At 63.5% G+C, this 55,637-nt stretch carries 53 protein-coding genes and 2 rRNA genes (2 of these 55 running past the window's edge); 29 read left to right on the forward strand and 26 right to left on the reverse strand.

Annotated elements, in window-relative coordinates; translation table 11 throughout:
* A 23S ribosomal RNA gene (locus tag QZ656_RS01195) occupies nucleotides 1–1,086 on the forward strand; it begins 1,900 nt to the left of the window's first position.
* 93 nt (nucleotides 1,087–1,179) lie between these two features.
* Nucleotides 1,180–1,293: ribosomal RNA gene (rrf, locus tag QZ656_RS01200) — 5S ribosomal RNA — on the forward strand.
* A gap of 136 nt (nucleotides 1,294–1,429) precedes the next feature.
* On the opposite strand, the gene QZ656_RS01205 is transcribed toward rrf, so the two are convergent.
* Nucleotides 1,430–2,158, reverse strand: coding sequence for a 2-phosphosulfolactate phosphatase (locus QZ656_RS01205; protein ID WP_291991663.1), 729 nt, complete (start codon nucleotides 2,156–2,158; stop codon nucleotides 1,430–1,432).
* Between the two features lie 393 nt (nucleotides 2,159–2,551).
* Here QZ656_RS01205 and QZ656_RS01210 point away from each other — a divergent pair, with 393 nt between their 5' ends.
* From QZ656_RS01210 to QZ656_RS01230, 5 genes are all read left to right on the forward strand, one after another.
* Nucleotides 2,552–3,133, forward strand: coding sequence for a DUF1415 domain-containing protein (locus QZ656_RS01210; protein ID WP_291991664.1), 582 nt, complete (start codon nucleotides 2,552–2,554; stop codon nucleotides 3,131–3,133).
* Nucleotides 3,134–3,147: 14 nt separating this feature from the next.
* Nucleotides 3,148–3,561, forward strand: coding sequence for an alternative ribosome rescue aminoacyl-tRNA hydrolase ArfB (gene arfB, locus QZ656_RS01215; RefSeq protein WP_291991665.1), 414 nt, complete (start codon nucleotides 3,148–3,150; stop codon nucleotides 3,559–3,561).
* Between the two features lie 73 nt (nucleotides 3,562–3,634).
* On the forward strand, nucleotides 3,635–4,174 hold the full coding sequence (locus QZ656_RS01220; RefSeq protein ID WP_291991666.1) for a DUF924 family protein: 540 nt from the start codon (nucleotides 3,635–3,637) through the stop codon (nucleotides 4,172–4,174).
* Between the two features lie 66 nt (nucleotides 4,175–4,240).
* A complete protein-coding gene (locus QZ656_RS01225) occupies nucleotides 4,241–4,654 on the forward strand; it encodes a secondary thiamine-phosphate synthase enzyme YjbQ (RefSeq protein ID WP_291991667.1) in 414 nt (137 codons plus the stop codon).
* A 41-nt stretch (nucleotides 4,655–4,695) separates the two neighbouring features.
* A complete protein-coding gene (locus tag QZ656_RS01230; RefSeq protein ID WP_291991668.1) occupies nucleotides 4,696–5,199 on the forward strand; it encodes an LEA type 2 family protein in 504 nt (167 codons plus the stop codon).
* Nucleotides 5,200–5,299: 100 nt separating this feature from the next.
* Here the strand turns inward: QZ656_RS01230 and QZ656_RS01235 are convergent, their stop codons facing one another.
* The 4 genes from QZ656_RS01235 to QZ656_RS01250 all read right to left on the reverse strand — a co-directional run bounded on the left by QZ656_RS01235 (nucleotide 5,300) and on the right by QZ656_RS01250 (nucleotide 11,032).
* A complete protein-coding gene (locus QZ656_RS01235; protein WP_291991669.1) occupies nucleotides 5,300–5,518 on the reverse strand; it encodes a hypothetical protein in 219 nt (72 codons plus the stop codon).
* Nucleotides 5,519–5,760: 242 nt separating this feature from the next.
* Entirely contained in the window at nucleotides 5,761–8,604 is a 2,844-nt protein-coding gene (locus QZ656_RS01240; protein ID WP_291991670.1) for an Hsp70 family protein, read from the reverse strand.
* Between the two features lie 5 nt (nucleotides 8,605–8,609).
* A complete protein-coding gene (locus QZ656_RS01245) occupies nucleotides 8,610–10,463 on the reverse strand; it encodes an Hsp70 family protein (protein WP_291991671.1) in 1,854 nt (617 codons plus the stop codon).
* 11 nt (nucleotides 10,464–10,474) lie between these two features.
* On the reverse strand, nucleotides 10,475–11,032 hold the full coding sequence (locus QZ656_RS01250; protein ID WP_291991672.1) for a DUF2760 domain-containing protein: 558 nt from the start codon (nucleotides 11,030–11,032) through the stop codon (nucleotides 10,475–10,477).
* Between the two features lie 641 nt (nucleotides 11,033–11,673).
* Between QZ656_RS01250 and QZ656_RS01255 the strand changes: the two genes are divergently transcribed.
* On the forward strand, nucleotides 11,674–12,492 hold the full coding sequence (locus QZ656_RS01255) for a hypothetical protein (RefSeq protein ID WP_291991673.1): 819 nt from the start codon (nucleotides 11,674–11,676) through the stop codon (nucleotides 12,490–12,492).
* 22 nt (nucleotides 12,493–12,514) lie between these two features.
* On the opposite strand, the gene QZ656_RS01260 is transcribed toward QZ656_RS01255, so the two are convergent.
* On the reverse strand, nucleotides 12,515–13,090 hold the full coding sequence (locus QZ656_RS01260) for a DNA-3-methyladenine glycosylase I (RefSeq protein ID WP_291991674.1): 576 nt from the start codon (nucleotides 13,088–13,090) through the stop codon (nucleotides 12,515–12,517).
* Between the two features lie 162 nt (nucleotides 13,091–13,252).
* On the opposite strand from QZ656_RS01260, the gene QZ656_RS01265 reads away from it, so the two are divergent.
* Nucleotides 13,253–13,483 carry a DUF2789 domain-containing protein gene (locus tag QZ656_RS01265; RefSeq protein WP_291991675.1) on the forward strand — a complete coding sequence of 77 codons (231 nt, stop codon included), beginning with the start codon at nucleotides 13,253–13,255 and terminating at the stop codon, nucleotides 13,481–13,483.
* Between the two features lie 49 nt (nucleotides 13,484–13,532).
* Here QZ656_RS01265 and QZ656_RS01270 read toward each other — a convergent pair whose 3' ends face one another.
* The 6 genes from QZ656_RS01270 to QZ656_RS01295 all read right to left on the reverse strand — a co-directional run bounded on the left by QZ656_RS01270 (nucleotide 13,533) and on the right by QZ656_RS01295 (nucleotide 18,529).
* On the reverse strand, nucleotides 13,533–14,291 hold the full coding sequence (locus QZ656_RS01270; protein ID WP_291991676.1) for an anti-sigma factor: 759 nt from the start codon (nucleotides 14,289–14,291) through the stop codon (nucleotides 13,533–13,535).
* Nucleotides 14,288–14,845 carry an RNA polymerase sigma factor gene (locus tag QZ656_RS01275; RefSeq protein WP_291991677.1) on the reverse strand — a complete coding sequence of 186 codons (558 nt, stop codon included), beginning with the start codon at nucleotides 14,843–14,845 and terminating at the stop codon, nucleotides 14,288–14,290. The genes QZ656_RS01270 and QZ656_RS01275 overlap by 4 nt, the downstream gene beginning before the upstream one ends.
* 9 nt (nucleotides 14,846–14,854) lie before the next feature.
* On the reverse strand, nucleotides 14,855–15,217 hold the full coding sequence (locus QZ656_RS01280; protein WP_291992102.1) for a hypothetical protein: 363 nt from the start codon (nucleotides 15,215–15,217) through the stop codon (nucleotides 14,855–14,857).
* Nucleotides 15,218–15,361: 144 nt separating this feature from the next.
* Complete coding sequence (locus QZ656_RS01285; protein WP_291991678.1) at nucleotides 15,362–16,351, reverse strand: aldo/keto reductase; 990 nt, start codon at nucleotides 16,349–16,351, stop codon at nucleotides 15,362–15,364.
* A gap of 259 nt (nucleotides 16,352–16,610) precedes the next feature.
* Nucleotides 16,611–17,297, reverse strand: a complete 687-nt coding sequence (locus QZ656_RS01290) for a rhodanese-like domain-containing protein (protein WP_291991679.1) — start codon at nucleotides 17,295–17,297, stop codon at nucleotides 16,611–16,613.
* Entirely contained in the window at nucleotides 17,294–18,529 is a 1,236-nt protein-coding gene (locus tag QZ656_RS01295; protein WP_291991680.1) for a hypothetical protein, read from the reverse strand. Before QZ656_RS01295 ends, QZ656_RS01290 begins: the two co-directional genes overlap by 4 nt.
* 45 nt (nucleotides 18,530–18,574) lie before the next feature.
* Between QZ656_RS01295 and QZ656_RS01300 the strand changes: the two genes are divergently transcribed.
* On the forward strand, nucleotides 18,575–19,015 hold the full coding sequence (locus QZ656_RS01300; RefSeq protein WP_291991681.1) for a hypothetical protein: 441 nt from the start codon (nucleotides 18,575–18,577) through the stop codon (nucleotides 19,013–19,015).
* A 249-nt stretch (nucleotides 19,016–19,264) separates the two neighbouring features.
* Here QZ656_RS01300 and QZ656_RS01305 read toward each other — a convergent pair whose 3' ends face one another.
* Nucleotides 19,265–19,732 (reverse strand): hypothetical protein, encoded by a 468-nt coding sequence (locus QZ656_RS01305; RefSeq protein ID WP_291991682.1) that lies wholly within the window; start codon nucleotides 19,730–19,732, stop codon nucleotides 19,265–19,267.
* A 420-nt stretch (nucleotides 19,733–20,152) separates the two neighbouring features.
* Here QZ656_RS01305 and QZ656_RS01310 point away from each other — a divergent pair, with 420 nt between their 5' ends.
* From QZ656_RS01310 to QZ656_RS01325, 4 genes are all read left to right on the forward strand, one after another.
* Complete coding sequence (locus QZ656_RS01310; RefSeq protein WP_291991683.1) at nucleotides 20,153–21,562, forward strand: DnaB-like helicase C-terminal domain-containing protein; 1,410 nt, start codon at nucleotides 20,153–20,155, stop codon at nucleotides 21,560–21,562.
* 58 nt (nucleotides 21,563–21,620) lie between these two features.
* Entirely contained in the window at nucleotides 21,621–22,973 is a 1,353-nt protein-coding gene (locus QZ656_RS01315) for an IS4 family transposase (RefSeq protein WP_291991684.1), read from the forward strand.
* 607 nt (nucleotides 22,974–23,580) lie between these two features.
* Nucleotides 23,581–24,699 carry a toll/interleukin-1 receptor domain-containing protein gene (locus tag QZ656_RS01320; RefSeq protein ID WP_291991685.1) on the forward strand — a complete coding sequence of 373 codons (1,119 nt, stop codon included), beginning with the start codon at nucleotides 23,581–23,583 and terminating at the stop codon, nucleotides 24,697–24,699.
* A 259-nt stretch (nucleotides 24,700–24,958) separates the two neighbouring features.
* Nucleotides 24,959–25,294 carry a hypothetical protein gene (locus tag QZ656_RS01325; protein ID WP_291991686.1) on the forward strand — a complete coding sequence of 112 codons (336 nt, stop codon included), beginning with the start codon at nucleotides 24,959–24,961 and terminating at the stop codon, nucleotides 25,292–25,294.
* Between the two features lie 378 nt (nucleotides 25,295–25,672).
* Here QZ656_RS01325 and istB read toward each other — a convergent pair whose 3' ends face one another.
* The 4 genes from istB to QZ656_RS01345 all read right to left on the reverse strand — a co-directional run bounded on the left by istB (nucleotide 25,673) and on the right by QZ656_RS01345 (nucleotide 29,339).
* Nucleotides 25,673–26,503, reverse strand: coding sequence for an IS21-like element helper ATPase IstB (gene istB, locus QZ656_RS01330; RefSeq protein WP_291991687.1), 831 nt, complete (start codon nucleotides 26,501–26,503; stop codon nucleotides 25,673–25,675).
* A complete protein-coding gene (istA, locus tag QZ656_RS01335; protein ID WP_291991688.1) occupies nucleotides 26,487–27,920 on the reverse strand; it encodes an IS21 family transposase in 1,434 nt (477 codons plus the stop codon). Before istA ends, istB begins: the two co-directional genes overlap by 17 nt.
* Entirely contained in the window at nucleotides 27,826–28,821 is a 996-nt protein-coding gene (locus QZ656_RS01340) for a ParB/RepB/Spo0J family partition protein (protein ID WP_291991689.1), read from the reverse strand. Before QZ656_RS01340 ends, istA begins: the two co-directional genes overlap by 95 nt.
* Before the next feature lie 86 nt (nucleotides 28,822–28,907).
* Complete coding sequence (locus tag QZ656_RS01345) at nucleotides 28,908–29,339, reverse strand: hypothetical protein (protein ID WP_291991690.1); 432 nt, start codon at nucleotides 29,337–29,339, stop codon at nucleotides 28,908–28,910.
* A gap of 498 nt (nucleotides 29,340–29,837) precedes the next feature.
* Here QZ656_RS01345 and QZ656_RS01350 point away from each other — a divergent pair, with 498 nt between their 5' ends.
* The 6 genes from QZ656_RS01350 (at nucleotide 29,838) to gshA (ending at nucleotide 35,504) form a co-directional block, all read left to right on the forward strand.
* Nucleotides 29,838–30,323 carry a DMT family transporter gene (locus tag QZ656_RS01350; RefSeq protein ID WP_291991691.1) on the forward strand — a complete coding sequence of 162 codons (486 nt, stop codon included), beginning with the start codon at nucleotides 29,838–29,840 and terminating at the stop codon, nucleotides 30,321–30,323.
* 488 nt (nucleotides 30,324–30,811) lie between these two features.
* The gene (locus QZ656_RS01355; RefSeq protein ID WP_291991692.1) at nucleotides 30,812–32,236 is read left to right on the forward strand and encodes an AAA family ATPase; all 1,425 of its coding nucleotides are present in this window, start codon (nucleotides 30,812–30,814) and stop codon (nucleotides 32,234–32,236) included.
* 5 nt (nucleotides 32,237–32,241) lie between these two features.
* Nucleotides 32,242–32,925, forward strand: a complete 684-nt coding sequence (locus tag QZ656_RS01360; protein WP_291991693.1) for a retron system putative HNH endonuclease — start codon at nucleotides 32,242–32,244, stop codon at nucleotides 32,923–32,925.
* 3 nt (nucleotides 32,926–32,928) lie between these two features.
* Nucleotides 32,929–33,075 (forward strand): DUF1156 domain-containing protein, encoded by a 147-nt coding sequence (locus tag QZ656_RS24010; protein WP_366522071.1) that lies wholly within the window; start codon nucleotides 32,929–32,931, stop codon nucleotides 33,073–33,075.
* A 278-nt stretch (nucleotides 33,076–33,353) separates the two neighbouring features.
* Nucleotides 33,354–33,602: a DMT family transporter gene (locus QZ656_RS01365; protein WP_291991694.1), complete on the forward strand. Its 249-nt coding sequence runs from the start codon at nucleotides 33,354–33,356 to the stop codon at nucleotides 33,600–33,602.
* Nucleotides 33,603–33,941: 339 nt separating this feature from the next.
* Nucleotides 33,942–35,504 (forward strand): glutamate--cysteine ligase, encoded by a 1,563-nt coding sequence (gshA, locus tag QZ656_RS01370; RefSeq protein ID WP_291991695.1) that lies wholly within the window; start codon nucleotides 33,942–33,944, stop codon nucleotides 35,502–35,504.
* 1,824 nt (nucleotides 35,505–37,328) lie between these two features.
* Here gshA and QZ656_RS01375 read toward each other — a convergent pair.
* The 4 genes from QZ656_RS01375 to amrB are packed head-to-tail and all read right to left on the reverse strand — an operon-like array spanning nucleotide 37,329 to nucleotide 40,477.
* On the reverse strand, nucleotides 37,329–38,021 hold the full coding sequence (locus tag QZ656_RS01375) for a hypothetical protein (protein ID WP_291991696.1): 693 nt from the start codon (nucleotides 38,019–38,021) through the stop codon (nucleotides 37,329–37,331).
* Nucleotides 38,018–39,127 (reverse strand): AmmeMemoRadiSam system radical SAM enzyme, encoded by a 1,110-nt coding sequence (gene amrS / locus QZ656_RS01380; protein WP_291991697.1) that lies wholly within the window; start codon nucleotides 39,125–39,127, stop codon nucleotides 38,018–38,020. Before amrS ends, QZ656_RS01375 begins: the two co-directional genes overlap by 4 nt.
* On the reverse strand, nucleotides 39,112–39,660 hold the full coding sequence (gene amrA / locus QZ656_RS01385; RefSeq protein WP_291991698.1) for an AmmeMemoRadiSam system protein A: 549 nt from the start codon (nucleotides 39,658–39,660) through the stop codon (nucleotides 39,112–39,114). Before amrA ends, amrS begins: the two co-directional genes overlap by 16 nt.
* Complete coding sequence (gene amrB / locus QZ656_RS01390) at nucleotides 39,650–40,477, reverse strand: AmmeMemoRadiSam system protein B (RefSeq protein WP_291991699.1); 828 nt, start codon at nucleotides 40,475–40,477, stop codon at nucleotides 39,650–39,652. Before amrB ends, amrA begins: the two co-directional genes overlap by 11 nt.
* A 124-nt stretch (nucleotides 40,478–40,601) precedes the next feature.
* Between amrB and ispD the strand changes: the two genes are divergently transcribed.
* Both ispD and ispF read left to right on the forward strand, forming a co-directional pair.
* Complete coding sequence (gene ispD, locus QZ656_RS01395; RefSeq protein ID WP_291991700.1) at nucleotides 40,602–41,294, forward strand: 2-C-methyl-D-erythritol 4-phosphate cytidylyltransferase; 693 nt, start codon at nucleotides 40,602–40,604, stop codon at nucleotides 41,292–41,294.
* Nucleotides 41,291–41,770, forward strand: a complete 480-nt coding sequence (gene ispF, locus QZ656_RS01400) for a 2-C-methyl-D-erythritol 2,4-cyclodiphosphate synthase (protein WP_291991701.1) — start codon at nucleotides 41,291–41,293, stop codon at nucleotides 41,768–41,770. Before ispD ends, ispF begins: the two co-directional genes overlap by 4 nt.
* An 835-nt stretch (nucleotides 41,771–42,605) precedes the next feature.
* Here the strand turns inward: ispF and QZ656_RS01405 are convergent.
* Together QZ656_RS01405 and QZ656_RS01410 are read right to left on the reverse strand one after the other, a co-directional pair.
* On the reverse strand, nucleotides 42,606–43,697 hold the full coding sequence (locus QZ656_RS01405; protein WP_291991702.1) for a TIR domain-containing protein: 1,092 nt from the start codon (nucleotides 43,695–43,697) through the stop codon (nucleotides 42,606–42,608).
* A 101-nt stretch (nucleotides 43,698–43,798) separates the two neighbouring features.
* Nucleotides 43,799–44,740 carry an N-acetylmuramoyl-L-alanine amidase gene (locus QZ656_RS01410; protein ID WP_291991703.1) on the reverse strand — a complete coding sequence of 314 codons (942 nt, stop codon included), beginning with the start codon at nucleotides 44,738–44,740 and terminating at the stop codon, nucleotides 43,799–43,801.
* A 438-nt stretch (nucleotides 44,741–45,178) separates the two neighbouring features.
* On the opposite strand from QZ656_RS01410, the gene QZ656_RS01415 reads away from it, so the two are divergent.
* Nucleotides 45,179–47,677 carry a glycogen/starch/alpha-glucan phosphorylase gene (locus QZ656_RS01415; RefSeq protein ID WP_291992103.1) on the forward strand — a complete coding sequence of 833 codons (2,499 nt, stop codon included), beginning with the start codon at nucleotides 45,179–45,181 and terminating at the stop codon, nucleotides 47,675–47,677.
* A 67-nt stretch (nucleotides 47,678–47,744) separates the two neighbouring features.
* On the opposite strand, the gene QZ656_RS01420 is transcribed toward QZ656_RS01415, so the two are convergent.
* The gene (locus tag QZ656_RS01420; RefSeq protein ID WP_291991704.1) at nucleotides 47,745–49,703 is read right to left on the reverse strand and encodes an alpha-1,4-glucan--maltose-1-phosphate maltosyltransferase; all 1,959 of its coding nucleotides are present in this window, start codon (nucleotides 49,701–49,703) and stop codon (nucleotides 47,745–47,747) included.
* Nucleotides 49,704–49,845: 142 nt separating this feature from the next.
* Nucleotides 49,846–51,054, reverse strand: coding sequence for a glycogen synthase (gene glgA, locus QZ656_RS01425; protein WP_291991705.1), 1,209 nt, complete (start codon nucleotides 51,052–51,054; stop codon nucleotides 49,846–49,848).
* 140 nt (nucleotides 51,055–51,194) lie between these two features.
* Here glgA and tsaB point away from each other — a divergent pair, with 140 nt between their 5' ends.
* The 6 genes from tsaB to QZ656_RS01455 all read left to right on the forward strand — a co-directional run bounded on the left by tsaB (nucleotide 51,195) and on the right by QZ656_RS01455 (nucleotide 55,257).
* Nucleotides 51,195–51,881 carry a tRNA (adenosine(37)-N6)-threonylcarbamoyltransferase complex dimerization subunit type 1 TsaB gene (tsaB, locus tag QZ656_RS01430; protein ID WP_291991706.1) on the forward strand — a complete coding sequence of 229 codons (687 nt, stop codon included), beginning with the start codon at nucleotides 51,195–51,197 and terminating at the stop codon, nucleotides 51,879–51,881.
* 35 nt (nucleotides 51,882–51,916) lie between these two features.
* Nucleotides 51,917–52,354, forward strand: coding sequence for a ribosomal protein S18-alanine N-acetyltransferase (gene rimI, locus QZ656_RS01435; protein ID WP_291991707.1), 438 nt, complete (start codon nucleotides 51,917–51,919; stop codon nucleotides 52,352–52,354).
* A 53-nt stretch (nucleotides 52,355–52,407) separates the two neighbouring features.
* A complete protein-coding gene (locus QZ656_RS01440) occupies nucleotides 52,408–53,175 on the forward strand; it encodes a uracil-DNA glycosylase (RefSeq protein ID WP_291992104.1) in 768 nt (255 codons plus the stop codon).
* Nucleotides 53,176–53,248: 73 nt separating this feature from the next.
* On the forward strand, nucleotides 53,249–53,869 hold the full coding sequence (locus QZ656_RS01445) for a LemA family protein (protein WP_291991708.1): 621 nt from the start codon (nucleotides 53,249–53,251) through the stop codon (nucleotides 53,867–53,869).
* A gap of 3 nt (nucleotides 53,870–53,872) precedes the next feature.
* Complete coding sequence (locus tag QZ656_RS01450; protein ID WP_291991709.1) at nucleotides 53,873–54,760, forward strand: TPM domain-containing protein; 888 nt, start codon at nucleotides 53,873–53,875, stop codon at nucleotides 54,758–54,760.
* Nucleotides 54,760–55,257 (forward strand): TPM domain-containing protein, encoded by a 498-nt coding sequence (locus QZ656_RS01455; RefSeq protein WP_291991710.1) that lies wholly within the window; start codon nucleotides 54,760–54,762, stop codon nucleotides 55,255–55,257. The genes QZ656_RS01450 and QZ656_RS01455 overlap by 1 nt, the downstream gene beginning before the upstream one ends.
* A 35-nt stretch (nucleotides 55,258–55,292) precedes the next feature.
* Here the strand turns inward: QZ656_RS01455 and QZ656_RS01460 are convergent, their stop codons facing one another.
* Nucleotides 55,293–55,637, reverse strand: the 3' portion of a protein-coding gene (locus QZ656_RS01460) for an Lrp/AsnC family transcriptional regulator (RefSeq protein ID WP_291991711.1). Its footprint extends 177 nt past the window's final position; only the last 345 of its 522 coding nucleotides appear in the window; its start codon lies off the right edge, out of view — the gene reads right to left on this strand; the stop codon is at nucleotides 55,293–55,295.

A 55,637-nucleotide genomic window follows, 5' to 3' on the forward strand; every position in this document is an offset into this window, starting at 1 on the left:
GTGGACGTATAGGGTGTGACGCCTGCCCGGTGCCGGAAGGTTAAGTGATGGGGTGCAAGCTCTTGATCGAAGCCCCGGTAAACGGCGGCCGTAACTATAACGGTCCTAAGGTAGCGAAATTCCTTGTCGGGTAAGTTCCGACCTGCACGAATGGCGTAACGATGGCCACACTGTCTCCTCCTGAGACTCAGCGAAGTTGAAATGGTTGTGAAGATGCAATCTCCCCGCGGTTAGACGGAAAGACCCCATGAACCTTTACTGTAGCTTTGCATTGGACTTTGAACCGATTTGTGTAGGATAGGTGGGAGGCTGTGAAACTGGGACGCTAGTTCTGGTGGAGCCAACCTTGAAATACCACCCTGGTTTGTTTGAGGTTCTAACCATGGCCCGTGAATCCGGGTCTGGGACCGTGCATGGTAGGCAGTTTGACTGGGGCGGTCTCCTCCTAAAGTGTAACGGAGGAGTACGAAGGTACGCTAGGTACGGTCGGACATCGTGCTGATAGTGCAATGGCATAAGCGTGCTTGACTGCGAGACACACACGTCGAGCAGGTACGAAAGTAGGTCATAGTGATCCGGTGGTTCTGTATGGAAGGGCCATCGCTCAACGGATAAAAGGTACTCTGGGGATAACAGGCTAATACCGCCCAAGAGTTCATATCGACGGCGGTGTTTGGCACCTCGATGTCGGCTCATCACATCCTGGGGCTGTAGTCGGTCCCAAGGGTATGGCTGTTCGCCATTTAAAGTGGTACGTGAGCTGGGTTTAAAACGTCGTGAGACAGTTTGGTCCCTATCTGCCGTGGGCGCTGGAAATTTGAAGGGGGCTGCTCCTAGTACGAGAGGACCGGAGTGGACGAACCTCTGGTGTACCGGTTATGACGCCAGTCGTATTGCCGGGTAGCTAAGTTCGGAAGAGATAAACGCTGAAAGCATCTAAGCGTGAAACTCGCCTTAAGATAAGATTTCCCTGGGGACTTGATCCCCCTGAAGGGTCGTGGTAGACCACCACGTTGATAGGCTGGGTGTGGAAGCGCAGCAATGCGTTAAGCTAACCAGTACTAATTGCCCGTGAGGCTTGATCCTATAACCTTGAGCAGCAACTCGTAACGAAACAATCACAACACCTTCTTCCCATTTTGCGCACCTCGCCAGCAGGCGGCGTGCGAAACCGTTATGCTTGGCGGCCATAGCCCTTTGGACCCACCCCTTCCCATCCCGAACAGGACCGTGAAACGAAGGCACGCCGATGATAGTGCATACTACATGTGTGAAAGTAGGTCACCGCCAGGCTCCCCTAAAACAAAGCCCTCCCCGCATCCGCGGCGAGGGCTTTGTCCGTCTACTCGATGTGTGCACCACGCGGGTCGCTGACCTGTGCGCCGGAAAGACGCTGCCCAGCCGCTTTCTCTGTGCTCTGTTTCGCCAATCAGCAGGGCGCGGGATGAGCAAGCGCATTGCTGCCACCGACGCAGCGGAGCTGCATTCGGCCGTCAGTATGCGAGGCACGGATGGCGAAGTCGAAGCGGTCGGCATCGGCACAGAGCGCGATGTCGTTCGCTGGCAAATCGGCATTGTCGTCAAGCTGGAAGCGACGGCCGAAGTCGGAATTGCGGACACGCGCGGCGTACGGTTCGGGGTCCGGGTCGTCGCCGCGGAGCAAGGCTTCGAGATAGTCTGCACAAGCCACGTCCTCGTCGCCGTCGCGGTCTACCCATTCGCCAGTAATCACGAAGCAGACCTCGGCGGGCTGCAATGCCAGGAGCGCTTTCGCCGTAGCGCGGCCGATGACCAGGCTGCCGGCGAACAGTGCGCGCGGCGAGTGAAAGCGGGTGAGGCCGCGGACGCCTGCGGCGGTGGTCTGTATCAGCGGCCGGCCAGCCAGGTCTGCACCCTGGAGGGCTGACGGTGAATTCGCAAAGTCAAAGCCGGGGATCGGCGAGCCGCCGCCAATGGCGCCCGTGGTGAGCGCCTCGGGTAGCCTGCGCTGCAGCTGGAACGCCCCGGCGATCGTCTCTACCGGGTAAATCGTCGTGGTGCCCGCGGCAAAGGCGTACGCGGCGGTCGAAAACGAGCGCAACACATCGATTACCACCACGACATCTTCAGGGTCAGGTACAGGCTGCAGGCGGTTCAGGTAGATACGGCGGGTGCGCATGGCGGCGGCGATCGAGGGCTTATTCGGAGTATCACGGATCTCGCCAGGGTCGTCAAACGCAGGCCGGCGCCGGCGTCAGGGCAAGCGCTTGAACCTTGTGCAAGGCCGAGCCTTGAGGACGGAAGGTATTGGCGGTGCTCGCGATCAGTTGCTGAAACTTAAGTTCGGCCGCGTGGCGGGCTGGTGCGAGGCGACGGTGCCGAGCTTGTGAGCAGCATGATCGCTTCGCGCCCGCAGCTGCTGGTTGCCCGCTCGGCCAGGTTTGCGGTGCTTTCTGTGCCGACCTCCGCTAGCGACGCGCTGGCTGCATCCGCGGATGTGGCGCTGCAGCCTTTGCCTCGCGCAGCGGGAATCGCTACACTTCGCCTGCCCGCTGCCAGACAACATTCGCCCATGAACCAAGCGCCACCTAGCCACCAGGAAATCATCGCTGCAACGTGCCACTGGCTCGAGCGCGCGGTGATCGGCCTCAATCTTTGCCCCTTCGCCAAGGGCGTGCACGTCAAGGGACAGATCCGTTACGTCGTCAGCGACGCCGCTGACGAGGATACGCTGCTCGGCGACCTGGAGCGCGAGCTGCTGGCGCTGTTGGCGGTGCCAGCGGCCGAGGTCGATACGACCTTGCTGATCCATCCCGGGGTGCTCACGGCGTTCGACGACTACGTCGCTTTTCTCGGCGTCGTCAATGTCGTGCTCGCGACGCAAGGACTCGAGGGTATCTTGCAGGTCGCCAGCTTCCACCCGGATTACGTCTTTGCCGACAGCGAGCCCGAGGACATCAGCAATTGCACCAACCGTTCGCCTTTCCCGACGCTGCACCTGTTGCGCGAGGAGAGTGTGGAGCGGGCGGTGGCGGCGTTTCCCGATGCGGCGTCGATCTACGAGCGCAACATGCAGACGCTGCGCGATCTCGGTGGCGATGGCTGGCGGGCGCTGGCGGTCGGCGCGCCGGCGCGCAAAGCGCGCGGCGAGTAGGGAGCAGGGCGCAGATGTCGACGCCGGCGAAACGCATCGAGCTGCGCGAGGACGAGGTCGAGTTCATCGCCATCCGTGCGCAGGGTGCCGGTGGTCAGAACGTCAACAAGGTCTCGAACGCCATCCATCTACGCTTCGTCATCGCCGCCTCGTCGCTGCCCGACGAGCTCAAGGAACGCCTGCTGCAGACGCGCGACCAGCGCATCAGCGCCGATGGCGTGGTGATCATCAAGGCGCAGGCGCACCGCAGCCTCGAACGCAATCGCCTCGACGCGCTCAGCCGGCTGCGCGAACTGATCGCCCGCGCGGCCTTCATTCCGACGCCGCGGCGAGCGACGCGGCCGACGCGCGGCTCGCAGCTCCGACGCGTCGATGGCAAGGTGCGGCGCGGTGCGGTGAAAGTGCTGCGCGGGCGGGTCAGCGAGTGAGAGCGATGATGCGGCCAATCACGAAGCGATTGCTGATGCGGATTGCCGGTGATTCGCTCATCGGGCGACCGTGGTGACGGCCGCTGCCGTTCTCGCTTTTTGGTTCGAAGAGACCCGGCCGGCGCAATGGTGGGCGAAGTCTGACGCCTTCGATCGCCTGGTCGAGGCGCGTTTCGGCGCGCTGCACGCGGCCGCCATGCGTTGCGAGTTGTACCACTGGCGCTGCGACGCCGACGGCCGGTTGGCCGAGGTCATCGTCCTCGACCAGTTCTCGCGCAATATCTTTCGTGATCGCCCGCAGGCTTTCGCCGCCGACGCGATGGCCTTGCTGCTGGCCCAGGAAGCGATCGCTGCCGGCGCCGACCAGGCGCTCGAACCGCCGCGCCGGGCTTTTCTCTACATGCCCTACATGCACAGCGAGTCGCCAGTGATGCACGCGCTGGCCGTCCAACTCTTCGCCGCGCCGGCGATGGAAGGAAACCTCGACTTCGAACGGCGGCATCAGGCGATCATCGACCGTTTCGGCCGTTACCCGCACCGCAACGCGATTCTTGGTCGCCAATCGACGGTCGCCGAGATCGAGTTTCTCAAGACACCAGGGTCGGCGTTCTGAGCGCTGCGCTCGCTTGATCGCGACGCCTTGCCATGCGCGCAATCGATTGGCCAGAGGGAGAAGCAAATGGCTTTCCAGCAGAGTTTCGATGTTCACAGTCGTGGTCGCGGGACGATTGAAATCACCGCCGAAGTAGCGCGCGTCGTGCGCGCTTCGGGGATAGACGTCGGACTGGCCAATATTTTCGTTCAACACACCAGTTGTTCGGTGGTGTTGACCGAAAACGCCGATCCCTCGGTGCGCCGCGATCTGGAAACGCTGGCGGCGCGCTGGGCGCCCGATGGCGACGCCGCCTATCGTCACGACAGCGAAGGCGACGACGACATGGCCGCGCACGGGCGAAACATCCTCGCCGGCGCGTCGCTGGGCGTGCCGGTTGGCAAAGGCGCGATGTTGCTCGGCACCTGGCAGGGGATTTACCTCTGGGAGCACCGCACGATCGCCCATCGGCGCCGCGTAGTGGTCACCGTTGTCGGTTGAGATTGCTGCTTGATCGACGTGATCCTGCGTTATCCTGCGCCATGAGAAAGATCCTGACGCTCGTCGTGGCCGCATTGATCGTCCAGCTGAGCGCTTGCGCCGGCCTTGGCGGCCTCGGCCAGCGACCCGAAGTCAGCGTCGCCGGCGTCAGGCTGCTGCGCCTCGGGCTCTTTGAGCAAAGCTTCGCGCTGCAACTGCGGATCCGCAATCCGAACGATGTCGAGCTGCCGATTAGCGGTCTGAGCTTTAGCATCGAAGTCAATGGCCAGCCCTTTGTCGCCGGCTTGTCGGATCAAGCGGTAAACGTTCCGCGTTTCGGCGAAGCGCTGCTGGCGGTGACCGCCACCAGTACGCTGGCCACCGCCCTCAAACAGTTCCACGAATTGCAGAAGGGTGGTCGTGAGGCGATCGACTATCGGATTGTCGGGCGTCTGCAGCTCGCCACTATCGGCGCCGTACCCTTTGAACGGCGCGGCGAACTGCGCCTGCCTGGGGGCGACAAGCTGCCAGCGAAGCCAGCAGCGCGCGGCGCGGAAGGCCTTTGAGCGGCGGCCGCTGGCTGTCGAAAACGCTTTCGGCTCGCTTACCGCGCCGCGAGCGTTGCGCGGCCCGTGCGGGCGGATGTTCCGATGATCGGCGTGCGCCTTACTTGAGCGGGATGATCAGCTTGTCCCAGCCTGAACCTTCTTCGTCCTGCTCGTCCTTCTTGCGGCCAGCGAGCGTGGCCAGGCGTGCTTCCATTTCGGCGATCGATTGCTCGGTAAACTGAAGTCGGCGACGATCGTTGCCGCAGCGGCGTTCAGCTTCGGCAATCGGTCGGTCGAGCTGCCGTTGGCGTCGATCTGGTCCTCTTTGCGTGCGCATTGCTTGCTCCTTGTAAATCGCTGAATCAAACGCTGCCAGCTTTTGCAGAGACTTGTCGACCGATCAAGGCCGGCCACGACGTCCTGCAAAAACCGTTGGCAAGGCTGCCTTGGCGACTGACTCATCAGCATTATGCGGAAAACGTCGCCACAAGGCCAATGCATGCAGTCAATCCCTGCCGCGCTTTGTTGGCCCGTGCAGCACCGACAAATGCGTACCGCTGCGCCCGCGCTGGCGTCCGCCTACGCCGCTGGCGGGCAGCTGTCAGCGGCCACCAGCCGCAAGCCGGCGGGCAGCGATTCGCCGAAGGCGCGGCGTTCGTCGGCCTTGTCGAGTTCGACGACGGTGTTGATCTGCGCTATCCAGCCGGCGCCGGCGTTGCTCGCCGCCAGGCGCTCGATGACCGCTGCGCGGACCACGTCGGGCAGGTCGCGCGAGCGGTCGCCGGTCAGGCGCGCGATCTGCGTCGCGGCGAAAGCGGCTGGCTCGACCTTCTTCCAGTCAATGGCCAGCAGTCCGTCCAGCCAGCGGCCGGCGACTTCGGCGGGGACGACCTGGTGGGCGCTGCCGTAGAGCGATTGACGCGCGCCGATGCGGCCCAGCGCCCACCAGCCGAGCGGCTTCTCGGCGGCGCGCTGCAGGCGGTCGAGCAGCCAGTCGCCGATTTCGACCTTGCGCTCGACCGGCAGCCGTTCAAGCGACGCGAGCAGGCGCAGCATGTCGTCGTGACTGCCGGTGATCGGCGCGGCCTGGCGGTTGCGGCCTTTCGCGACGGCCTTCGCCGGCTCGCTCTGTAGCGGTGGCAGCAGGTCGGCGAGCAGCGCTTCCTGCGTGCTCTGCGCCAGGCCGCCAGCGGCGCGACGCCACAAGGTCCACCATTCGGACCAGTTCTGGCTCTCGTTGACGTACTGGATTCCCGGCGCCAGCAACTCACACAGTTGCTCGATCCGCCAGTCGTCGAGCGCGTCGCCGAGGCCCGGGCGCAGGCAGAAGCCGGCGAGATTGAACCACAGTCGCTCGTGCTCGGGCGAGCGGCGGCGGCGCCGCGCGCGTTGCAGGAGTGCGTCGAAGAGCGCACGCAGCAGCGGCATCTCCCATTCGTCGCGCTTGCCGAGAAGATGCTCGAGCTGGCCGCGCAGGCGCCGGACGTCCTTGTTGTCGACGCTCTGCGAGCGTCCGCCAAAAATCTGTTCGATGCTCTTGACGGCGTCGGCGAAGCGCGGCGGCAGGACTTCCGACGCGCTGCCTGCGGTGCTGCCGTCGCCGCGCAGCTGGAATTCGAGCAGCCAGCGGCGCGCCGCGTCGTCGATGCTGACGCAATGGATCTCGAGGCTGCCGACTTCGGTGATCGCGGTGATCAGGCGGACGCGCACTTCGCGCTGCTTGCTGTCGGCGAGTGCCTGCACGACGGTCGCCATCGGTGGCAGGCGAACGAAGTCTTCGTCGTCGAGCGCGGCGATTTCGCCGGGTCGATAAAGCGTGTCGGCGACCGACGACGCCAGGTGAAAGCGCACCGGTTGCCCCAGTCGCAAGCCGAAGGCACGCTCGGGCAGGTCGATCTCGTGGCCTTCTTCGCTGCCGCGTGGCAGCAGGCAGATGCCACGTCGCGGCTGGCTGCCGTCTTCGAGAACCAGGAAGTAGCTGCGCGCCGAGCCGCCGCCGATGCGCCGCCCGTGCCCCTGGCGAACGAGTGCGTAGGCGACCGCGCCACGCGCCACGGCGATATCGGGATGCGCATTGTGCAGCAGCCGCAAGGGCGCGCCGCGCCAGTCGCCGAGCGTGCTCTGCAGGCGTTCGGCGAGTGCTTCGGCACGAAACACACCACCGTTGAAGAGCAGCGTATCGGGCACCGGCAGTTCTTGTTCTTCGTCGGCCAGCTGTTGCCGCGCTTGCGTTTTGTCATCGTCGGCTGCCAGCGCTCGCCGCGCCGCTGGCGCGTGGCGCTTGAGGAAAGCGGCGACGTGCCGCGTAATCGCCGGGTCGGCGGGGTAGGGCAGGCCAAACTCGACGATCGCCGCGCGCCGCTGCTGCACCGGCTGATCGGCGGTGACACGCGGAAAAAAGCCATCGACCAGCAGTTGCCGGACTTCATCGCGCGGCAGGTCGACGGTGCGTGCGCCGCCGATCAGGCGCGAACCGCTGCCGAGCAGCGTCAATAGCACCGACGGCGGCGCATCGGCGAGCAGCAGCTGTTCCTTGGCCGCCCGGCAGCGCGCCGTCAGTTGCGAAAAACGCGCCGCCGAGAGCTTGCCGTCGCTGGCCGGCAGACGCGCTTCGACGAGATGCGCCAACGCCAGATCCATGTTGTCGCCGCCAAGCATCAGGTGGTCGCCGACACCGATCCGCGTCAATTCGGGCTCGCCGTCCTTGATCGCCACCTGGATCAAGGTCAGGTCGGTGGTGCCGCCGCCGACGTCGCAGACCAGCAGCAGCCGCGTTCCAGCGAGCTCGTCGGCGAGCTGCTGTTGATGGCCGTAGAGCCAGTCGTAGACCGCCGCCTGCGGTTCTTCGAGCAGGCGTAGCTTGGGCAGGCCGGCCAGCCGCGCCGCCGCCAGCGTTAGCGCCCGCGCGCCCTCGTCGAAGGATGCCGGGACGGTCAGGATCAGCTGCTGTTGTTCGAGCGGCGCCTGCGGGAAGCGGTGCAGCCAGGCGGCGCGCAGATGCGCCAGATAACTGGCGCTGGCGGCGACCGGCGAGACCTTGGCGACGTCGTCGGCGGCGCCCCACGGCAGAATCGCCGCCAGCCGGTCGACCGCCGCGTGCGACAGCCAGCTCTTGGCGCTGGCCACCAGCCGACCCGGCACCTGCGCGCCGAGGTCGAGCGCGAAGCGGCCGGTGACCGCCTCTTCGCCAGCGGCGTCGGTAGTCGCCGCCGCCCACGGCAGTTGCAGGTCACCCGGGCTGATCTCGCCGGCGGCCGGATGGAAACGCACCGAAGGCAGCAGCGGCCTGGCGGCCACCTCGCCGGCAGCGACCAGTTGCTCGATCTCGAACAGCTCGACCTGGCGGCTGCCGGGCGCCGCGTAGGCGACGACGGTATTGCTGGTTCCGAGATCGATGCCGACGATGTACTGCTGCTGGCGCACCGCGCTCAGTCCGCCGCGCGGGAATCACCGCGCGCGTCAAACTCGACCTGCCAGCGTTCGGGACCGTCGTGCGGCAGCGCTTCGAGTTCGAGCGTGCCGGCCTCGGTGACGCGCGCGTGCAGCTTGACGCGGACGACCTCGCCGACGGCCCGGCCTGCGGCGGGCAGCGTCGTCTGAATCTCGTCGAGTTCCTGCAGCTCTTCGGGCAGCCACTCGTCGAGCAGCGTGCCGACCTGGTCCTGGCGGCGCACCGACGAACCGAAGAAGCGAAAGCGCACCTGCTCGCCGACGACCAGCCCGAATTCCTGCGCCGGCAGCGCCGCTTCGCTGCCTTCTTCCATGCCGAAGGGCGCCAGGCACAGCGCCTGCACCGGCGGTTGCATGCCGGGCACCGCCGGCATCACCGATTCGATCGCCACGTAGTACGAACGCGCCGTGCCGCCACGGATGCGCACGCCCTGGCCGCGCCGCACATAACCGTAGTAAGCGCCGCCGCGGGCGACGGCGAGGTCGAGGTCGGCGCCTTCAAGGCGGCGCGCGGCCGGTGCGCCCTCGGCGGTCAACCACGAATTGATCGTCGTCAGCGTCCGCTCGGCGAGCAGTTCGGACTTGAAGACGCCGCCGTTGAACAGCACCGCCGTCGGGTGCAGGAAGGTCGCGCCGTCGGGCAGGGCGCCGCTGAAGCCCTCGAGGTCGGCGGTCGCTGCCACCTGCCGCGCCAGGAAAGCCGCCAGGTGGCGCGTCACCGCGGCGTCCTGCGCGTAGGGCAGGCCGAGCTGCGTCAGGCCACCACGGCCGCGGCCCTGCGGGCGATCGGCGATGGCCGCGGGCGGGAAAAAGCCTTCGAGCAGCGTCCGCGTCAGTTCCTCGCGCGTCAGTTCGCTGCGCACCGAGCCGCCGATCAGCTTGGCGCCGCGGCTGGCGATGAGTAAGGGTACTTCGCTGATCGCCGGGTCGTTGAGCAGCGTTTCCTTGGCTGCCCGGCAGGCATGCGTCAGTGCGCGCAGTTGCCAGGGCTCGACCTTGGTGCCCTGGGCGCCGAGCTTGCTGGCGACGGCGAAGGCCAGCGCCAGGTCCATGTTGTCGCCGCCGAGCAGGATGTGCTCGCCAACCGCGACGCGGTGCAATTCGAGGACGCCTGCGCGTTCGAGAACGGCGATCAGCGAGAAGTCGCTGGTGCCGCCGCCGACGTCGGCGACGAGGATGATTTCACCCGGCTGGACCTGCTTGCGCCAACCGCCGGCGCTCTTGTGAATCCAGCTATAGAGCGCCGCCTGCGGTTCTTCGAGCAGGATCATCTGCGCGCAGCCGGCGCTGCGGGCGGCTTCGGCGGTCAATTCGCGCGCCGCCGGGTCGAAGGACGCCGGAATCGTGACGACGATCTGTTGCTCGACGAAGGGCGCCTCGGGGTGCGCGTGGTCCCAGGCGGCGTGCAGGTGCGACAGATAACGCAGCGACGCTTCGATCGGCGAGATCCGTGCCACTTCCGGCGGCGCGTCGTTGGGCAGGATCGCCGCGCGCCGGTCGACGCCGGCGTGGCACAACCAGCTCTTGGCGCTGGAGACCAGCCGGATCGGCGTTGCCGCGCCGCGGCTGCGCGCCATTTCACCGACCGCATAATCGAGCTCGGCGGTCCACGGCAGGCTCAGGTCGCCGGCAGCCAGCTCGCTGGCGTGCGGCAGGTAGATGAAGGACGGCAGCAGGCCGGGCGCTTCGACCGAGCCCGGCGCGGTCAGTTGCGGGATCGGCAGGACGTCCAGCGCCACCTGTTCGCCATCGCTGGCGGAGATATCGACGTAGGACAGCGCGCAATGCGTCGTTCCCAGGTCGATGCCGATAGAGAATTTTGCTTCGTTCATCGATGACTCGCTCATAGTTCGACCTCGGCTGGCGCGACGATGTGCAGATCGTGGCTGCCGGCCAGCTTGGGCAGCCGTGTTTCGACGACGCGCCAGCCGCGGTGCGTGATATTGCCGGTGAATGGCGGCTGGCCGACGACGTTGCCGGTGATGCGGATCGCCGTGGCGTCGAAACCTTCCGGTAGCGTGAGCGTGCTGCCTTCGGCCTCGGCGCGGATCGGCTCGATGGCGAAATTCTCGCTCAGCACCTTGCGACAACCCTCGTGCACCAGGCGCGCGGCCGCGCCGACGTCGGCGTCGGGATACGCCGCGACGTCTTCCTGGATGAAGTCGATGAAGCGCGCTTCGCGCTGCAGCAGCCCGAGCAATTGCAGCGCGCCGTCGGGCGCGGCTTCCTTGAGCGCTGGCGCGCTGGGCGCCGCGGGTGACTCGTCAGCGACCGCGTCGGCCGGTCCGGCGCGCCGCAAGACCTGCACGCGGCCGGCAAATTCGGCGTCGCCGATGATCCGGAAAAAGCTGCCGATGGCAATCGCGATCCGGCTAAAGAACGATGGATGGTCTGGCTTCATGAAATGATCCTGTTGTGGGCCGCCGCAGCGGCCGGGTGACGTGCTGCAAGAGCCGCCGGCGGCAGCGCCAGAGTTGGCTGCTGCGCCCTGCCGGCCCTGCGCCGAGAGGGCAATGCCGGGGTGTAGGTGGGTCTCTCGTGGAGTATTCGTTCCAGCTTGCGCATGGTAGTCATCGCCGCAGCGATATGCAACGCCGGTCAGCGCTGAGGGCCGGAGTCGGCCACTGTGAGTTCCTTCCGCGCGGGCCTCGCGGGCGCTATTGTTGCGATGCAATATAAACCATTTTGCGGGATTCTGGTAGAGGCGAACGTGGCGATCACGAGCGCGAGATCGCCGGCCCGAATGCAAGATTGTCCGGCCGCTGTGGCGCACCAGGGAGCTAATTGCCGGGCTTTTGCTCCAATGACGATAGAATCGCGCATTGACGGCCCTGCCGGAGCTGCCCGCGACGTCTCATCGACACCTTCAATCGCGGCCGCCAAGCTGGCCACGCCTTGTCAATTTCGACGGCACACGGCAGCGACGCCGTTGACGCTTTTGCATCGGCAAGGCTTGCCGACACCGTTCCGGTATTCTGCCGCCAGGCCGCTTCCTGCAAGGTGCAACCGAGAAAAACCAACCGAGAAAAGGAAATCGCTTAAATGAGTGAGACCAGAGCGTTACTCGCACGCCATAGCCGCGCCGTCTGTCTGGCCGCTGTCGTTCTGGCGGGCTTCAGCGCCGTACCCGCTGCGGCACAGGGGCCTGATGCACAGTTCCTCAACGCCTGGGCAGCCGAGGGGAGGCAATCGATACCTTCGCGGCTGGGTAATTTCGAGCTCACCACGTCAATCGCACGTTGCCCTGCCGGCTGCGAGCAAAAAGATAATGTGTCCTATCTGCTGATGGGCCTGCGTGCGACCGATGTGGCCCGGGAGAACACGACGATTGCGCAGATCGAGCAGTCTCTCAAGCCGCAGCTACTGAAAGGCTATTGCACGAGCGAGGCGAAAAGCAGAAACGCCACCCTGGGTGTATTCGTCGACGACAAGAACAGGGCGCAGATTGGGAACTTCTGGATCTACGCTTCCGATTGCGCCAGCAGTGACGCGCCCGCGCCGGCCGCGGCGCCGCAAAGCGATGTGCAATTCCTCAATCGCTGGGCTGCCGAAACGCGAGAGAAGCTGCCGAAGACGGTCGGCTACGTCGAACTCGCCAGCGCTTTGTCATATTGCCCGAGTGGCTGCGAGCACAACTTCGGAGATACTTACCTGGCCATCAAGGGATCGATGCCGGGTCGGCTCAAGGAAAGCATTACCCTCGATGAGTTGGCCGGCTACCTGCGATCGCAAATGCTCAAGGACTACTGCAGCTCCGATGGCAGGAAGAGAGGGCTGACCTTGCGATTCCATATCTACGACATGAACAAGGTTCTCACCGGCGACGTCGGCTTGTCGCCCGGCCACTGCCCGGCCAAGTAAAACCCGGGCTTGCTGGCGACCATCAGCGGCGAACGCAAGCCTTGACTTCGTCGTGACGCGGGCAGCTGCTCAGATGATCGTTGACCATGCCGCTCGACTGCATGAAGGCATAGCAGATCGTCGGGCCGACGAACTTGAAGCCGGCTTGAAGCAGGGCCTTGCTCATGGCCTCCGAGCGCGTCGTCGTGGCCGGTATCTCGGCCAGCGAAGTCCATTGATTCTGGATCGGGGCGTCGTCGACGAAGCGCCACAGGAAATCGCTGAACGACAGTCCATCGGCGGTGAGCGCCAGGTAAGCCCGGGCGTTCTGGATGGCGGCGGCGACCTTGGCACGATTGCGGACGATGCCGGCATCGGCCAGCAGCTCGGCAACCCTGGCGTCGTCGTAGGCGGCGATCCGCGCCGGATCGAAAGCGTCGAAGGCGCGCCGATAGTTTTCTCGCTTCTTGAGGATCGTCGCCCACGACAGGCCGGCCTGCGCGCCTTCGAGGATCAGCAGCTCGAACAGCGAGCGATCGTCGCGCAGTGGCACGCCCCATTCCAGATCATGGTATTGACGGTAAAGGTCGAACGCTTCGCACCACGGACAAGGTTTCATCGACATCAACTCGGCAAACAAAGATGCAGTACAGTCTACCGTCAGGAGCTCGGAGAGCGTGCGTGTCTGCCCTGGCGAGCGCTAGCGGAACGGCTCCGTCGCGACTTCGTCTGACTTATCGCCGGCTTCCTGGCCTGGCGAGCCACTATCGGGAGGTGTTACATGGATACCAACCTGCACACGATGACCAATCTCTTCGCGCAGCTCGGACTCGCTGCCGATCCTGCGGCCATCGAAGAATTCATCGACCGCCACCGGCCGCTGGCGAACGACGTCGCCCTCTACCGCGCGCCCTTCTGGACCGATATGCAGCGAGTCTTTCTCAAGGAGGAGATCATCGAGGATGCCGATTGGGCGGGCGTCATCGATGAACTGAACGGCCGCCTGCGTTAGCTCATCCTTACTGGCGCAAGCCATGCGGCCTTGACGGCGGTGGCTCGCATCAGGGATTGAGCTGTCGATAGACGGCATTGGCCACGGCCAACAGGGCCGCCTTGTCGATCTCGCCCGAAAGCGCATAGCCGCGCTGGCCATCGAGCCAGTAAAAGACGCCGACCTTGCCCTCGTTGCTGAAGCGGAACGCCGTTTCCTGCGCATCGTCGCCGTTGCGGCGAATGTAGAGCGTCAGGCGCTGGCCCTTGTCGTCCTGATACATGAACTGCGCCACCGGCCCGCTATCGCCGGGCAGCAGGCGGCCACCAACCAGCGCATAACCGAATTCGCGCAGTTGCGGAACCTGCAGCGGGGTCGCCAGACGCTTCGACAGCCAGTTGACCAGATGCGCCTCCTGGTCGGCGCCGACTTCGACCGGATGCCGCACTTCGAGGACGTATACCGCATGCGCAATCGCCGCCCGGCGCGCCAGGTCGAGCTTGCTTGCCGCCGCCATCTGCTCGCTGCTTCCCAGTTGCCAGCCGATCAGCGTACCCAGAGCAAGCCAGGCGGCCGCCGCCGCGTAAGGCGCCAGCGAGAAGCGTCGGCGCTCGTGCAGCGGCAAGCGCAAGCGCTCCGGCACGGCCTCGTCGAGCAGCGGGTCGAACAACCGCCGCAGCGTCGTGTTCTGTACTTCGTAGGCGTGAACGCGCGCCGCTTCGTCGGGTGCTGCCGCCAGATAGGCTTCGACTTCGGCGCGGCGAGCGTCCGGCATAGCGCCGTCGACATAGGCGTGCAGCTCGGCTTCGGTAAGGGCTGGCTTGCTCATCTGACTACTCGCAGCGTCGTCGCCGCGGGCGCCGATCCGCCACCGGCCATGAGCACGCGCAAGCGCTCGCGCGCCCGTGACAGGCGCGACATGACGGTGCCGATCGGAATCCCCAGCGTTTTCGCCGTCTCCTCGTAAGAGAGTTGTTCAAGGGCCACCAGCAGCAGCACCTCGCGCTGCTCGTCGGGCAGCCTGGCCAGCGCGGCGTCGAGGTCGCGGATCGTCAGTCGATCGGCCGGCGTCGAGTGGGTGGCCAATTCGCTGGTCGATTCACTGGCAAATCCAGCCCACGCTTGCTCGCCTTCGCCAGCCAAGGACAGCACCGGCGGCGGCCGCCGGCCGCGCAGCTGATTAACGAAAACGTTATGCATGATGCTCAACAGCCAGGCCCGCAGGTCGCTGTCGCGGCGCCACAGATGGCGCTTGTTGCAGGCCCGTTCGAGCGCGTCCTGCACCAGGTCATCGGCGGCGCTGCGCTCCCCGGTCAGCGCGCGCGCGTAGCGGCGTAGCCGGGGAATGTGCTCGGCGAGTTGCGCGCCGAAGCCGCTCAACATCGCCAGGCCTTACTGGGCCACGTGCCAGACCCCGTTGAAGCCGTCGCCGGTCTTGTCGCCAGGCTTCTGGTCCTGGCCCCAGAAATACAGCGGCTTGCCCTTGAAAGCCCACTGCTTGGCGCCGTCGTCGCGGGTGATGATCGTATAGTCGCCGGCCGCCTTGGCGTCACCGGCTGCTGGCAGCGGTGGCCAGTTGGCGGCGCAGGGCCCATTGCAAGCGCTCTTGCCCGCCGCATCCTTGTCAAAAACGTAGAGCGTCATGCCATTCGGCGCGACCAGCACGCCGCCGTCGATTTTGGCCGGGGCGCTTTGCGCAATCGCCATGCCGGTCGCCGCGAGCAGTGCCGCGGTGGCGACGATGCGGGTCATCAATTTGAGTTGAGTCATCTGGGTTCTCCTGAGTCGATGTTGCAGGACGTCCCTGCATCTGCGTAAACAGGCTGGGGCGGCGATTTATTCCACGCCGGCACCTGCGCATGCAAGAAATCAGTCGACGGCCCTTTGCCGGGCTAAGCCTCAGCGATTGACGGCGCTCATCATGTTCGGCGGATAGCGGTCGCCAGCGGCGGCGTTGGCGGGAAACGCCTGCTCGAGCGCGGCCAGCTGCGCGGGCGCCAGTCGAACAGCGAGCGCGCCGACGTTCTCGTCAAGATATTTGCGCCGCCTGGTACCGGGGATCGGCACGATATCGTCACCCTGCGCCAGCACCCAGGCCAGTGCGAGTTGCGCGGGCGTGCAACCGATCTCGGTGGCCAGCGCCCGGACCTGCTCGACCAGCGCCAGATTGCGCGTGAAGTTTTCGCCCTGGAAGCGCGGACTCGAACGTCGGTAGTCGTCGGCGGCAAAATCCTCGGGGCGCTTGATCGCGCCGGTGAGAAAGCCCCTGCCGAGCGGGCTGTACGGCACGAAGCCGACGCCGAGCCGGCGGCAAGCGGCCAGCACGCCGGCCTCGGGTTCGCGCGACCACAGCGAATACTCGCTCTGCAGCGCGGCGATGGGATGCTCCTTGCAGGCGCGTTCGAGGGTGCTGGCGGACGCCTCGGACAAGCCGATGTAGCGCACCTTGCCCGCCTGGACGAGCTCGGCGAGCGCACCGACCGTATCCTCGATCGGCACCGCGGGGTCGACCCGATGCTGGTAGTAGAGGTCGATGCAGTCCACGCCGAGGCGCCGCAGACTGCCTTCGATGGCGCTGCGGACGTAGACCGGGCGGCTGTCGAAACCGCGCACCGCGGCATCGTTGGGATCACGCAGGATGCCGAACTTGGTCGCCAGGAAGACTTCGTTGCGCCGCCCCTTGATCGCCTGCCCGACGAGTTGCTCATTGGTATGCGGGCCGTAGATGTCCGAGGTGTCGAGAAAATTGATGCCGAGGTCCAGCGCGTGCTGGATGGTGGCAATCGATTCGCGGTCATCGCGCCCGCTGTAGAAGTCGCTCATGCCCATGCACCCCAGGCCAAGCGCCGATACCTGCGGACCATCACGGCCCAGTTGTCGCATTTGCATCGAAGTCTCCGCGAGTCAAAAACGCAGGCTAACACTTGCCGCGCAGGCGTCAAGCGGCCGCGATCTTGCTCGGCTGCCGGCAGTGGTCGCTACGGCGGCAAGCGGGTAAGCCGCCCCAGCCGGCGCCGGCGATGCGCTCGCGAAGAAACGATGATTGGCCGTTTTTTTCGGGCGATGGCACTGGATTGCCGCGTCGGCTGCGCCTCCTCGCAATGACAGTGCTTGCGGGAGCAAGTGGCTGGTCGATCTGCGGCTGCCGCTAGCGCGGCTGTTTTGACATCGCGCGTGTCGGCAGGCCGGCTTGTTGCCAGGCTTCCAGGCCGCCGCGATACCACATGACCTTCTGGTAGCCGAGCTTGATCGCGCGTAAGGCCGCGTTGTACGACATCCAGCAGTTCACGCCTTCGCAGTAGAGCACCAGCGGCCGCGACTTGTCGCCTTTGGCAATGGTCTGCAGATACTCACCGAACTCGCGCTGCGTATTGTCGGTGAAGCTGCCGCCCTGCGCGGCGGGCACCACCGAAATCGCATCCGGCAGCGAGGTCTGAGCGCCATAGACGTCGAGTAGCAGCACACCGGACTGTTTGTCTTGCAGCAGTTTCCGCAAGGCCTGCGTGCCAATCACCGAGCCGCCGGGGATTTTCGTCGGTGTCGGACCGTGCAACTGATTGCTCGGCCTGAGCTCATTTGTCGGCGGGATTCCGAAGTCCTGCGTCTCGGCCATTCCCGAACGCGGCGAGTTGCCGTAGGACGCCGTGGCGTCGCCAGGTCCAGGGCTGCTCTCTGGAGCGCTGGGCGCGACCGGCTGGGCGGCTTGCTTGCGCGGCGAGTGGGGTGCTACGGGTGCAGAATCGAAAGTGTTCTGCGCCGCCGCGACCGCCGCATGCAGCGTCGCCACAGCGAACAGCAGCGTCCGCAAGGCAGCATAGGTTTTGCTCGCTTTCATGGGACGCGCTCCAGTTGCACACCGTTGCTGGGTGTGTAATTCGGGTTGTCGGTGGAGATATAGCTGCCGTCACCGACCCGCCAAACGTAATCGTTCTGGATGCTGGCACGCACCGGCGTGTTGCTGGCCGGGTCCTTGTAGGTGTTGTATTCGCCAATACCTTCCAGCGTCCGCCGGTGAATTCGATCGTCGGTTTCCTGAGTGCTTTTCCAGGTGTTGGAGTAGATCTGCGAGACCTCACTGAGCGTCTTTTGGCGAATCTGCGCGCGATCATTCGCCCCCTGGAGATTGATCTGGGTCATGCGATCGTTATGCCAGCGGGTGATGCCCATCGATTGCTCCCGGGCGATTCGATCGGAAGCCGCACGCGTCGCTTGCCCCCACATCTCGACCCATTGCTTCTTTGCTCGCATCGAGTTGCGCAGACGTTCGCCGAGAGCGAAATCGAGCTGACCGTCAGGCGCGTGCTGCGCGTAGATGTTGGGCGTGCCGGCTACGACATTGCCCTGCATTTCGGAGAAGCTGATCGTCGTGATCAGGGATTCGCGAAATTCCCGGCCATCCTGAGAATAGGCAATCAACATTTGGCCGGCCTCATAGTGCGCGCGCGCACCGCCCAGGCCCGAGGTGTTCTGCGGTATCTCCTTGACCAGGTCGGGACGATCACGGTACTGGAGAATCCTGGCGCGGTTGCCATAGCGTTGGTTGACCACCATAGCGAGGTAGCCGCGCACCGAGTTGATCGGCATCGGCGCACAGGGGTTGAACTGGATTTCGGTGCCCTGCACCTGCCAGTTATATCCAGGCCGGATTTCGAACCCCTGCAGACCATCTGGAGAGGTGGCCTGCCAACTCATGCGCATCATGTTGCCGACACACTGGCTGTTGCGGTCCCAGGTCACGCCGCCACGCGTCACCCAGTCTTCCGGGATGCGCACGGTGCCCACCTCGACGGCTTGATTGAATCCCTGCTTGTCCATGATCGTGACGTCCTGCCAGCCCTTGCCGGCGGCTTCGCGCTTCGCGCCTTGCGGGTCCACCGGACTGGCGACGCCGAAAGACGCGGCGCTTGCGGCGGCGGCTGGCGCAGACAGTGCGACAAAAACGAGCGCCGTCGCGGCCGAAATGGGGAGCCTGTGGTAAATGTGCATGGCGATGTGCCTCAGATAACTGACAGCGAATAGTAAGTTATCTGCAAGATTGACGGGCGATCGGCCGGCAATGGCCGGCAAGCGGGCGCGCCATGCTCATGATTTTGCTCGCCGGTCAGGCAGGGCTTGCACGCTGGCCAGGGAGCGAGGCCCGCCGACGAGCAGATTGGCGTCGCGTCGATCGCCCGCGTCGGCGTGAGCGAGGCTTCTTGCTCGACCCGCAAGCGCCTTTGCTCTTCGGGCGAGCCTTTGATTGGCGTTCGCGAGCCCGCGAAACGCGGCGGCGAAGCTCGCTGCTCGATCGGCGTCACGGCGATGTGCGGCGGCAAGGCTCCGAACTTCACGCGCCAGCCAAAAAGCCTGGCCGGCAAGGCTTTGATCTGCGTTCGTCAGCCCGCGAAGCGCGGTGGCGAAGCTTTTTGCTCGATTGGCGTCACGGCCAACTGTCCCGGCAAGGTTCTGAACTCCGCGCGCAAGGCTAAAAGCCTTGCGCGCAAGCCTTTTAGCCTTGCGCGCAAAGCGCAGAGGCTTGCACCTCGAAGCTTTGATCCTTGCGCGCGAAGCTAAAAGCCTTGCGCGCAAAGCGCAAAGCCTTGCCCGCAAGGTCGCGAAGCTTGTACTTGGGCTTGTTTTTCATCTGGATCGAGCATCGACGCTTTGCGCGCAAGGCTTTTTGCTTTGCGGCCAAGGCTTTGATGCTTGCACACCGAGGTTCAGAGGCTTGCGGCCAAGCCTTTGAGGCTTGCCGGCAAGGCTCGGAGCTTTGCGCCTGAAGCTCCGAGCCTTGCGCGCCGGGCGCGAGGGCTGCTGCGGCTCTCAGGGAGCGGCGACCGGGGTCGGTTTACGCTTGCGGCTGTAGCGACCCGCCATCGCTTCCTTCAATGAATCGAGCCCAGCACCCTTGCCGAAGACCTTGGCTATCGCGTAACCCTCGAGCGCGGCGTTCAGGATGTCGCTACCGAGCGCCATTTCGGTGTCGTCGGCGCGCGCCACCAGCTGCCGCAGGCTGGCCAGGTGCGGTCGCAAGAGATCGAGGTTGCGGAGATCGCGCTCGGCTTCGGCGAGATCGAGTTCGGGCGGGATAATGTTCTTGTTCTGCGCCAGGACGATCAAGGTTTGCCGGCAAAATGCTTCCGACTTGTCGCCCATCTTGTTCAGGCTGCGCCGCTGGTCGACCGAGAGGTCGATCAGGCCGCCGAGTTTCTCTTGCAGGGTTTCAATCGCGGCGGCTATCGCCGCCAGGTCGTCGGGGCTGATATTCAGCGATACCATGTTCTGGGTCATGAGAGTGTCTCCTTGATAAAACGAGGAAAAACAAGGGCGCGTCGGCAGTATCCCGCGCTCGTATTGGGGACGTCAATAGGCTGTGATCACGGCGCTGCGGCGGGGCTTTATCGGCGTGATGTGCAGCGCGGCGAAGCGCCGCGTCGTGGCTCGACGACAAGTGCTGTGCGGATGCTCGGGTAGCGTCGCATGAGGCCGCCGATAACGCCGGCCACCGAGCTGACGGTGACCGGTAAGAGTCGTTCTGCGGTTCGTTGAATCGTCAAAGACCAGCGCCGCACGGCCGCCGATAGCGCCGCTTCGCAAAAGCCATCGCGATGCTGGCTCGTCGCCATCGCCCGATGAATCGGGCGAGCCCCACTTGTCCGTCCGCTGTGGCGCACGACGAAGGTAACTGCCGGGTTTTGGCTCCAATGACTCGTGATTGACAGGGCCGGGCGACGGCACGGCAAGCTCGCTTGCCTTTCGGTGGCCGCTTTGCAGTATGATCGCCGAGCAGCGCCTTTCGGCCAATTGCAGACAGTGGCTATTTCTCTCAAAAGCGGACATGATGCCATCACATTTTGTGACCTAACGTTCTTTGTTCGTACCACCTTTCCGCAAATCCAGACAATGCCCTTGCCTATCAAAATTTTCATAAGTTATTGCCACCGAGACGAGGGGTTGCGTAAAGACTTAGAAGTACACCTGTCACCTCTGCAACGAGAAGGGGTGATCGAGCATTGGCATGACCGAATGATCATTCCCGGTGATGGATGGGAAGACGCGATCGACGAAAAGCTTGGGTCGGCTGACTTGTATTTGTTTCTGATTAGTCCTGACTTCATCGCGTCGGATTACTGCTATGGAAAGGAGTTAGCCCGCGCGCTTGAGCGCCATCGAGCTGGAGAGGCCTTAGCTCTTCCCATCGTCGTTAGACCGGTAGAGTGGAAAACGACAGCGCTCGGTCAAATTCAGGGCTTACCAAAAGACGGAATTGCCGTTACGACATGGACAAACTCAGATGAAGCTTGGGTAAACGTTGTTAGTGGCGTAAGAAGTGCCTGCAATAAAATTTCCGAACGATTGCGCGCAAGAAATGCTTCCGGAGCCGCGTTTCGCACCCAAAAAATAAATTCTGTCCTAACGAGCTTGTTTGAGCGTATTCAACAGCGCCACAACTCCGAGACGCCTCCGGTTTCTGGGTTAGCAACCGGGCTGGTTGACCTCGACTCTTTTATTGGAGGATTCGAGCAGAAGGAGCTAATACTTATTGCCTCTGCTCCGCAGATCGATCGGCTCGGCGTGATATTGAAATTTATCTCCAATTTCTCGGTGGAGATCGGACTTCCATGTGCACTGGTTTGTGCAAGACACGATGAAGTTTATTTGGGGAGCAGGTTCCTCTGCGCTACCGGGAAGCTTCCGGTACGAGAAGTGTCATTAGGAATGCTGAGTGACGAACAATGGTCCTCTTTGTCCCATGTTCTGGACGGGGTGCATGAGGCGCCGCTGTCCTTTGTCTCGTATGCCGGCCAAACCCTTGATGAGCTGTTTCAACAGCTCGACGAGTTGGCAAAGCAATATGGAGTACTCGCTGCAGTTGCTATTGATTCGCTAGATCACCTCGCAGGAGACAAGGGAAGAAACGTTCAAGCTCTGAGGAACTACGCCAGGCGGACCAATAAAGTTGTCTTAGTGGGCTGCGGGCTAGAAAGGAATCCTGACTCCAGACCCAACAAACGACCGATCCTCGCCGATATTGGGCCTTGGGTGCCGTTAAACGCATCTCGTTATACACAACTCACTCAGCATAACGTGGCCGCCCGATGTGCCCTGACAAATAGTTGACTGATTTTGTCTGGTATACCCCTTGCTTTCCCTTTGCCATTTTCATAAGGATCGGGCGATGGCAAACTGGGCGGGAGACGAATTTGGCGGGGCTGAACTGGGGGACGGACGTCTGAGACGGAGGCTGATCAAACTGGCGACACGCTTTGCAGAGCAGCCGACGGCGAGCATACCGGGCGCCTGTGGGGATTGGGCGGAGACTGTGGCGGCGTACCGTTTCTTCGATCAGGCCCACGCTGGCAAGCGCGGGTTGAACTGGCAATCGATCCTGCAACCGCACATGGATTGCAGCCAAAGGCGCATGGCACAACACCCGGTGGTGTTGTGCCTTCAGGACACCACCGAACTGGACTTCAACGGTCAGGAGATCGAAGGACTCGGGCCGCTCTCGTACGAAGCCCAGCGCGGCATGTATCTGCACCCGACCTATGCGGTGACCCCGGAACGCGAACCGCTCGGGGTGATCGACGCCTGGATGTGGGCGAGAGAAGCGAAAGCGGCCGACGGAAGCCGGCCGGGCATCAGCGAGAGCACGCGCTGGATTGAAGGCTACGAGCGGGTCGCCGAAACCGCGGCGGGGATGCCACAAACGCGATTGGTCTATGTGGCCGACCGCGAAGCGGACATCGTCGGCCTGATGCAGCGCGCCCAGGCGTTGGGAACGCCGGCCGACTGGCTGATTCGCGCCAAACACAACCGCTGTTTGCCGCAAGGCGGCAAACTGTGGGCGGCAACTCTTGCCGAAGCGCCCCTCGGCGAGATCGAATTCACTCTGGCATCGCGGCACGGGCAGCCAAAACGGATCGTGCGCCAGCAGTTGCGAAGCCATGCGGTCGACCTCCCGGCTCGTGACACGGACGGCCGCCACATCAGAGTGACCTGCCTGATCGCCACGGAAATCGGGGCGCCCGCCGGCTGCAAGCCGGTCGAATGGCGCTTGCTGACCAATCGTAAAGTTGCCGATCTTGAGGCGGCCGTCGAATTGATCGACTGGTATCGCTGCCGCTGGGAGATCGAAACCTTGTTCCATGTGCTCAAGAACGGCTGCCGGGTCGAGGCCTTGCAACTGGGCAGCCAGAGCAAGCTGGAACTGGCTCTGGCGGTCTATCTGGTTGTTTCCTGGCGCCTTGCCCGCCTGATCCGCCTGGGACGCATCCACCCGCAGTGGCCTGCCGATCTGCTCTTCTCCGAAACGGAATGGGCCGGCGCCTTTATCCTCAACAAGAAGAAACCACCGAAGAAGGTGCCGAGCATTCGCGAGGTCATCCGTTTGATCGCGCAGCTCGGCGGATTCCTCGCCCGCAAGGGCGACGGCGAACCCGGCGTCAAATCCCTCTGGCTCGGCATCCAGCGCTTGCGTGATTTCGTCTCCGGCGTAGAGCATATGCGCGAGCTCCGTCATGTCATGTGAGTTGTGTATAACGGGATGCGTTAAACGAGCATATCGATCACGTCATCTGCGTCTATCTGGACCAAATTTATAACCCCGACACCGTAGACATAGGCGTAGCTGAACTACTCATTCAAGGGATGAATCATACTCGTTCCGGCACGGTGCGAGTAAGTTATCTCCCGGAATCCCAGTCCTACACCAATCTAAAACAGAAGAAGTCGCGATAGGCGCCCTCGCTAATTTGATGTTCGCACGAAACTCTGTCAGACCGTTTGCGTTGTAGGACTCCTTTCACAAAGCCCGAAGGTCACCTCTGCGTCGGTTGCCGCCGATGGGAATTCCTGAGAGCGGCCACTGCCAGTTTTTTACGAAAAAAGTCGCTCAAACACTTCTTGTACGTTCCAAAGCGATAATAATTGGCATGCCGATTGAGATTATTTCCAGCAACTCATGCCGTTCGGATTGTCGCTCGAAATAAATCATCTATATGCAACCACTTGGTCAAGATGATTACTTCACAAGTGCTTTTTGCCATCCTGAATTCCCATTCATTGAACACGTCGCCGGATTGTGCGACAGTTTTGTCGTTTACTACTAAGCTTCATAATTCCCCACGAGGATTTCCATGCCCAAGAAAGTGCTTCTCGTTGGCTGCAAATACACAGGAGCCCCCATCCCTGACACGGCGATCGATGTCCTTGGACTTGTACGACCCAGAATCGACAAAGACAGGGCTGCTTACGCATTGTATGAGTACGACCTAATCATCATCAATCCTGAAAGTTACTCGCATTTTATTTTTGGAGTCCCAACAGAGCACTCGATCTCCGACAACGAGTTGTGGGACTTGAAAGCCGAGAACAACAACTACGATCTGGATACCGCCTTCGACTCTTCTGACCGTACCGACGAGCTATCGGCAGCAATTGAGCAGGGCACACGAGTAATTTGGCTTCTCGCTACGCAGAAGCACATCAAGTTCTTCGGACTTCGCAGCGTTTTCAGTGGCTATGCGAATGCAACTGCCAAGAAGTTGGTGGAGTCCGGAATCCTTCGCGAAAAGAAGTCCCGCCGCCTTTCCACTACCCCGGATGTCAGAGAGTTCAAGCTGTATTTCGAGCGGTTGCAGACCGATGGATGGAGGCTCTGCCTCTCCGATCACCAAGACATACTTGAGCCGTTTGCATTGTCGCCTGAGGGATACTGCCTTGGCGGTCGCGTGAAGGTTAGCGCTGCTTTCGCCTGGCTCTTGACGCCGCCGACAAGTCAGGATGCTATGAACATTCTTATCTGCTGCGCACTAGGCCTGGAAGCGGTTCATGTTGCTTCGCCGCCATATTACGGGATATTTCTTAGTCATACAGCCGCAGATAAGCCGTTTGTCCGGGAGCTGAAGAGCCGACTCGAAGCCAAGGGAGTAAAAGATGTGTGGCTGGACGAAGCTGAAATCCTTGTCGGGGACTCTCTGACCAAGAAGATCCAGGAGGGGCTGGAGAAAACCAAGTACATCGGGGTTGTTCTCTCGCCTCGATCCATTAAATCAGCATGGGTCGAAAAAGAATTGGAGATTGCAATCAATCGCGAGATTTCGACGGGCGAAGTTGCCGTGCTTCCACTCCTGTACGAGAAGTGCGAACTTCCGGCGTTCCTCGTGGGGAAGATGTATGCAGACTTCACCTCTCCAGCCGAGTACGACGAGAGCCTCGAAAAATTGCTACGGCGACTTAAGGCTGAGAAAATCTAACGCGAAGGTTGAACGACCGCTTTTCAAAAGCCTGAACGGCAGCAACGGGTCGTCAACGGCCATTCGGAAACACAAGAAGCGGCCCTTCGTCATCGCGGAGCCTCAATAAGCTTTTCCAGTAGCGGCTTGCGACCCAGGAGAGTTGCTCCGAGGTTTTATCAGAATGGCCGCTCTACCGTGATAAGCATCCAGTCAGTTGATGCGCCCCATAATCGCCATCATTGTTATCTGACACCCTTGAATCAGGAATCCCCTTCGTATGACTCCGTCTGTCCGTGGTTTGATGTTGGGCGCTCTTGGCGTGCTTATTTTCAGCCTCACCATGCCGATCACAAAAATTGCACTTTCTGGTGACGTGATGTCTGCATGGTTTGTCTGGGCCGGTCGTGCGGTGTTGGCAGCATTCGCTGGAATTGCTTATTTGCTTCTAACGAAGAGGAAGCTGCCGCCGCGTGCGGCTTGGTGGCCTTTGATTGGCACGGCGGCGGGCGTTGTCTTTGGCCCTCGACGCTCACGAAACCTGACCCTTTTTCGCTCACTGGAACGGATCCAGGAGATGCGCAGGAGTCGGCCATCTGCGCGATGCCGGCAGTGATCGAATGAGGTTTTGTGGCGGCGCGGCGGCGCGGCGGCGCGGCGGTGCGGCGACACGCTTGGTCCGACGGGGATTTTTTTGAGGGTAAATGGATGCGCTCGGCGCGTGCGGCAGGGAAGCCTCGGAGCTGGGTCAAGGGCAGGCGGCGGCTTTTTGCCGCCTGGCGAAGCCTCCCTTGACGCAGCGGAGGGGCGCGAGACTGAGGGGTGGCAGTAAGCGCGGCAGTATCGTGCTTACTGCCTTGGAGACGGGTGTTTGCGTGGATCGAATTCGCGCCGATCGCCGTTTCAGCTACAGACCATCGTGGCCCTCCCGGCGCGCGAGCGGGCGACCAGCTCAGCCGCTGGCGAGCGAGCCAGTGCACACGCCGCCGCGCCTTCAGGACGCTGCGGACTCGTCCGTTGGGGCGACGTTCCTCGACGCCGAGCCTTTCGCCGTCGCTACCGAGGCCGCCGTCGTGATCGTCGGGGCGCTTCCTGGTTCGCTGCGCAGAGAAGGTCCGCTCAAGCGCAGGATGATGCAACGATGCTGAAGTCGGTCGAGCAGCGCATCGACGAGCGGCTTCCTCTGGAACAACTCGTACCAGTCGGGCAGATCGAGATTCGTCGTGATCAGCGTTGACAGCCCCAGGCTATAGCGCTGATCCATCAGGCGGAAGAAGGCGTTGACCTGTTCCGGCTTCAGGTTGAGGTAGCCCAGCTCATCGATGGCGATCAGCGGCATGCGGCACAGCTGGTTGAGCAGCGCCACCGTCGAACGATCGGCAAGCGAGGCATACAAAGCGTCGAGCAAAGCCTGCGCGGTGTAGAAGCGCGCGCGATAACCGTTCAGACACGCCTCGCGAAGCAATCCCACCGCGATCCCGGACTTGCCGGTTCCCGGCGGACCGATCAACAACACGTTCTCGCCCCGGCGCAGGAATTCCAGTCCGGCCAGCGCCATCACCTGCGCCTTGTTCACGCTCGGCTGCCGCGCAAAAGGAAACGACTGCAAGGTCCACGGCCAAGGCAAATGCGCCTGGCTCAGGCGATAAGCCAGACTCTTCTCACGTCGGGCCGCGTCTTCCGCGCCGAGTAGACGGAAGAGCACCTCCGGAACCGGCGTCCCCTGGCGCTCGGCCAAATCGAGCTCCTCATCGAGCACCGCCGCCATCCCCGACCAGCGCATCTGCCCAAGCAAAGCCTTCAGACGCTCACGCATCATCATCATCAGCTCCATCGTCGAGATTGAAGAACTCCCCCGCCACCTGCTGCAGGATCATGTGCTCCAGGCGACCCATGTCGAACAGACCGAACTGCAGCGCCTGTGCCACGGCCGCCAGCAAAGGCTCCTGCGGATAGGTCCGCTTGAAGTCCAGCAAGCGGCGCAAAGGTCGTACCCCCCGGCCATGCGCCTGCCGAACCAGCGCCGCCACGTACGCATCGAGCAGCGGGTCGTGCCCCTGCAGCAAAATCGCCTCGCGCGGCGGCGTGCGCGGCCGCGGCTGCGGGGTCGGGTGATGCCCAGGAAGCTTCTGCTTCGTATCGCGCACGCCAAGCAGGCGGGTATGCACCGCGAGCAGCCGATCACCCCGGCAGACCCTGACCTCGGTGGCATACAGATAGACGCTCAGCGCCTGGCCCACCCAGCGTTCGGGCACTGAATAGCGATTCGTCTCAAGCGACACGAAACCTTGCAGATCGACCACCCGCTCGACGACTTGATAGACCGGCGGCAGCACCGCCGGCAGCGGCTGCAGGCAAGGCCTCTCGACGGCGTAGGCGGCGTTCGGCGCCACCCCCAGAGCGCGCTTCGGTTTGGCATTGGCGACGTTCTCGCACCAGGCCAGCACCTGCGCGTTCAGGTCGGCGAAATCGCGAAACGTCCGGCCGGCCAGGAAATTGCCTTCGATCCAGGAAAAAGGTCTTTCAATCCTCCCCTTGCGATCAGGTTTGTTCACCGCGTGCGCGCGGAAAGCGAAGCCCAGCGTACGTGCCAGGGCGACCATCTCGGGCGCAAACACGGCCTCGTCGCCGGCCCCGGCGACGACGATCACGCTGGTATTGTCGATGACGCAGGTCGGGCAGCTGCCGGCCATGAAACGGACGGCTTCGAGCAGGAACTGCTTGGCTTCGAAACGCGTGAAACGCGGAAAGTACTGAACGAAGAGCCGCCGCGAATACGCCAGGATCAGTGACGCGCATTGCGCCGTCAGCGGCTTGCCGGCCAGGATCACGCGATGCGGCGAGGTGTCGTGCTGCATCTCCTGGCCTGGGGCGAAGTAATATTCGCCGGCGCGTTTCGGCGGCGTGCGCAGATCGGCTTCGCGGATCCAGCGGGTCAGCGTGCTGTAGCCCGGACGAAGGTCCATCTCCGCCGCCAGCATCTCCTGGATCCGCACCCCATTGCCGCGCGCGCGCTCGAAGGCCGAGACCAGCCACAGCCGAACCGGCGCTGGGCACGCAACCGGCGCCGGGCACGCGGCTTGCCGCGCACCCTCTGCGGTATCGGGCGGAGCCGCCACGGGCGAGCGCAAGATACGGCGAACGGTGTTACGCGAGAGCTTCAAGAGCCGGCTGATCTCGCGCAGCGCCAGACCTTGCTGATGCAGGGTCTGCACGGCTTGATAAATCTCGGGCGATTTCATGGGGGCATACTTTCCTCAGGTGGCACTGAAGAGACGCCAGCGCCAATTGCAAAGCGCCGACCGCGGCGGTGACGGCGGGCGGCAGCTCCGCTGGCGAGGGCGCCAGGGCGAACAAACGCCGAGTCAAGCGGGCGCCCACCGCGTCGAGAATGCGGATGTCGGCCAGGACTTCGCCTTCCGGACCCTCGCGCAGGCTCTCGGCGCTCTTCTCGTCGGCTTTGGCGGTCAGCGAATTGAGCAACAGTTGCGGCGCCTCGACCATCCGCTCGCGCACCGTCCGCGAAGCGCCTTGATAGTGCGCGAACCAGGTCGCCAGCTGCCGGGTCGTCAGCGGCGTCGTGTGCAAACTCTCCAGTAGCTGTTCGGCATGGGTGTTGTTGGCGCGCGCCAACGGGCCGAGAATCCGCACCGCCGCCCAGGTCGAGACCTTTCCCTGGCGTATCGCCGTCAACACCGCATCCGAGAGGACCGTCACAAGTTGCAGGCGGCGACTGACCCAGCTCACGTCGCGGCCGCAGCGGCGGGCGATTTCATGCTGGCTCAGGGGGCCGCTGGCGATCAGTTCGCGCAGCAGCAGCGCTTCTTCGATCGGCGCAAACGCGCGGCTGCGGGTTCGTGCCAACACGCCCAGCAGGCCTTGCACCGGATCGCCGTCCCAGCATTCGACCTCGGCCGTATCCCGGCCGAGTTGCCGCAACGCGGCGACGCGTCGATAGCCGTCGAGCAGGATCGCCGAGTTGCCCTCGCCGGCGACCGCGATGCACGGGACGAGCTGGCCGTTGACCGCGATCGACTGGGCCAGACGCGTGATGGCCGCCGTATCCAGCACGCGAAGCTCGGCGTAGCGCAACTCCAGGCGGTGCAAATCCAGAGTCTGAGCCGTAGCGGCCGTGTGATCCATGCGCTTGACCTCCTATGGCATCCAGCCTAGCGAGGCGACCGCCGCAAGGCGATCGAGTCCTCTCTTTGCAAGCCGCGGCAGGGGCCTCAGGGCGAGGCGCAAGCGGCTGAAATAACGGTGATTTCGACCATCCACGCGTCCATCTTTGCAAACGACGCGTCCACCACCGGTGACAAACGGTAAGTGCCTGAGCGCAGCGGGATTTCCGGCTTTGACGCGTCCATCTTTGCAACGCCGGCCGGGGTGGGCGCGCGTTCCCGCTGCCGAGCCCGATTGCGTGCGACGTACTCCGGATGCTGCTCTCGATACGCCCGCCAGTAGTCGGGGTGACGCTCCGCCCAGGCCTTCTGCGCACGCTTCTGGTTATCGCGATAGTCGGGATCGTTCTGGCGCTTGGCCGCCTGCCAACGCCGTCGCCGTTCGCGCTGGCAGGCGGCGGCCGAACAGAAGCATTGGTCGGGGTTCTGCGGACGCGGCCGAAACGGCTGATGACACGCCTCGCACTGTCGGAATTCCATGACGGTTTCTCCCCACACGACGTCGTGCGGGAAGAATGGGCCTGGCCGGGCTTCCTGTCGCGCTGCCGGAGATCTGGCGAGGCCTGACCGCAACCTGGCGGCGGTCGGACTGCACTGACGCGGCGAGCTTGGCGAAGGGGCTCGACCGCGCGATCAGAAGGTCGGGCAGGCGGAGCGACGCGCGCTGCCGCGTTGCCAACGGGCGTGGCCTGCCGAACCAAGCTTGGGGAGTTACGAAGTTCGCTTCCCGGGAACCACTACGGGCCTCAACACGGGCTCAATGGGTCACGCTTGATGGGTCAGCTTTGGTGAGCAAAGGCGGGTCAGTTCCGGGGAGCGTCAAGGTTTGGCTGGCCTTTGCTCAATTCGATTGCGCTGCAATGGGTGTCGTCGAGCCACTCAGCGCTGATCAATGGCATTCTTCCTCTGGCCACCGCCGTTATCGGTGCGACGCTGAACCGTGAACGCTTGCCAGGCGCTTTCTGGGCGTGTGCGGTGGTGGGCACTTGTCTGGTCTGCGGCTACGCCTGGGTTCATGCCTCGGGAGCATTGCACACCCCTGATGCGTTGCTGCTCCTGGGGGTTTTGCTCGGCGGGCTGGGTTATGCTTGTGGCGCCATCGCCACGAAGTACATCAGCGGTCCGGAAGTGATTTCCTGGGCGCTGATCATGGGCTTGCCAGTGACGCTGCCGTTTATGCTGTACGTCAGCCCGCCTGGCCTGGCCGCGGTGTCCGTGAGCGGCTGGCTGGCTTTGGTTTATCTGGGATTGATGAGTCAATGGATCGGCTTCTTTTTCTGGTATCGCGGATTGCGCATCGGCGGTATTGCCAAAGTCAGTCAGGTGCAGTTGGTGCAACTGTTCCTGACGCTGGGATTTTCTGCCTTAATACTGGGCGAAGCTATCGAGCCGATGATGCTGCTTGTTGCCGTGCTTACCGTTGGCCTGATCTTTCTGGGTAGACGTGCCAGCAGCAGCCGGTAAATGCCTGCTTCAATGCCTGCAGCGCCGGATGTGTTCAGGGATCGCGGCGTGCGACGAGGTCGAAGCAAGCATTGGTCGTGCGGCGTGAGGAATGGTCCCCGTCAGCCTTCATGAAGGCATGGATTTAAGTGCTGCATATACTCATGGTATGCTCCGCCGAGCAATTCAAAGGAGAGGTCACGGCGGTGTAAATCTCGTGGTCGCCAAGCGACGTAGGGGGGCCACGGTCCAGCTTCCCGCCGACACGGCAGACGACCGCGCGATGGCAGGCGCTGAGCACGCGTCTTGCCGGCCCGTGACCGTTGTACTGCGCGTGCCAATTTACGGAAAGGGACACGGCCGATGTTGAAGTTCACCCGGGGCATCCCGCCGGGGTCAGGTCTTGACTTTTGCCCAGGGCACGGGGAAAGACCTGAGCTCCAAGAAGTCCGTATCAACCTTGATCTAAACGAATTGATGGCGAAAGCAACGACGCCAAAGGAGCTCCAGTGAAACTTACGAAATTAAACCTAGACAATTTTCGCTGCTTTGAGCATCTGGAAATGGATTTGCACCCTGAGTTGACCGTACTCGTCGCCGAAAACGGTCAAGGAAAATCATCCGTGCTCGATGCACTTAGGATTAGCCTCTGGCCGTTCATCAGCAGCTTTGACCTTGCAAGAAATGCGTTTAATGATCCCGGCAATGCCATCGCTATCGACGATGTGCGGCTCATAAACCTGGAAAGCGGGGATATGGCGCGCCAGCTTCCGTCGCGCATCGCCATGACTGGTGACTTCGGCGTAGGTCACGAAAAGACCTGGATTCGCTATCGTGACAAAGAGGCGAAGCTAACCAAGACAAAGGACGACGGCGACACCGGATTTATGCGGAAATGGGCTTCGGTCATTCAATCTCAGATTCGCGACCCGAATAAGCCAACCCTTGACCTACCAGTGTTCGGATACTACGGAACAGGTCGCCTCTGGGCTCAGAAAAAACTGACCGAAACCAGTCGCGGCAAGGACGACACGCGCGAGACAGACTTTTATGTCCGCACCTTTGCATACCTCAACTGCCTTGATCCAGCTTCGTCTTACAAGCACTTTCAGGAATGGTTTATTCTCGCGAGCCAGATCTATTGGGAAGCCGTGATGAAACACCTTGAAGGCAAAGGGCCGGAAAGCGCTGTTAAGTCTGCCGAAGAGCCCTTCCAGGTAGTTCGGCAAGCCATAGATTCCCTGTTGCGGCTTAGCACTGGCTGGCACAACCTTGAATACAGCCATAGTCATGAGAAATCCCTGATTCTCCATCATGGGCAGCACGGCACGCTCAAGGTGGAGGTGCTTAGCGATGGAATTCGAAGCGTGTTGGCGATGATTGGTGACATTGCCTACCGTGCCTACAAACTTAACCCGCATCTAAAAGCGGAAGCTGCGCGCGAGGCTCGTGGTGTTGTGCTGATCGACGAAATCGAAATGCACTTGCACCCCTCATGGCAACAGCGTGTGCTTGGGCAGTTACGAGAGGTTTTCCCGAATATCCAATTCGTTGTCACCACTCATAGCCCGCAAGTACTTACCAGCGTTGATGCCTCTTGTGTACGCTTGCTCAGGGAGGAAATCGATCCAGAAACTGGTGCGCGAAAAACACTCGTGAAACCGGTAGTTATGCAAACGAAAGGTGTCGCAAGTTCCGATGTGCTCACCCAAATCATGGGTGTTAGTCCGACTCCACCGGTGGAGGAGGCTGGTTGGTTTACTGAATACACAGCCAAAATCGAGAACGGCACGTATGAAGATGCAGATGGTTTGACCTTGCGGCAAAAACTAGAAGTCCATTTTGGCTTGCAGCATCCCCTCATGCTAGATGCGGACAGGCTGATTCGCTTTCAGGCATTCAAGCTGCGCAAGAAATCGACGCCACAGGACTGATCGCCATGCACAAACTGGATCGCTCTGGCGTCGCAGCACCAGATTGCCTGGATGGCTATGACTACAAAACCCAGACTTGGGATGACTTTGGTAATGAATGCAAGAAATTGCTTCGTGCCGCACTGGTTCAAATGCAAGGGAGTCCAGGTGTTACGACAGAAGACGCGTCCGAATATGGCGTCCGCTGCGCCTATTGCGAAGGCCAAATTTTCCATGAAGGACATATCGAGCACTTCCGTCGCAAAAACCTGAAGCACCATCCCGAACTGACTTTTGATTGGCATAACCTTTTTCTTGCCTGTGGCTCCAAGTGGCATTGCGGTCACTACAAGGATCGCAAATCGGCTCCGCCGTACGACCCTGAGCAGCTCATCAAACCTGATGAACACGACCCGGAGGACTATCTCTACTTCCATTCATCGGGCGAAGTCCGTGTCCGGGATCAGTTGAGTGCCGCAGACAAACTCCGGGCTGACGCGACAATTCGAGTCTTTGGTTTGGATAACCAGACACTTGCCGGCAAACGAGCGCGGGCGGTCTCCAAATTCCGGCAGATGAAGTCTGAGGATTTTGAAGAGATCGCTTCGTGGGGCGATTTTGATCGACGGAAATACTTCGAGGGTGAAATCGAAGCTACTCGGTGGGAGCCCTATGCCACCACTATCAAACACTTTTTACAGCGCACCTAACTAATGTCAGCCACCGCCATCAAAACTCCGAAAAAACTCATTGAAGTTGTGCTTCCGCTCGACGTAATCAAGGTCGCCTCCGCACGCGAAAAATCCATTCGTCACGGCCACCCGAGCACGCGGCCACCGCCGTTATCGGTGCGACGCTGAACCGTGAACGCTTGCCAGGCGCTTTCTGGGCGTGTGCGCTAGTGGGCACTTGTCTGGTCTGCGGCTACGCCTGGGTTCATGCCTCGGGAGCATTGCACACCCCTGATGCGCTACTGCTGCTGGGGGTTTTGCTCGGCGGGCTGGGTTATGCCTGTGGCGCCATCGCCACGAAGTACATCAGCGCTCCGGAAGTGATTTCCTGGGCGCTGATTATGGGTTTACCAGTGACGTTGCCGTTTATGCTTTAGGTAAGCCCGCTTAGCCTGGCCGCGGTTCCCGTGAGCGGCTGGCTGGCTTTGGTTTATCTGGGATTGATGAGTCAATGGATTGGCTTTTTTTTCTGGTATCGCGGATTGCGCATCGGCGGTATTGCCAAAGTCAGTCAGGTGCAGTTGGTGCAACTGTTCCTGACGCTGGGATTTTCTGCCTTATTACTGGGCGAAGCTATCGAGCCGATGATGCTGCTTGTTGCCGTGCTTACCGTTAGCCTGATCTTTCTGGGCAGACGTGCCAGCAGCAGCCGGTAAATGCCTGCTTCAATGCCTGCAGCGCCGGATGTGTTCAGGCATGGCGGTGTGCGAAGAGGTCAAAGCAAGCATTGGTCGTGCGGCGTGAGGAATGGTCCCCGTCAGCCTTCATCAAGGCATGGATTTAAGTGCTGCATATACTCATGGTATGCTCCGCCGAGAAATTCAAAGGAGCGGTCTCGGCGGTGTAAATCTCGTGGCCGCCAAGCGACGTGGGGGCCACGGTCCAGCTTCCAGCCGAGACGACAGACGACCGCGCGATGGCCGGTGCTGAGCACCCGTCTTGCCGGCCCGAGACCGTTGTACTGCGCGTGCCAATTTACGGAAAGGACACGGCCGATGTTGAAGTTCACCTGTTGCGACGAGATCCGGCATTTCTTCTCGCCAAAGCACGCGCAGGTCTTGCGCGGTATCACGCGCGGCTACGAGCGCGAATGCTTGCGCGTGGACGCCAACGGCCAGCTGGCGCAGACGCCTCACCCGCTGGCGCTGGGCTCGAAATTGACGCAGCCGTGGATTACCACCGACTATGCCGAGGCGCTGCTGGAGTTCATCACGCCGCCGTCGCAAGACCCGGAATTCCCCCTGGCTTTCCTGCGCGACATCCACCGCTTCACGGCCCGGCAGTTGCGCGACGAAGTCATGTGGGCAGGCTCGATGCCCTGCATCGTCGGTGACGACAAGAACATCGCCATTGCCAACTACGGCAGCTCCAACTCGGCGAAGATGAAGGGCGTCTATCGCGAAGGTCTGGGCCTTCGCTATGGCCGCCACATGCAGACGATTGCCGGCGCCCACTACAACTGGTCGCTGCCTGACGAGTTCTGGGTGATCTTGCAAGACTGCTGCTCGGTAAGGGGCAGCCGGCAGGACTTCGTCAGCGCGCGCTATTTCGGATTGATTCGCAATTTTCTGCGCTTCGGCTGGTTGATTCCCTACCTGTTTGGCGCCTCGCCGGCGATCTGTCAATCCTTCCTGCAAGGCCGCGGCTCAGACCTCCAGGAGCTCGTTCCCGGGACGCGTTTCCGCCCCTACGCGACCAGCCTGCGCATGAGCGATCTGGGCTATCAGAACCGCGCGCAGGATCAGCTGCACGTCAGTTTCAATTCGCTGGCCGAGTACACGCAGGCGTTGGAGACGGCGATTCGTACGCCTGATCCCTTGTACCAGGAGCTGGGCGTTCGCGACGGCGACAACTGGCAGCAGCTCAACGCCAACCTGCTGCAAATCGAGAACGAATTCTATGCCGGCATCCGCCCCAAGCGCGTTGGCAAGGCGGGTGAGCGCCCGGCGCTGGCCTTGAAGAAGTACGGTGTCGAATACCTGGAGCTGCGGCTTTTTGACCTGAACCCCTTCGTGGACATCGGTATTGCCCCCGAGCAAAGCACCTTTGCCGACATCCTGTTGCTGATGTGCCTCTTTCGTCAGAGCCCGCCGATCAGCGCTCGCGAGCAGGGAGAGAACGATGAAAACCTGGCGCGGATCGTCAACCGGGGTCGCCAGCCCGACCTGAACCTGCTGGTGCACAACCGCAAACAGGCGTTCCGACCGATCGCGCACGCGCTCTTCGACGACATGCAGCCTTTTGCCCAGATCCTCGATTCGGCCTACGCGGGCAATCACTACAGCACGACTCTGGCCAGCCTGCGCACGCGCATTGATCACCCGGAGAGCACGCCGTCGGCGCAGGTGCTGGCGGCCGCGCGGGAGCACAAGGGCTACTTCAAATACGCCATGCAGCAGTCCCGGCAACACCACGAGAGCTTGCTGGCGCAGCCGCTCGACGCGGCGACTCTGGCCAGGTTCGAGGCCAGCGTTGCCGCCTCCCTGGTCGAGCAACAGCGATTGGAGTCGCTGCCGCAGGGGCGATTTGAAGACTACGTGGCGAGTTACTACGCATGAGACTCGCGCCCCTGGCAAAGTCCCGGGGTGCTTCTTCGTTGGTGACGCGGCAGTAATGAATAAGTTAGACGGTGGAACTGGATTGCCGCGTCGGCTTTGCCTCCTCGCAATGACGGTGGTGGAGCGCTGCTACGTTCACCGTGCGCCCGGGTCTGACCTCGACGGCGTCGGAGCGCTGTTACGTCCGCCGCTTTCTGGGGTCTGACGGCGCCAGCGATTTCCTCGCGATGCGCCTGCCCCACGCCGCGTCATTGCGAGGAGGCGCAGCCGACGTGGTAATCCAGGAATTTTTCTGCTGGCGTTGGCGATGCGGCGGCCGTGAAGAAGTGAGAGCTTGGAGCTGGATTGCCGCGTCGGCTTTGCCTCCTCGCAATGACGGTGGGGGAGCGCTGCTACGTTCACCGTGCGCCCGGGTCTGACCTCGACGGCGTCGGAGCGCTGTTACGTCCGCCGCTTTCTGAGGTCTGACGGCGCCAGCGATTTCCTCGCGATGCGCCTGCCCCACGCCGCGTCATTGCGAGGAGGCGCAGCCGACGTGGCAATCCAGGAATTTTTCTGCTGGCGTTGGCGATGCGGCGGCCGTGAAGAAGTGAGAGCTTGGAACTGGATTGCCGCGTCGGCTTTGCCTCCTCGCAATGACGGTGGGGGAGCGCTGCTACGTCCACCGTGCGCCCGGGTCTGACCTCGACGGCGTCGGAGCGCTGTTACGTCCGCCGCTTTCTGAGGTCTGACGGCGCCAGCGATTTTCTCGCGATGCGCCTGCCCCGCGCCGCGTCATTGCGAGGAGGCGCAGCCGACGTGGCAATCCATAGGGCTGTCTCCCGGCGTTGGCGATGCGGCGGCCGTGAAGAAGTGAGAGCTTGGAGCTGGATTGCCGCGTCGGCTTTGCCTCCTCGCAATGACGGTGGTGGGAGCGCTGTGACGTCCACCGTGCGCCCGGGTCTGACCTCGACGGCGTCGGAGCGCTGTTGCGTCCGCCGCTTTCTGAGGTCTGACGGCGCGAGCGATTTCCTCGCGATGCGCCTGCCCCACGCCGCGTCATTGCGAGGAGGCGTAGCCGACGTGGCAATCCAGAGATTTTTCTGCTGGCGTTGGCGATGCGGCGGCCGTGAAGAAGTGAGAGCTTGGAACTGGATTGCCGCGTCGGCTTTGCCTCCTCGCAATGACGGTGGTGGAGTGCTGTGACGTCCGCGGCTCGCCCGGGTCTGACCTCGACGGCGTCGGAGCGCTGTTACGTCCGCCGCTTTCTGGGGTCTGACGGCGCCAGCGATTTCCTCGCGATGCGCCTGCCCCACGCCGCGTCATTGCGAGGAGGCGCAGCCGACGTGGCAATCCATAGAGCTGTCTCCCGGCGTTGGCGATGCGGCGGCCGTGAAGAAGTGAGAGCTTGGAGCTGGATTGCCGCGTCGGCTTTGCCTCCTCGCAATGACGGTGGGGGGAGCGCTGTGACGTCCACCGTGCGCCCGGGTCTGACCTCGACGGCGCGAGTGCTTTCCTCGTGATGCGCCTGGCACGCGCCGCGTCATTGCGAGGAGGCGTAGCCGACGTGGCAATCCAGGGAGCTGTCTCCCGGCGTTGGCGATGCGGCGGCCGTCAAGAAGTGAGAGCTTGGAACTGGATTGCCGCGTCGGCTTTGCCTCCTCGCAATGACGGTGGTGGGGCGCTGTTACGCTCGCCGCTTGCCCGGGTCTGACCTCGACGGTGCGAGTGCTTTCCTCGTGATGACGGTGGTGGGGGTGGGTGAGCGCGGGCCGGGTGGCTGGATGTTGTCCGCGCCGCGCACGCGGGTGCCGCCCGATTTAGCCCCGCCCTTAAAGCCCTCGCTCAGACCAGGCCGCTAGCCACTCGCGTGGCTGCTGCTGGCAGGTGGCGCACGAACCACTGCGCACTTTCGCGAGCCACCCGCGCGAAGCCGCTGGTCGAGTCGGCTGCCTCGGCGCTTGCCGGCAGCAGCTTGAGCTCCTTGGCGCCGGCCACTTCGCGCAGCGCTCGTTGGTTGCTCGCGGCAATTCCTGGCTCGTCGGCGTCGAGCAGCACCAGCAGCGCTGCGCTTAGCGACTGCAGGTAGAGCATGCCGGCGAGGTCGATCAGGCCACCGCGGCAGACCAGCGCGTAGATGTCGCGGTCGCGGATCGCCGCGGCGCGGACGACGACCGGCGAGCAGTCGCCGGCGGCGCAGAGGCCGATCGCCAGCGTCGGCAGTTCTGCGGTGAGCATCCGTTGCTTGATCCGCGTCAGGGTGTCGAGCAGACGATTGGCGAGCAGCGAGACGTTGTGGTGCTTGTCGGCGAAGCGTTCCTCGCGGGCGCTCAGCAGGTCGAGCGTCAGCGTCGCGAAGCCGGCGTGGCGGAGGATGACGGCCAGCGCGTCGTCACGGTTGTCGGGACTTGGACCGGCGTGGCAAAGGAGTATCAGCGCGGTGGCGCGTGCGGGCGGCGTCGCTTGCTCCGGCAGCGGCGCGTCGCTACCGTCGATGGCGATCGTCGTGCCGCTCGGAAAAACGATCGGCTCGCTCAAGGACGGAGCAGCCTGACGGGTACGCGACGTGGCCCGAAGGGCTTGCCGAAGCGCGCGAAGTGGCCGGCGATCGGCGTCGCACAGTGCGGGCAGCGACCGTCGCTCGGCAGGTCGTGGTGGCGGATGTGGTACCAGTCGCGCTCGATCAGCGCCGCCTGGCAGCTCGGGCAGAAGGTCGTGCCGCCCTCGGTGTCATGAACGTTGCCGGTATAGACGTAGTGCAGGCCGGCGTCGAGGGCGATGCGCCGCGCTTGTGTCAGCGTCGACGCCGGTGTCGGCGGTAGCTCGCTCATTTTCCAGTCGGGGTGGAAGGCGGTGAAGTGCAGCGGCACGTCGGGCCCGAGTTCGCGCGCCACCCACTCGGCGAGCGCCTTGACCTCGGCCGCCGAGTCGTTACGGCCGGGGATCAGCAGCGTCGTGATTTCGAGCCAGCAGCTGGTTTCGTGGTGGATGTAGGCGAGCGTGTCGAGGACGGTTTGCAGGTGGCCGCCGCAGAGCTTGAAGTAGAAGTCGTCGGTGAAGGCCTTGAGATCGACGTTGGCGCCGTCCATGACCGCGAAGAACTCGCGCGCCGGCGCCGGATAGATGTAGCCGGCGGTCACCGCGACGGTGCGGATGTCGAGCGCGCGGCAGGCGATGGCGGTGTCGATCGCGTATTCGGCGAAGACCACCGGGTCGTTGTAGGTGAAGGCCACCGACTGCGCGCCGTAGGCGGCGGCGGCCTCGGCGATTCCTTGCGGGCTGGCGGCGTCGAGCAGGCGGTCCATGTCTTTCGACTTCGAGATGTCCCAGTTCTGGCAGAACTTGCACGCCAGGTTGCAGCCGGCGGTGCCGAAGGAGAGGATCGCCGAGCCCGGGTAGAAGTGGTTCAGCGGCTTTTTCTCGATCGGGTCGATGCAGAAACCCGACGAACGGCCGTAGGTGGTGAGCACCATTTGGCCATCGATGTTCTGGCGAACGAAGCACGCGCCGCGTTGGCCGGCGTGCAGCTTGCAGTCGCGCGGGCAGAGGTCGCACTGAATCCGATCGTCGGCGATGGCGTGCCACCAGCGACCGGGGTGCGTCGATTCGGGGGTTTTCGGCGAGTCGTTCAGCTCTCTTGCCATTTTCGTACTCCATAACGCGCGAGTGTCAGTTGTTCGTCCCAGAAGTCGGCGGGCAGGCCGGCCTTGATCTTGAGTTGGCTCATGAACTGCTGCGGATCGCTCAGCGATTCCCAGACCTGCGGCAGAAAGGTCGCGCGCTGCCGGCCATAGGAGACGATCAGGCCATCGATGCCGGGGCGCAGGCGCGCCAGCGCGTCGGCTTCGCTGGCCACCGGGAAGGGCTCGGCGGGCGTCAGCAGTGAGACTTCGACGCGCGTGCGCGATAGCTCCGACGCCCTCAGGGGTGCGAAGCGCGGGTCGCTATAGGCCGCGGCGACGGCGTTTTTGGCGACGTCGACGGCCAGTGGCCGATGCGCTTCGAGGCTGCCGATGCAGCCACGCAGGCGGCCATTCTGCGTCAGCGTGACGAAAGTCGCGCCGGGCTCGGCGAGTTCGGGAGCCGCGTCGACGGCCAGCGCGGCGACGCCGAAGCGCTCGCCGATGGCGTTGCGCGCGCTGCGCAGCAGCGCCTTGCCGAGGCGATCAGTGGACATCGCTGTGCGCCGCGCTGAAGGTGAAAGCGCCGTAGCCGACGACGCGCGACTTGTCGCCGGCGGTGTCGCCCGAGTTGCGCAGGTCGACCAGTCGCGCGTGCAAGCCGTGCCGCTGCGCGGCTAGCAACAAGCCGTTGACCGGTGTCGCGCCGCAAGCCTGTTGATGGTCGATGTGTGGCTCGAGCGCGACGATGCGCCGGGCGGTCGCGGCGTCGGTCCGGCAGGCGACGGGGTAGGGCAGGTAATGCGAAAGGTCGGAGCTGATCACGATCAGCGTCTCGTCGCCGCCCCACAGAAGTTCGAGGACTTCGGCGACCTGCTTCGCCGAGGCGTCGCCGACGGCCAGCGGCAGCAGCGTGAAGTGCTCGAGGACGGTTTGCAGAAACGGCAGTTGCACCTCCAGCGAGTGTTCCAGGGCGTGCGCCGCGTCGCTGACAACGACTTGCGGCAAGTGTTCGATGGCGGCGACTGCCACGGCGTCGACCGGTACGACGCCGAGTGGCGTGGCGAAGGCGCGCGTCGACGGCAGCGCCAGGCCAGCGACCGCGACGCGGTGCGTCGGGCCGAGCAGGATGACGCGGCGGACGGTGTCGCGCAGCGCCAGCAGCGGCGCGTAGACGCTGGCGGCGATCGGGCCCGAATAGATGTAGCCGGCGTGCGGCGCGATGATCGCCTTGGCGCGCCGGCCTGCTGCCGGTGCCGCGTCGTTGAGCAGGCGGAGGACGTCGCGCGCGAGAACGCTGGCCGCGCCGGCATAGAAGGCGCCGGCGACGGCCGGCGGACGAATGTTTGCGGTGGCTGGTGTCGAGTGGTTCATGTGCGCGATCCTCGATCGGTTAAGCGTCGTGCCGCGGCGGGAGCAGCGCGGCGACGGGGGCGCTGGCGTACGGCCGCTGCGCTCATTTCGTCTTTCCCCTGCCGTATTTCGTTAAAATTACGCCATGCTACGCCACTACGCAATCGTCCCCGCCGCCGGCAGCGGATCGCGCTTCGGCGGCGAGACGCCAAAGCAGTACCAGGCTCTCGCCGGCCGTCCTTTGATCTACTACAGCCTCGCCGCCTTGTGCCGCTGTCAGCGCATCGAGCGCGTCTGGGTGGTTCTCTCGCCCGACGATAGATGGTGGCGGCAACACGACTGGACAAGCCTTGGCCACAAGCTGGAGACCGTTTTCTGTGGCGGCAGCAGCCGCTCCGCAAGCGTCGCCAACGCGCTGAGCGCCGCGGCAACCGCGGTCGATGACGACGATTGGGTGCTGGTGCACGACGCCGCGCGGCCGTGTCTGTCGCAGGCGAATCTGACGACGCTGTGCGACGAGCTGGCCGACGATCCGGTCGGCGGCCTGCTCGCCGTGCCGCTCGCCGATACCCTGAAGCGCGCCGACGAGCACTTGCGCGTCGCGCGCACCGAGTCGCGCGATGGCTTGTGGCAGGCGCAAACGCCGCAGATGTTTCGTTATGGCTTGCTGACGCGAGTGCTCGCCGAACACGCCGACGGCACCGACGAAGCGTCGGCGGTCGAGGCTGCCGGTTTCCGGCCGCGGCTGGTGCGCGGTGACGCCAGCAACTTCAAGGTCACCTATCCGGCTGACCTGCTGCTCGCCGAACTGATCCTGAAGGGACGGGTCGAGCCATGATGCGCATCGGACAGGGTTGCGACATTCACGCGCTGGTTCCCGGCCGCAAGATGATCCTCGGCGGCGTCGACATCGCGCATACGACCGGTCTGCTGGGCCATTCGGACGCCGATGCCTTGCTGCACGCGATCACCGATGCCTTGCTCGGCGCCGCCGCGCTCGGCGATATCGGCCGCCACTTTCCCGATAGCGACCCGCGCTATCGCGGCGCCGACAGCCGGCTGTTGCTGCGCGCCACCGTCGCGCTGCTGAACAGGGCCGGCTGGCAAGTGGGCAACGTAGATGCGACGATCATCGCGCAGGCGCCCAAGCTGGCGGCGTATCTGCCGCAGATGGCAATCAATATCGCCGAGGACCTGCAGGTTCCCAGCAGCTGCGTCAACGTCAAGGCCAAGACCGCTGAACGGCTGGGCTTCGTCGGCCGCGGCGAGGGCATCGCCACCGAGGCCGTGGTCTTGATCAGGCACGTCGATTGAGTCCTGAATCCGGCGCGTCGATTGGCGCTGGCGCGGGAGCAGCAATGCATGGACGCCAATCGCCAGCGCCTGAGCCGTAACAAGCTCGACAGCCAAAGGCCTGGATTGCCGCGTCGGCTGCGCCTCCTCGCAATGACGCGTCGGTGGTGTAGTGCTGCGGCACACTTGTCGAGACTTTCGGCGCGCACACCGGAAAGCCGCGTGCAAGCCCAGCGCCAGCTACCCCCTCCCGCGCCCGGCACCGTCATTGCGAGGAGGCGCAGCCGACGCGGCAATCCAGCTGCCATCGTTCGAAGAAACAGACAACAGGAACGCCAGTCAGGCTGTTTTGGCGATCGCCTTGTCCGCGCGCCGGGCTGCTGCGACTACTAACTTGCCGGCACATCGCCAACAGCGAAAGGTCTGGATTGCCGCGTCGGCTACGCCTCCTCGCAATGACGCGTCGGTGGGTGTAGTGCTGCGGCACACTTGTCGAGACTTTCGGCAGGGCACACCGGAAAGCCGGGTGCAAGCCCAGCGCCAGCTACCCCGTCCCGCGCCCGGCACCGTCATTGCGAGGAGGCGCAGCCGACGCGGCAATCCAGCTGCCATTGTTCGAAGAAACAGGAAACAGGAAACAGGCAACAGGCAACAGGCAACAGGAACGCCAATCAGGCTGTTTTGGCGATCGCCTTGTCCGCGCGCGGGGCTGCTGCGACTACTAACTTGCCGGCGCATCGCCAATAGCGCGACAGGCCTGGATTGCCGCGTCGGCTACGCCTCCTCGCAATGACGAGCGGGCCGAGGCGCTTGCAGCGAGGCTGCCCCGCTTACTTGGCCTTCTCGGCCCGTGCGGTCACTTGGCCTTCGCCGTCTGCACCAAACGCAGCGGCCGTTCAGCCTGCTTGCTGTTCAACCACAGGCTGCCGGTCATGGTCGTGCCGTCGGCGCTGAGCGTGGCGTGCAGATTGCCGGTATCGACCAGGGTGTCGCCGGGACTGCTGACGATTTGCAGGGCGACGTCGATCACCAGGTCGTCACCCGGCAGGCTGCTGGCGCTTCCCTTGCCGCGGTAGCTGACGAAGTCGAGGTCGCTGCCAAAACGCTCGCGCCAGAAGCGCCGGTAGTCGGCCCAGTCGGCACGCTGGGCGATCGACAGCGGCCGACTGTTCAGTTCGAGGTCTTGGCCCGAATGACGTAGCGCCAGATCGAGTTGCTCGTCGGCGCCGAGCGTCGCCAGCCAGCGGCCGCTGACGTTGCCGGCGTCATTGGCAGCGGGCGGTGCCGTTTTGTTTGGCGCGGCCGGCTCGTGCGGCGCGGCCGGCGGTCGCTGCAGCGCGTAGCCGCCAACGCCGATGGCGAGCAGCGTGGCCGCGGCGGCGGCTGGCAGCAGCCAGCGCGGCCGCCGTGAACTCGGCGGAGCAGGGGGTGCAGTGGCCGGCGGCGGTGCGCCGGTGTTTGACTGCGGCAGTTGCCGCGTTGGGACGATTCCCAGCGCACGCAGGTCAGCAAGCAGTCGCAGGATGTCGTGCGACCAGTCGTAGGCGCGCAGCGGTCGCCAGGTGAACTCGCCGATGCGGTCGAAGGGTGCCGGCAGATCGGTCGCCGGTGGTGGCGCATCGACGCCGTCGCAGAGCAAGGGGATGATGTGCGCGCCGCCGGCCAGCGCGTCGCTCAGCTCGCGTCGGACCGGGTCTTCGGGATCGGCGATACGCAGGCATCCGGCATGATCGGCGGCGGCCAGCAGCTGTGGCGTCAGCAGGAGGAGGAGGACCGGCCTGGCCTGCATCGTCCGGGCGATTTCGTCGCGCCAGCGGATGCCGGCGCGCAGGTCATCCTTGTCGAGAAAAACCTCCTCGTCGCCGAACACGGCGCCGAGGTCGCGCGCCAGTGCGGTCGCCTTGTCGCGGCCGTCGGAGCTGCGATAGCTGATGAACAGCTGCGCCACGGGCTGGCCGTTCGCCCTTGCCGCTCAGCGCCCGCGCCGGACTGCAGGGTGCCGGCCGGCCTGGCGCCGGGCACGCTGCAGCGGCCGCGAGTGGCGGCGGCTCACCGCCGCCCTTTTTTCTCGGCCTTGCGCTTGCCGCCGCGCTTTTTCAGACTGGTTGGCGCAAAGCCTCGGTCGGTGGTCGCCGGGCCGGCGACGGTAAAGCGCGGCACGGCGGCGTCGCGGCTGTCGCCGACCGGCGCGATGTAGGCGTTGCTGACCCAGCCCTCGACCTCGGGATCGGCGATGACCTCGATCAGGCTCCAGCGATCACGCGCTTCCAGGAGCAGTACTTCGCTGCCGTTCTTGAGTGCCGCGGCGGCGCGCGGGTAGCTGCCATCGGGACCCTGGCGGATGTTCAGGCTGCTGGCGGTGACCACGTAGCGGGGCGGTTCGTCGTGCTCGCGACCGAGCACGCGGCTGCGCACGGCCGCCAACGGAAACGCCGGACCCGGGTCGACCTTGCGCGTCGGCGCGATGTCTTCGTGACCGAGGACGTCTTGCAGGCCGTAATGGTCGACCAGCAGGTCGGCGAGTTCGATCGCACGTTCGATCTGCGCCTCGGAATACGCGTGCCAGGGTGACTCCGGGCCGCCGTTACGATGCGCGGCGAGCACCACTTCGTCGTCGGGATAGACCTTGGCGAACCACGCCTGGTACTGGCTGCCAACCTTCTTCAGCAAGCCGGCGTTGTCCATTTCGATGCCGATCGAGTGCGAATTGAGGCCCACCAGCCCGGCCCACTGGCTGACGCCGGCGTGCCAGGTGACGACGTTGAACGGCGCCAACTGAACGATTCGCCCGTCGCGCCCGAGAACGATGTGCGCTGACGCGTTGCCGTGCGGCTTGCGGGTGCACAGCGATTCGACCGAGCTCTCGAGCGAGCGGCCGGCGGTGTAGTGCAGGATCAGGTAGCTGGGCGCCATGACGCCGCCACAGTTTGGCGTGTCGCGATGGCTGACCTGGTCGCCGACCAGTTTATGGTTTTCGATTTTCAGAGTCATGGGCGTTCTCCGGGTGTTGGTCTAGGGCCGAAAACGACGTGGCGGTCGGGCGCCAGTGCTGGCACGCCCGCGCCTTGTCGCGTCTCTTGAGCATCGTAGCGTTGAATCCTAGCACCATCGTTGATCGCCAAGCCGACTTTACTGAGCGGCCCACCTTGTGTGGCGGTGCTCGTGACGGTGACCGCTGCCGGCTGTGGCGAGGCGCTCGGTTGTTGGCAAAAAAAGCTTGCGCGGCGTCGTGCAGCGCAGGTGCGCGGGCGCGCACAATGCGCTAGACTCGCCGCTGATCTGAAGTTTCAGCCAGCGATTTGCGACTGGGCATTGACAATCAATCGAAATTATAGTGAGGGTATTTAGATGAACCTAAAGAAACAAACGGCCGGCCAATCTTCTGCCGAGCCGGAATCGTCACCTTTGGTGGGCCGCGACAACCGGCGCATGGGGCTTGACGTCGAGGCATTGAAGGGCGCCTTTCTCGACAAACTGGTCTATTCGCAGGCGCGCTTTCCCGAGGTCGCGACCCGCCATGACTGTTTTCAGGCTTTGGCGCGCGCGGTTCGCGACCGACTGCTGCAACGCTGGGTACAAACCGCCCGGACCTACCGCGATCGCGGCAGTCGCACAGTCTGCTATATGTCGGCCGAATTCCTGATTGGTCCGCAACTCGGCAACAACCTGATCAATCTGGGTATCTACGAAAATGCCCGGCAGGCGATGAGCGAACTCGGACTCGACCTCGAGGTTCTGCTCGATCAGGAGGAAGAACCGGGTCTGGGCAATGGCGGCCTCGGGCGTCTCGCCGCGTGTTACCTCGATTCTCTGGCGACGCTAGAGATTCCGGCGATTGGCTACGGCATTCGCTACGAGTTCGGGATCTTCACACAGGCCATCCGCGATGGCTGGCAGGCCGAGCTGACCGACAAGTGGTTGCGCGCCGGCAGTCCGTGGCTGATTCACCGTCCGAGTATCGCTTTCGACATCAAGCTTGGCGGCCATACCGAACACCAGTACGAAGCGACGGCCAATCGCCGCTTGCGCGTGCAATGGGTGCCAGCCAAGGTGGTGCGCGGCACGGCCTGGGACATGCCGGTTCTCGGCTACGGCGTCAATACGCCCAACCGGCTCAGGTTGTGGAGCGCCGAGGCGCCCGAGTCATTCGATTTTGCCGCCTTCAATGCCGGCAACTATTATCAGGCGGTCGACGCGCAGGTGCTCTCGGAGACGCTCACCAAGATTCTCTATCCGAACGACGAAATGGAAGCGGGCCAGACGCTGCGGCTCGAGCAACAGTACTTCTTCGTTTCGTGCTCGCTGCAGGACATGATTCGCCTACAACTGCAACGCGAGAAGAATCTCGATCATTTCCACGAGAAATTCGTTGTTCAGCTCAACGATACGCACCCGTCGATCGCCGTCGCCGAGTTGATGCGCCTGCTGGTTGACGACTACGGGATGGTCTGGGACCAGGCGTGGTCGATCAGCCAACGGACCTTCGCCTATACCAATCACACGCTGCTGCCCGAGGCGCTCGAGAAATGGCCGCTGCGGCTGTTCAGGAAAGTCCTGCCGCGACATTACGAGATTATTTGCGAGATCAACGAGCGTTTCCTCGACGAAGTGCGGATTCGCTTCCCGGGCGACGAGCCGCGGCTCAGGCGGATGTCGCTGATCGACGAAGACGGCGCCCGCTACGTGCGTATGGCGCACCTGGCCGTCGCCGGCAGCTTCGCCGTGAATGGCGTCGCCGCCTTGCACACCGAGCTGCTCAAGTCCGACGTTCTCAGGGACTTTTACGAATTGTGGCCGGAGAAATTCCGCAACAAGACCAATGGCGTGACACCGCGCCGCTTTGTTCTGCTCGCCAATCCGACGATGTCGAGTCTGATCACCGAAACGATTGGTAGCGGCTGGCCTACCGACATGGAGCGGCTGCGCGAACTCGAGCCCTGTGCCGAAGACCCGGCGTTTCGCAAAGCCTGGCGCGACATCAAGCGCGGCAACAAGGACAACCTGGTCCGCACGATCAAGCGCTTTGCGCACGTCGATGTCGATCCGGCGTCGATGTTCGACGTCCAGGTCAAGCGCATCCATGAGTACAAGCGCCAGCATCTCAACCTGCTGCACGTGATCTGGCTCTACAAGCGCCTGAAGGACAACCCGAACCTCGAAGTGGCACCACGGACGGTGATCTTCGGCGGCAAGGCTGCGCCCGGCTATCGGATGGCCAAGCTGATGATCCGCCTGGCGACTGCGGTCGCCGACGTCATCGGTCGAGACCCGGCGGTGCGTGACAAGCTGCAGGTGGTCTTCTTCCCGAACTACAACGTCAAGAGCGGCCAATTGATCTTCCCGGCTGCCGACCTCTCGGAACAGATATCGCTGGCCGGCAAGGAAGCATCCGGAACCGGCAACATGAAGTTCCAGATGAACGGCGCGCTGACCATCGGTACGCTCGACGGCGCCAACGTCGAGATTCGCGAGCAGGTCGGCGATGAGAACTTCTTCCTCTTCGGGATGACCACTCCCGAGGTCAAAGAACTGCGCGCATGCGGCTATCGGCCACGCGCCTACTACGACGCCAATCCGGAACTCCGTGAAGTGATCGATCTGATCGGCTCGGGATTTTTCACCCGCGGCGATCGCGATGTCTTCCGGCCCCTGGTCGACCACCTTCTCCACCACGACGAGTACATGCTGCTCGCCGACTTCCAGTCGTACATCGACTGTCAGCAGCGGGTGTCCGAGGCCTACATCGATTACGAGCGCTGGTCGCGGATGTCGATTATCAACGTCGCGCGCTCGGGCTACTTCTCGTCCGATCGGGCGATTCAGGAGTATTGCACCGAGATCTGGAAGGTGCAGCCGGTGCGCATCGAACTGAGCGAGCTGTCCAACGAGGACATGAAGTTCAAGCGTGCACTGGCCCAAGCCGACTGAAGCGGGCGGCTTGTAAATTAGAAACGGCCGGGGTATCCCGGCCGTTTTTCGTTGATCGCCGGCGCGCTTACCAGCGGCGAATCTTGATGATGTGCGCCATGCTGCTGTGCGGGCTGAGCTCGACGTAGGCGGTCGGACCGCTCCAGCGGTAGGTCTGGTCGGTGAGCAGGTCGTGCGCCTGGTATTGCTCGTCCCAGCCGATGTCGAAGGTGCCGAGCGGGATCTGGATCGTCGCCACCTGCTGGTGGAAGGGGTCGAGGTTGACGGCGCAGACGACAATGTCCGAGCGGTCGGCGGTCATCTTGGCGTAGGCGATGATGTTGGCGTTGTCGGTGGCAAGGAACAGCACGTTGTTGTAGCCGTGCAGTGCCGGACAGTCACGGCGCGCCTGATTGATGCGCGTGATGATGTCGACGATGTTGCCCGGCGCCCGCCAGTTGCGCACCCTGACCTCGTATTTCTCCGAGTCGAGATACTCCTCCTTGCCGGCAATCGCCTCGTTTTCGCAGAGCTCGTAACCGCTGTAGATGCCGTAGACCGACGACAGCGTGGCGGCCAGAACCGCCCGCATGATGAACGCCGGGCGACCGCCGACCTGCAGGATAGGCGGCAGGATGTCGGGCGTATTGGCGAAGAAGTTGCCGGTGAAGTACTCCTTCATCGGGCCTTGCGTCAGCTCGCTGACGTATTCGGTGAGTTCTTCCTTGTTGTTGCGCCAGGTGAAGTAGGTGTAGGACTGCGCGTAGCCGGCTTTGGCCAGCAGGCGCATCATCTTCGGCTTGGTGAACGCTTCGGCCAGGAAGATCACCTGCGGGTGGCGGGCGTGAACCTGCGCGATCACCCATTCCCAGAACGCCACCGGTTTGGTGTGCGGGTTGTCGACCCGGAAGGTGGTGACGCCCTTGTCGACCCAGAACAGGAAGACCCTGAGCATTTCCTGCCACAAGCCTTCGCGGTCGCTGGTGCCGAAGTTCAGCGGGTAGACGTCCTGATATTTTTTGGGCGGGTTCTCGGCGTATTTGATCGATCCGTCGGGGCGGTGGAAAAACCATTCGGGATGCGCGGCGACGTAAGGATGATCGGGCGAGCAGTTCATCACGTAATCGAGCGCTATCTCGATCTGCAGTTCGCGGCAGGTGGCGACGAACAGGTCCCAGTCGTCCCAGGTGCCAAGCAGCGGCTCGAGGCCGGTGTGACCACCGTGTTCGTTGCCAATTGCCCACGGGCTGCCGACGTCGCCGGGGCCGGCGTCGAGGCTGTTGTTCTTGCCTTTGCGGAAGCTGTGGCCGATCGGATGAATCGGCGGCAGGTAGACGACGTCGAAGCCCATCGTCTTGATCTCGTGCAGACGGCGGATGCTGTCCTGCAGCGTGCCATGGCGGTGCGGCGTGCTGCCCTGCGAACGCGGAAAGAACTCGTACCAGGCGGCGAAACGCGTGATCGGCCGATTGACCATGATCTTCAGCGTCGGCGCCAACTCGTAGCCTTCGCTGCGATCGGGGTATTTGCTCATCAGGCTGCGCAAGACGCCGCCGACTCCGAGGTCGACGGCGCCTTGTTGCTCGCCGGCAGCCATCGCACTTTCGATGGCGCTGATGATGCCGGTGAAGCGCCCGCGGTCTTCGCCTTTGGCCATTGCCGCAGACTTGCGGATGATCGCCAGACCCTCGAGCAATTCGCTCTCGAGTTTGGCACCGGGAACGTTCTTCTTGCTGATCTCTTCGACCCACGACAGGTAGTGTTCAGCGTAGGCCTCGATGCTGTACTCCCAGGGACCGATCTCGGTGACCGAGAACTCGCCGTACCAGTCGTCGTTGAGGCCCTGCGTCATCGGGCTTTCCTGCCAATTGCTGTGACCAACCTGGCGCACCTTGACGACGGCTGCCAGCTTGTCGTGGCCCTCCTTGTAGATGTCGGCGCTGACCGCGACGGTTTCGCCGACGATGCGCTTGATCGGGTAGCGACCGCAGTCGATCTGCGGCTGCACGGCTTCAATGTTTACACGGGGGTAGTCTTGAGGAATCATTAATGAGGCTCCTGTGTACTCGACCGGCGGTGCCGGTCGAAGGGTCTGGTCGTGATGTCGGTGGCTGTTCGCGGCGCGGCCCGGGCGACCGCCAGCCGACGCTTGCCGGGGTGCGCGAGCGGGCACCCCGGCAGGCGTCGGCTTATTTCAAGAGCGAATTGTAGAGACTCCTGGTTTGCTGCGCGATGCTCGACCAGCTGAACACTTCGCGCGCCCGCTGCTGGCCGGCGGCGGCCATTGATTCGGCGAGCGCCGGATCGTCGAGGACCTTGTTGATCGCGGCGGCGAGATCACGAGAAAAGGCGTCCGGGTCTACCGGCTCGAAGGGCGCCACGCGCAACTGCTCGAGCGGCACCAGGTAGCCGGTGACGCCATCGACGACGACCTCCTTGATGCCACCGACGGCACTGGCGACGACGGCGGTGCGACACGCCATGGCTTCCAGGTTGATGATCCCGAACGGTTCGTAGATCGACGGACAGCAGAACACCGTGGCGTGCGAATAGAGCTGGATCACCTCGGGCTTGCTCAGCATCTCCTGAATCCAGATCAGGTTCTTGAACCCTTCGTGGCGAATGGCCTTGACCGCATCCTCCATCTCGGCGCGCACTTCGGCGGTATCGGGAGAACCTGCACAAAGAACGATCTGGGCATCGGGGTTGATGTAGCGGACCGCGTTGACCAGATGCAGGATGCCCTTCTGGCGAGTGATCCGGCCGACGAACAGGACGATCGGCTTGGCCGGATCGACAAAATACTGGTCGAGCGCGCTGGTGTTGGTCGTCGGGTGGTACTGCTCGACCTTGATGCCGTTGTAGATGACCGAAATCTTGCCCGGGTCGATGTCGAAATGCTCAAGGATGTCGGCCTTGGTCCCCTCGGAAACGGCAATCACCGCATCGGCCATGGTCAGCGACGTACGTTCGATCCACGACGACATGTCGTAGCCACAGCCGAGCTGCTCGCGCTTCCACGGGCGCAAGGGTTCCAGCGAGTGCACGGTGTGCACCAGCGGTATCCCGTAGAGGTTCTTGGCGAGGATGCCACCGAGGTGGGCGTACCAGGTATGGACGTGCACCAGGTCGGCGTCGACCTGTTCGCTTAGAGTCTCGAGATTGGTCTCGAAGGTATCGAGCGCGCCGCTGAGCTTCTTGTCGACGTGCGCAAAGCTGCCTTTTCCGAAAGGATAACCCTTTACCCGCACGCCGCCGCTGACCGTGTCCTGATTGCCAAAACAGCGTACTTCGACGTGCATCAGTCGGGCCAGTTCGTCAGCCAGATACTCGACGTGCACGCCGGCTCCACCGTACACGTTGGGAGGGTATTCTCGGGTCAGTAGCAGTACTTTCATGGCGGTGCTTTCCATACTGTGGTTGTAGGATCAAACGCGAAAGCATCGCGTCTGCAGGGTCTTTCTGCTGCCGCCCATTGTAGCGACAAAGCACGCGAGCGGCCAATCGGGCGGCCACGGAGACCAGCAGGACGGGTAAAATGCGGCGCATGAATCTGCTTGCCATCGAGACGTCCACCGAGCTGGGCAGCATCGCCATCTGGCGCGACGGCGAACTTTTGCGGCGTCGCTGCCCGCTCGGAGTTTCGCACTCGGAAACGCTGCTGCCCTTGATCCGGGCGACGATGAACGAAGCCGGCTTGCGCTTTGCCGACCTGCAAGCGATCGCTTTTGCCGCCGGACCGGGTTCGTTTACGGGCCTGCGCGTCGCCTGTGGCGTGGCCCAGGGTTTGGCATTTGCCCACGAACTGCCGGTGATCCCGGTCGCTACGCTGGCCGGCATGGCACTGGTCAGTGCCGGTGAACGGGTGATTGTGGCGCTCGACGCCCGCATGGGCGAGGTCTATTACGGTCTGTTTGCGAACGCCGAGCCGCTCACCGAGGTGAGCGTCTGCCGTCCGTCGGAAGTTGCGCTACCCGACTCGGCGGGCTGGCTGGCGTGTGGCAACGGCCTGGCGGCCTACCCGCTGTTGCGTGAACGGCTGGCTGGCTGCGTACAGGTCTGGCAGCCCGAGCTGATGCCCGATGCCGGCGCCGTCGCGCGCCTCGCGGTCGCTCGCCTGGCGCGCGGCGAGACCGTCGACGCGGCCGACGCGGTGCCGCTGTACGTCCGTAACAAGGTGGCGCTGACCATCGTCGAGCGCCTGGCGAGCGGTGGCAAAGCATGAGCGCGGTGCTGGCGCCAAGGGTCGAAATACGGCCGATGAGGCACGCCGACATCGATCAGATCCTGGCCATCGAAGAAAGCGTCTATCCGTTTCCCTGGACGCGCGGCAATTTTGTCGACTCGATGGTTGCCGGCTACGGCTGTTGCGCGGGCTGGGTCGCCGGCCAGTTGTTCGGCTATTACGTGCTGATGCTGGCGCTCGACGAAGCCCACCTGCTCAACGTCAGCGTTGCCGAAGGGCACCAGGGGACGGGTTTCGGTGCGCGCCTGCTGCGGCATGCGCTGTGCGAAGCGGGCCGGGGCGGGGCGACGACCTTGTTGCTCGAGGTGCGGCGATCAAACGACCGGGCGCTGACGCTTTACCGGCATTTCGGCTTTCAACAGATCGGCGTGCGGCGCGCTTACTACGCCGCTGAAGGCGGTCGCGAGGATGCGCTGGTATTGCGCCGCGCGCTCGGCGAGGTTTCGGCGTGAGCGGCGATGCTGGCGCTGGCAGCGCACTGAGCCGCGCCGAGCTGTTGCGTGAAATGCGCCTCGGGCCGCTGTGGCGGCTGCGTGCGCCGGCGCCGGCGGCGGCCGCGACGGCAGCAGCGCAGCCAGCGCTGGCCGAGCCAGAGCCGGACGCCAGATGCCAGGCCAGCGGCGATCGCCCGGCCGCCACCGCTGCAGCGGCGCGGGCGCCGCTGGCCGAGCGGGCGGCGGCGATTGCCACGCTCGACTGGCCACAGCTGCGGCAAGGCGTTGCCGCGTGCCGCGCCTGCGGGCTCTGCGCTGAGCGGCGGCAAGCGGTGCTCGGAGTCGGCGAGATCAACGCCGACTGGCTGTTCATCGGCGAAGGCCCGGGCGCCGAGGAAGACGCACGCGGCGAGCCTTTTGTCGGGCCGGCGGGCAAGCTGCTCGACGCGATGTTGGCGGCGATCGATCTGCGACGCGACAAGGACGTTTATATCGCCAACACCGTGAAGTGTCGCCCACCGGGCAATCGCACGCCGGAGCTTGCCGAGATGAGCGCTTGCGCGCCGTTTCTGCAGCGTCAGATCGCCTTGATCCAGCCGCGCGTGATCGTTCTTCTCGGCCGTGCGGCGGCCAACTCGGTGCTCGGTGAAGCCGGCTCGCTGGCCAGTTTGCGCGGCAAGTCTTTCGTTTATCCTGGATCGGCGATCCCGGTGGTCGTCAGCTACCATCCGGCGTACTTGCTGCGGACGCTGCACGACAAGGCCAAAGCCTGGGAAGACCTGTGCCGGGCGCGGGCGCTCTGGCGGGCGGCCAGCGCGGCCGCTACGCCGCCGCGGTGAGCGAGCGCGGGCTTGAGAAATCGCCGCGCGTCGCCATCTTGAACTCAGCTGTTCCCCCCACAAGGAAATCATCATGCGCATTCGCCTTCTCGCCCTCGTCCTGGTCTTGGCCAGCGTCCTCTCGGGTTGCGGCTACAACAGCTTCCAGACCGGCGACGAGGCGGTCAAGTCGGCATGGTCGGAGGTCATCAACCAGTATCAGCGGCGCGCCGACCTGGTCCCCAATCTGGTCAGTACCGTCCAGGGCTACGCCAGTCACGAGAAGGACGTACTGACGCAGGTGACGCAGGCGCGCGCGCAGGTCGGCTCGATTCAGGCGACTCCCGAACTGGTCAATGACCCGGCCGCCTTTGCCAGGTTCCAGCAGGCGCAGGCCGGTCTGTCGAGCGCCCTGTCACGGCTGCTGGTGGTCGCCGAGAACTACCCGCAACTGAAGGCCGACGCGGCTTTTCGCGACTTGCAGGCGCAACTCGAGGGTACCGAGAATCGGATCGCCGTCGCTCGCAACCGCTATATCAAGTCGGTCGAGGCGTACAACGTTTCGGTGCGTACTTTCCCGAACAATCTGACGGCGATGGTCTTCGGCTACAGCGTCAAACCGAACTTCACGGTCGCCGACGAGACGGCGATCTCGAGCGCCCCGAAGGTCGACTTCTCGGCGCCGGCCAAGCCTTCGCCGGCGCCCGCGTACTAAGCGATGCCCATGCTATTGGCGCGCCCGCTGGCCTGGCTGCTGGGCATTCTGTTCAGCGTTCTGCTCGCCGCCGGCGCCGGCGCCGGCGTCGCCAGCGGCGCCGAGCAATCGGCGCCGGCGATTCCGCCAATGGCGGCGCGGGTGACCGACCTGACCGGGACGCTGGCCAGCGAGCAAGCGGCGACGCTCGATGCCAGGCTGGCGGCCTTCGAACGCGACAAGGGCGCGCAGATTGCGGTGTTGATCGTGCCAACGGTAGAACCCGAAACCATCGCGCAGTACGCGCTGCGGGTCGTCGAGGCGTGGCAGCTGGGGCGGCAGGGAATCGACGATGGCGCGCTGCTGCTGATCGCCAAGGACGACCGCAAGCTGCGCATCGAGGTCGGCTACGGGCTCGAAGGCGCGCTCAACGACGCCACTGCCAAGCGCATCATCAGCGAAACGATAGCCCCGCGCTTCAAGCAGGGCGACTTCGCCGGCGGTATCGACGCCGGCGTCGACGCGATCCTCAAGGTGGTCGCCGGCGAGCCGCTGCCGAGTGTCGCAGCGCGCCAGCCGGGCGCCAGCAAGGATACTTTCGAGACGCTGTTGATCGGCGCTTTCATGCTGGTCTTCGTCGTCGGCCGCGTGCTGCGCGCCATTTTCGGGCGCTTTCTGGCGGCAGCGATCGTTGCCGTCGCCGCCGGCGTCATTGCCACGATGCTGTTTTCGTCACTACTGCTGGCGGCGATTGTCGGCATGGTCGCTTTCGTCGCCTCGCTGTTTGCCGGCGCCCTGGCTACGGGAATTGGCGCTTCGCGGGGCGCTCGCTGGGGCGGTGGCGGCGGTGGTGGTGGCTTTTCAGGTGGTGGCGGCCGTTTCGGTGGCGGCGGCGCTTCGGGAGGCTGGTGATGCAATTGACGCGACTGCTAAGGCACCTGCTGCTGCCCGACTGGTGGCAAGTGCGGGTTTTTTCGCCGCCAGTCCTGCGCCGCCTCGAGCAGGCGGTCGCGGCTTCCGAGTCGGCGCATCTCGGTGAGTTGCGGGTGGTCGTCGAAGGCAACCTGCCGCTGGCGGGCTTATGGCGTGGGCAAACGCCGCGTCAGCGGGCGATCGATCTGTTTGCACAGCTGCGGGTGTGGGATACCGAGCACAACAGCGGCGTTCTGATTTACCTGCAAGGCGTAGACCGGCGCGTCGAAATCGTCGCCGATCGGGGAATTGACGCCAAGCTTGGCGGTGAATTCTGGGACGGCGTCTGCCGGCAAATGGCGAGCTCTTTTCGCCGCGGCGAGTTCGAAAGCGGTACGCTGCTGGCCTTGAGCACGATCACCGCGGCGCTGCGCGAACACTTCCCGGCCGGCGCCGAGAATGCCGACGAACTGCCGAACGCGCCGCTGCTGCTCTAGCGTCCGACGACTCGCTGCCGGCCTGGCGGACGCGTCTAACTTTCGGCGTAGCGGACGCGCTGACGGGGCTTGCTCGGCTGCGTCAGGTGGCTCAGGGGCATCACGTGCGTTTGTTTGACGGTGTTCAAGGCGATGCTGGTCTTGATGCGGGCTACTCCCGGCAGGCACAACAGGCGCTTCATCATCAGTTCCGAGAACGCTGCCAGGTCCGGGACGAGAATTCGCAGCATGTAATCGGCGTCACCGCTGACCGAGAAACAATCGAGCACTTCGGGCATCGCGGCGATGGCGCTTTCGAAGGTCTCGCTGGCGGTTTCGCGGTGGCTCTCGAGGATCACCTGGGCAAAGGCCGTCACCCCGAGTCCCAGCGCCGACGGCGC

The sequence above is a fragment of the Candidatus Accumulibacter sp. ACC003 genome (genome assembly GCF_907163085.1).
Lineage (GTDB): Bacteria > Pseudomonadota > Gammaproteobacteria > Burkholderiales > Rhodocyclaceae > Accumulibacter.

Excerpts from the sequence above, each read along its gene's own strand:
- QZ656_RS01205 (WP_291991663.1), bottom strand. The coding sequence starts at position 2,158 with ATGCGCACCCGCCGTATCTACCTGAACCGCCTGCAGCCTGTACCTGAC.
- QZ656_RS01210 (WP_291991664.1), top strand. The coding sequence starts at position 2,552 with ATGAACCAAGCGCCACCTAGCCACCAGGAAATCATCGCTGCAACGTGC.
- arfB (WP_291991665.1), top strand. The coding sequence starts at position 3,148 with ATGTCGACGCCGGCGAAACGCATCGAGCTGCGCGAGGACGAGGTCGAG.
- QZ656_RS01225 (WP_291991667.1), top strand. The coding sequence starts at position 4,241 with ATGGCTTTCCAGCAGAGTTTCGATGTTCACAGTCGTGGTCGCGGGACG.
- QZ656_RS01230 (WP_291991668.1), top strand. The coding sequence starts at position 4,696 with ATGAGAAAGATCCTGACGCTCGTCGTGGCCGCATTGATCGTCCAGCTG.
- QZ656_RS01235 (WP_291991669.1), bottom strand. The coding sequence starts at position 5,518 with ATGCGCACGCAAAGAGGACCAGATCGACGCCAACGGCAGCTCGACCGA.
- QZ656_RS01245 (WP_291991671.1), bottom strand. The coding sequence starts at position 10,463 with ATGAACGAAGCAAAATTCTCTATCGGCATCGACCTGGGAACGACGCAT.
- QZ656_RS01250 (WP_291991672.1), bottom strand. The coding sequence starts at position 11,032 with ATGAAGCCAGACCATCCATCGTTCTTTAGCCGGATCGCGATTGCCATC.
- QZ656_RS01255 (WP_291991673.1), top strand. The coding sequence starts at position 11,674 with ATGAGTGAGACCAGAGCGTTACTCGCACGCCATAGCCGCGCCGTCTGT.
- QZ656_RS01260 (WP_291991674.1), bottom strand. The coding sequence starts at position 13,090 with ATGAAACCTTGTCCGTGGTGCGAAGCGTTCGACCTTTACCGTCAATAC.
- QZ656_RS01265 (WP_291991675.1), top strand. The coding sequence starts at position 13,253 with ATGGATACCAACCTGCACACGATGACCAATCTCTTCGCGCAGCTCGGA.
- QZ656_RS01270 (WP_291991676.1), bottom strand. The coding sequence starts at position 14,291 with ATGAGCAAGCCAGCCCTTACCGAAGCCGAGCTGCACGCCTATGTCGAC.
- QZ656_RS01275 (WP_291991677.1), bottom strand. The coding sequence starts at position 14,845 with ATGTTGAGCGGCTTCGGCGCGCAACTCGCCGAGCACATTCCCCGGCTA.
- QZ656_RS01285 (WP_291991678.1), bottom strand. The coding sequence starts at position 16,351 with ATGCAAATGCGACAACTGGGCCGTGATGGTCCGCAGGTATCGGCGCTT.
- QZ656_RS01290 (WP_291991679.1), bottom strand. The coding sequence starts at position 17,297 with ATGAAAGCGAGCAAAACCTATGCTGCCTTGCGGACGCTGCTGTTCGCT.
- QZ656_RS01305 (WP_291991682.1), bottom strand. The coding sequence starts at position 19,732 with ATGACCCAGAACATGGTATCGCTGAATATCAGCCCCGACGACCTGGCG.
- QZ656_RS01315 (WP_291991684.1), top strand. The coding sequence starts at position 21,621 with ATGGCAAACTGGGCGGGAGACGAATTTGGCGGGGCTGAACTGGGGGAC.
- QZ656_RS01320 (WP_291991685.1), top strand. The coding sequence starts at position 23,581 with ATGCCCAAGAAAGTGCTTCTCGTTGGCTGCAAATACACAGGAGCCCCC.
- QZ656_RS01325 (WP_291991686.1), top strand. The coding sequence starts at position 24,959 with ATGACTCCGTCTGTCCGTGGTTTGATGTTGGGCGCTCTTGGCGTGCTT.
- istB (WP_291991687.1), bottom strand. The coding sequence starts at position 26,503 with ATGATGATGATGCGTGAGCGTCTGAAGGCTTTGCTTGGGCAGATGCGC.
- istA (WP_291991688.1), bottom strand. The coding sequence starts at position 27,920 with ATGAAATCGCCCGAGATTTATCAAGCCGTGCAGACCCTGCATCAGCAA.
- QZ656_RS01340 (WP_291991689.1), bottom strand. The coding sequence starts at position 28,821 with ATGGATCACACGGCCGCTACGGCTCAGACTCTGGATTTGCACCGCCTG.
- QZ656_RS01345 (WP_291991690.1), bottom strand. The coding sequence starts at position 29,339 with ATGGAATTCCGACAGTGCGAGGCGTGTCATCAGCCGTTTCGGCCGCGT.
- QZ656_RS01360 (WP_291991693.1), top strand. The coding sequence starts at position 32,242 with ATGCACAAACTGGATCGCTCTGGCGTCGCAGCACCAGATTGCCTGGAT.
- QZ656_RS24010 (WP_366522071.1), top strand. The coding sequence starts at position 32,929 with ATGTCAGCCACCGCCATCAAAACTCCGAAAAAACTCATTGAAGTTGTG.
- gshA (WP_291991695.1), top strand. The coding sequence starts at position 33,942 with ATGTTGAAGTTCACCTGTTGCGACGAGATCCGGCATTTCTTCTCGCCA.
- amrS (WP_291991697.1), bottom strand. The coding sequence starts at position 39,127 with ATGGCAAGAGAGCTGAACGACTCGCCGAAAACCCCCGAATCGACGCAC.
- amrA (WP_291991698.1), bottom strand. The coding sequence starts at position 39,660 with ATGTCCACTGATCGCCTCGGCAAGGCGCTGCTGCGCAGCGCGCGCAAC.
- amrB (WP_291991699.1), bottom strand. The coding sequence starts at position 40,477 with ATGAACCACTCGACACCAGCCACCGCAAACATTCGTCCGCCGGCCGTC.
- ispD (WP_291991700.1), top strand. The coding sequence starts at position 40,602 with ATGCTACGCCACTACGCAATCGTCCCCGCCGCCGGCAGCGGATCGCGC.
- ispF (WP_291991701.1), top strand. The coding sequence starts at position 41,291 with ATGATGCGCATCGGACAGGGTTGCGACATTCACGCGCTGGTTCCCGGC.
- QZ656_RS01410 (WP_291991703.1), bottom strand. The coding sequence starts at position 44,740 with ATGACTCTGAAAATCGAAAACCATAAACTGGTCGGCGACCAGGTCAGC.
- QZ656_RS01415 (WP_291992103.1), top strand. The coding sequence starts at position 45,179 with ATGGGGCTTGACGTCGAGGCATTGAAGGGCGCCTTTCTCGACAAACTG.
- QZ656_RS01420 (WP_291991704.1), bottom strand. The coding sequence starts at position 49,703 with ATGATTCCTCAAGACTACCCCCGTGTAAACATTGAAGCCGTGCAGCCG.
- glgA (WP_291991705.1), bottom strand. The coding sequence starts at position 51,054 with ATGAAAGTACTGCTACTGACCCGAGAATACCCTCCCAACGTGTACGGT.
- tsaB (WP_291991706.1), top strand. The coding sequence starts at position 51,195 with ATGCGGCGCATGAATCTGCTTGCCATCGAGACGTCCACCGAGCTGGGC.
- rimI (WP_291991707.1), top strand. The coding sequence starts at position 51,917 with ATGAGGCACGCCGACATCGATCAGATCCTGGCCATCGAAGAAAGCGTC.
- QZ656_RS01440 (WP_291992104.1), top strand. The coding sequence starts at position 52,408 with ATGCGCCTCGGGCCGCTGTGGCGGCTGCGTGCGCCGGCGCCGGCGGCG.
- QZ656_RS01445 (WP_291991708.1), top strand. The coding sequence starts at position 53,249 with ATGCGCATTCGCCTTCTCGCCCTCGTCCTGGTCTTGGCCAGCGTCCTC.
- QZ656_RS01450 (WP_291991709.1), top strand. The coding sequence starts at position 53,873 with ATGCCCATGCTATTGGCGCGCCCGCTGGCCTGGCTGCTGGGCATTCTG.
- QZ656_RS01455 (WP_291991710.1), top strand. The coding sequence starts at position 54,760 with ATGCAATTGACGCGACTGCTAAGGCACCTGCTGCTGCCCGACTGGTGG.